General features: G+C 43.4%; 49 protein-coding genes and 1 tRNA gene (2 of these 50 only partly in view). 33 read left to right on the forward strand and 17 right to left on the reverse strand.

All coding sequences use genetic code 11. The annotated features are described in order from the left end of the window. Together V6M43_RS10035 and V6M43_RS10040 are read right to left on the reverse strand one after the other, a co-directional pair. A protein-coding gene (locus V6M43_RS10035) for a YMGG-like glycine zipper-containing protein (RefSeq protein WP_332734849.1) crosses the window boundary here: on the reverse strand, nt 1–149 show its beginning. The gene continues 382 nt to the left of window position 1, outside the view; only the first 149 of its 531 coding nucleotides appear in the window; its start codon is at nt 147–149; its stop codon lies beyond the left edge, outside the window. A 187-nt stretch (nt 150–336) separates the two neighbouring features. Then, nucleotides 337–1,368 (reverse strand): SMP-30/gluconolactonase/LRE family protein, encoded by a 1,032-nt coding sequence (locus V6M43_RS10040; protein WP_332734852.1) that lies wholly within the window; start codon nt 1,366–1,368, stop codon nt 337–339. A gap of 79 nt (nt 1,369–1,447) precedes the next feature. On the opposite strand from V6M43_RS10040, the gene V6M43_RS10045 reads away from it, so the two are divergent. Both V6M43_RS10045 and V6M43_RS10050 read left to right on the forward strand, forming a co-directional pair. Next, nucleotides 1,448–2,737: a Gfo/Idh/MocA family protein gene (locus tag V6M43_RS10045; RefSeq protein WP_332734854.1), complete on the forward strand. Its 1,290-nt coding sequence runs from the start codon at nt 1,448–1,450 to the stop codon at nt 2,735–2,737. A gap of 50 nt (nt 2,738–2,787) precedes the next feature. Then, entirely contained in the window at nt 2,788–4,146 is a 1,359-nt protein-coding gene (locus V6M43_RS10050) for a Gfo/Idh/MocA family protein (protein WP_332734855.1), read from the forward strand. A 6-nt stretch (nt 4,147–4,152) separates the two neighbouring features. Here the strand turns inward: V6M43_RS10050 and V6M43_RS10055 are convergent, their stop codons facing one another. Both V6M43_RS10055 and V6M43_RS10060 read right to left on the reverse strand, forming a co-directional pair. After that, nucleotides 4,153–6,015, reverse strand: a complete 1,863-nt coding sequence (locus V6M43_RS10055) for an alpha-amylase family glycosyl hydrolase (RefSeq protein WP_332734857.1) — start codon at nt 6,013–6,015, stop codon at nt 4,153–4,155. 109 nt (nt 6,016–6,124) lie between these two features. After that, nucleotides 6,125–11,131 carry a CheR family methyltransferase gene (locus V6M43_RS10060; RefSeq protein ID WP_332734859.1) on the reverse strand — a complete coding sequence of 1,669 codons (5,007 nt, stop codon included), beginning with the start codon at nt 11,129–11,131 and terminating at the stop codon, nt 6,125–6,127. A 461-nt stretch (nt 11,132–11,592) separates the two neighbouring features. Here V6M43_RS10060 and V6M43_RS10065 point away from each other — a divergent pair, with 461 nt between their 5' ends. Beyond that, nucleotides 11,593–12,003, forward strand: coding sequence for a response regulator (locus V6M43_RS10065; protein ID WP_332734860.1), 411 nt, complete (start codon nt 11,593–11,595; stop codon nt 12,001–12,003). A gap of 3 nt (nt 12,004–12,006) precedes the next feature. Here the strand turns inward: V6M43_RS10065 and V6M43_RS10070 are convergent, their stop codons facing one another. Next, nucleotides 12,007–12,264, reverse strand: coding sequence for a hypothetical protein (locus V6M43_RS10070; protein ID WP_332734861.1), 258 nt, complete (start codon nt 12,262–12,264; stop codon nt 12,007–12,009). A gap of 201 nt (nt 12,265–12,465) precedes the next feature. Further along, nucleotides 12,466–12,550: transfer RNA gene (locus tag V6M43_RS10075), tRNA-Ser, on the reverse strand. A gap of 153 nt (nt 12,551–12,703) precedes the next feature. Between V6M43_RS10075 and fucP the strand changes: the two genes are divergently transcribed. Genes fucP through V6M43_RS10115 form a run of 8 tightly spaced genes read left to right on the forward strand, consistent with a single transcriptional unit; the run spans nt 12,704 to nt 20,285 of the window. Further along, a complete protein-coding gene (fucP, locus tag V6M43_RS10080; RefSeq protein WP_332734862.1) occupies nt 12,704–13,987 on the forward strand; it encodes an L-fucose:H+ symporter permease in 1,284 nt (427 codons plus the stop codon). Between the two features lie 21 nt (nt 13,988–14,008). Continuing rightward, complete coding sequence (locus V6M43_RS10085) at nt 14,009–14,773, forward strand: SDR family NAD(P)-dependent oxidoreductase (RefSeq protein ID WP_332734863.1); 765 nt, start codon at nt 14,009–14,011, stop codon at nt 14,771–14,773. A 3-nt stretch (nt 14,774–14,776) separates the two neighbouring features. Continuing rightward, nucleotides 14,777–15,634 carry a fumarylacetoacetate hydrolase family protein gene (locus V6M43_RS10090; RefSeq protein ID WP_332734864.1) on the forward strand — a complete coding sequence of 286 codons (858 nt, stop codon included), beginning with the start codon at nt 14,777–14,779 and terminating at the stop codon, nt 15,632–15,634. Then, nucleotides 15,621–16,457 (forward strand): amidohydrolase family protein, encoded by an 837-nt coding sequence (locus tag V6M43_RS10095; protein WP_332734865.1) that lies wholly within the window; start codon nt 15,621–15,623, stop codon nt 16,455–16,457. Before V6M43_RS10090 ends, V6M43_RS10095 begins: the two co-directional genes overlap by 14 nt. A gap of 2 nt (nt 16,458–16,459) precedes the next feature. Continuing rightward, nucleotides 16,460–17,245: an SDR family oxidoreductase gene (locus V6M43_RS10100; RefSeq protein ID WP_332734866.1), complete on the forward strand. Its 786-nt coding sequence runs from the start codon at nt 16,460–16,462 to the stop codon at nt 17,243–17,245. A 9-nt stretch (nt 17,246–17,254) separates the two neighbouring features. Further along, nucleotides 17,255–18,895, forward strand: a complete 1,641-nt coding sequence (locus tag V6M43_RS10105; protein ID WP_332734867.1) for a UxaA family hydrolase — start codon at nt 17,255–17,257, stop codon at nt 18,893–18,895. Nucleotides 18,896–18,926: 31 nt separating this feature from the next. Continuing rightward, nucleotides 18,927–19,712: an alpha/beta hydrolase-fold protein gene (locus tag V6M43_RS10110; RefSeq protein ID WP_332734868.1), complete on the forward strand. Its 786-nt coding sequence runs from the start codon at nt 18,927–18,929 to the stop codon at nt 19,710–19,712. A 9-nt stretch (nt 19,713–19,721) separates the two neighbouring features. Further along, the gene (locus V6M43_RS10115) at nt 19,722–20,285 is read left to right on the forward strand and encodes a c-type heme family protein (protein WP_332734869.1); all 564 of its coding nucleotides are present in this window, start codon (nt 19,722–19,724) and stop codon (nt 20,283–20,285) included. A gap of 57 nt (nt 20,286–20,342) precedes the next feature. Here V6M43_RS10115 and V6M43_RS10120 read toward each other — a convergent pair whose 3' ends face one another. Next, entirely contained in the window at nt 20,343–21,293 is a 951-nt protein-coding gene (locus V6M43_RS10120; protein WP_039132695.1) for a sugar phosphate isomerase/epimerase family protein, read from the reverse strand. Nucleotides 21,294–21,382: 89 nt separating this feature from the next. Here V6M43_RS10120 and V6M43_RS10125 point away from each other — a divergent pair, with 89 nt between their 5' ends. From V6M43_RS10125 to V6M43_RS10150, 6 genes are all read left to right on the forward strand, one after another. Then, complete coding sequence (locus V6M43_RS10125) at nt 21,383–22,513, forward strand: glycoside hydrolase family 53 protein (RefSeq protein WP_332734870.1); 1,131 nt, start codon at nt 21,383–21,385, stop codon at nt 22,511–22,513. Nucleotides 22,514–22,538: 25 nt separating this feature from the next. Next, complete coding sequence (locus V6M43_RS10130; RefSeq protein WP_332734872.1) at nt 22,539–24,371, forward strand: ABC transporter ATP-binding protein; 1,833 nt, start codon at nt 22,539–22,541, stop codon at nt 24,369–24,371. A 123-nt stretch (nt 24,372–24,494) separates the two neighbouring features. Further along, nucleotides 24,495–24,929, forward strand: coding sequence for a DUF3276 family protein (locus V6M43_RS10135; protein ID WP_332734874.1), 435 nt, complete (start codon nt 24,495–24,497; stop codon nt 24,927–24,929). 140 nt (nt 24,930–25,069) lie between these two features. Then, nucleotides 25,070–25,777: a succinate dehydrogenase cytochrome b subunit gene (locus V6M43_RS10140; RefSeq protein ID WP_332734876.1), complete on the forward strand. Its 708-nt coding sequence runs from the start codon at nt 25,070–25,072 to the stop codon at nt 25,775–25,777. Between the two features lie 120 nt (nt 25,778–25,897). After that, nucleotides 25,898–27,871: a fumarate reductase/succinate dehydrogenase flavoprotein subunit gene (locus tag V6M43_RS10145; protein ID WP_332734878.1), complete on the forward strand. Its 1,974-nt coding sequence runs from the start codon at nt 25,898–25,900 to the stop codon at nt 27,869–27,871. 23 nt (nt 27,872–27,894) lie between these two features. Beyond that, entirely contained in the window at nt 27,895–28,659 is a 765-nt protein-coding gene (locus V6M43_RS10150; protein ID WP_039132700.1) for a succinate dehydrogenase/fumarate reductase iron-sulfur subunit, read from the forward strand. 95 nt (nt 28,660–28,754) lie between these two features. Here V6M43_RS10150 and V6M43_RS10155 read toward each other — a convergent pair whose 3' ends face one another. Next, nucleotides 28,755–28,925 (reverse strand): hypothetical protein, encoded by a 171-nt coding sequence (locus V6M43_RS10155; RefSeq protein ID WP_332734881.1) that lies wholly within the window; start codon nt 28,923–28,925, stop codon nt 28,755–28,757. Between the two features lie 90 nt (nt 28,926–29,015). Between V6M43_RS10155 and V6M43_RS10160 the strand changes: the two genes are divergently transcribed. Further along, the gene (locus tag V6M43_RS10160; RefSeq protein ID WP_332734883.1) at nt 29,016–30,659 is read left to right on the forward strand and encodes an ABC-F family ATP-binding cassette domain-containing protein; all 1,644 of its coding nucleotides are present in this window, start codon (nt 29,016–29,018) and stop codon (nt 30,657–30,659) included. A gap of 57 nt (nt 30,660–30,716) precedes the next feature. Then, nucleotides 30,717–34,190, forward strand: coding sequence for a hypothetical protein (locus V6M43_RS10165; RefSeq protein WP_332734884.1), 3,474 nt, complete (start codon nt 30,717–30,719; stop codon nt 34,188–34,190). Nucleotides 34,191–34,258: 68 nt separating this feature from the next. On the opposite strand, the gene V6M43_RS10170 is transcribed toward V6M43_RS10165, so the two are convergent. Then, a complete protein-coding gene (locus V6M43_RS10170) occupies nt 34,259–35,233 on the reverse strand; it encodes a hypothetical protein (protein ID WP_332734885.1) in 975 nt (324 codons plus the stop codon). Between the two features lie 210 nt (nt 35,234–35,443). On the opposite strand from V6M43_RS10170, the gene holA reads away from it, so the two are divergent. Next, complete coding sequence (holA, locus tag V6M43_RS10175; protein ID WP_332734886.1) at nt 35,444–36,439, forward strand: DNA polymerase III subunit delta; 996 nt, start codon at nt 35,444–35,446, stop codon at nt 36,437–36,439. Here the strand turns inward: holA and V6M43_RS10180 are convergent. After that, nucleotides 36,407–37,462, reverse strand: coding sequence for a bifunctional riboflavin kinase/FAD synthetase (locus V6M43_RS10180; RefSeq protein WP_332734888.1), 1,056 nt, complete (start codon nt 37,460–37,462; stop codon nt 36,407–36,409). The two genes, holA and V6M43_RS10180, sit on opposite strands and share 33 nt — an antisense overlap. Between V6M43_RS10180 and V6M43_RS10185 the strand changes: the two genes are divergently transcribed. The 6 genes from V6M43_RS10185 (at nt 37,461) to V6M43_RS10210 (ending at nt 42,948) form a co-directional block, all read left to right on the forward strand. Beyond that, the gene (locus V6M43_RS10185) at nt 37,461–38,639 is read left to right on the forward strand and encodes an AIR synthase related protein (RefSeq protein ID WP_332734890.1); all 1,179 of its coding nucleotides are present in this window, start codon (nt 37,461–37,463) and stop codon (nt 38,637–38,639) included. The two genes, V6M43_RS10180 and V6M43_RS10185, sit on opposite strands and share 2 nt — an antisense overlap. A gap of 224 nt (nt 38,640–38,863) precedes the next feature. Next, nucleotides 38,864–39,721, forward strand: coding sequence for a sigma-70 family RNA polymerase sigma factor (locus V6M43_RS10190; protein ID WP_039132713.1), 858 nt, complete (start codon nt 38,864–38,866; stop codon nt 39,719–39,721). A 127-nt stretch (nt 39,722–39,848) separates the two neighbouring features. Beyond that, nucleotides 39,849–40,742 (forward strand): DUF4249 domain-containing protein, encoded by an 894-nt coding sequence (locus tag V6M43_RS10195; protein ID WP_332734898.1) that lies wholly within the window; start codon nt 39,849–39,851, stop codon nt 40,740–40,742. 108 nt (nt 40,743–40,850) lie between these two features. Next, complete coding sequence (trxB, locus tag V6M43_RS10200; protein WP_039132715.1) at nt 40,851–41,804, forward strand: thioredoxin-disulfide reductase; 954 nt, start codon at nt 40,851–40,853, stop codon at nt 41,802–41,804. 14 nt (nt 41,805–41,818) lie between these two features. Next, nucleotides 41,819–42,178 carry a dihydroneopterin aldolase gene (locus V6M43_RS10205; protein ID WP_332734901.1) on the forward strand — a complete coding sequence of 120 codons (360 nt, stop codon included), beginning with the start codon at nt 41,819–41,821 and terminating at the stop codon, nt 42,176–42,178. Between the two features lie 5 nt (nt 42,179–42,183). Next, nucleotides 42,184–42,948: a hypothetical protein gene (locus tag V6M43_RS10210; protein ID WP_332734903.1), complete on the forward strand. Its 765-nt coding sequence runs from the start codon at nt 42,184–42,186 to the stop codon at nt 42,946–42,948. Here the strand turns inward: V6M43_RS10210 and V6M43_RS10215 are convergent. From V6M43_RS10215 to V6M43_RS10225, 3 genes are read right to left on the reverse strand one after another with little or no spacing between them, the layout of a single operon-like run. Beyond that, on the reverse strand, nt 42,943–43,431 hold the full coding sequence (locus V6M43_RS10215; protein WP_332734905.1) for a GNAT family N-acetyltransferase: 489 nt from the start codon (nt 43,429–43,431) through the stop codon (nt 42,943–42,945). The genes V6M43_RS10210 and V6M43_RS10215 overlap by 6 nt on opposite strands. Further along, entirely contained in the window at nt 43,409–45,934 is a 2,526-nt protein-coding gene (locus V6M43_RS10220) for a cation-translocating P-type ATPase (RefSeq protein ID WP_332734907.1), read from the reverse strand. Before V6M43_RS10220 ends, V6M43_RS10215 begins: the two co-directional genes overlap by 23 nt. Further along, nucleotides 45,913–47,271 (reverse strand): MATE family efflux transporter, encoded by a 1,359-nt coding sequence (locus tag V6M43_RS10225; protein ID WP_332734909.1) that lies wholly within the window; start codon nt 47,269–47,271, stop codon nt 45,913–45,915. Before V6M43_RS10225 ends, V6M43_RS10220 begins: the two co-directional genes overlap by 22 nt. Nucleotides 47,272–47,309: 38 nt before the next feature. On the opposite strand from V6M43_RS10225, the gene V6M43_RS10230 reads away from it, so the two are divergent. The 6 genes from V6M43_RS10230 to rnr are packed head-to-tail and all read left to right on the forward strand — an operon-like array spanning nt 47,310 to nt 53,005. Beyond that, a complete protein-coding gene (locus V6M43_RS10230; protein ID WP_332734911.1) occupies nt 47,310–48,155 on the forward strand; it encodes a DUF3822 family protein in 846 nt (281 codons plus the stop codon). Further along, nucleotides 48,146–48,685, forward strand: coding sequence for an RsmD family RNA methyltransferase (locus tag V6M43_RS10235; protein ID WP_332734913.1), 540 nt, complete (start codon nt 48,146–48,148; stop codon nt 48,683–48,685). The genes V6M43_RS10230 and V6M43_RS10235 overlap by 10 nt, the downstream gene beginning before the upstream one ends. Nucleotides 48,686–48,689: 4 nt before the next feature. Next, nucleotides 48,690–49,322 carry a dethiobiotin synthase gene (bioD, locus tag V6M43_RS10240; protein ID WP_332734915.1) on the forward strand — a complete coding sequence of 211 codons (633 nt, stop codon included), beginning with the start codon at nt 48,690–48,692 and terminating at the stop codon, nt 49,320–49,322. Next, a complete protein-coding gene (locus V6M43_RS10245; RefSeq protein WP_332734917.1) occupies nt 49,319–49,891 on the forward strand; it encodes a 5-formyltetrahydrofolate cyclo-ligase in 573 nt (190 codons plus the stop codon). Before bioD ends, V6M43_RS10245 begins: the two co-directional genes overlap by 4 nt. Further along, nucleotides 49,881–50,957 carry a tetraacyldisaccharide 4'-kinase gene (lpxK, locus tag V6M43_RS10250; RefSeq protein ID WP_332734919.1) on the forward strand — a complete coding sequence of 359 codons (1,077 nt, stop codon included), beginning with the start codon at nt 49,881–49,883 and terminating at the stop codon, nt 50,955–50,957. Before V6M43_RS10245 ends, lpxK begins: the two co-directional genes overlap by 11 nt. A gap of 11 nt (nt 50,958–50,968) precedes the next feature. After that, entirely contained in the window at nt 50,969–53,005 is a 2,037-nt protein-coding gene (gene rnr / locus V6M43_RS10255; protein ID WP_332734921.1) for a ribonuclease R, read from the forward strand. A 10-nt stretch (nt 53,006–53,015) separates the two neighbouring features. Here the strand turns inward: rnr and V6M43_RS10260 are convergent, their stop codons facing one another. Continuing rightward, nucleotides 53,016–53,699 (reverse strand): DUF6544 family protein, encoded by a 684-nt coding sequence (locus tag V6M43_RS10260; protein ID WP_332734923.1) that lies wholly within the window; start codon nt 53,697–53,699, stop codon nt 53,016–53,018. A gap of 93 nt (nt 53,700–53,792) precedes the next feature. On the opposite strand from V6M43_RS10260, the gene rluF reads away from it, so the two are divergent. Further along, nucleotides 53,793–54,863: a 23S rRNA pseudouridine(2604) synthase RluF gene (gene rluF, locus V6M43_RS10265; RefSeq protein WP_332734925.1), complete on the forward strand. Its 1,071-nt coding sequence runs from the start codon at nt 53,793–53,795 to the stop codon at nt 54,861–54,863. A gap of 3 nt (nt 54,864–54,866) precedes the next feature. On the opposite strand, the gene V6M43_RS10270 is transcribed toward rluF, so the two are convergent. The 3 genes in view from V6M43_RS10270 to V6M43_RS10280 are tightly spaced (at most 22 nt apart) and all read right to left on the reverse strand, a layout consistent with a single transcriptional unit that may run on beyond the window. Further along, nucleotides 54,867–57,011, reverse strand: coding sequence for a DUF2207 domain-containing protein (locus V6M43_RS10270; protein WP_332734927.1), 2,145 nt, complete (start codon nt 57,009–57,011; stop codon nt 54,867–54,869). Nucleotides 57,012–57,014: 3 nt separating this feature from the next. Further along, nucleotides 57,015–57,569: a LemA family protein gene (locus V6M43_RS10275; protein WP_332734929.1), complete on the reverse strand. Its 555-nt coding sequence runs from the start codon at nt 57,567–57,569 to the stop codon at nt 57,015–57,017. 22 nt (nt 57,570–57,591) lie between these two features. Beyond that, a protein-coding gene (locus tag V6M43_RS10280; RefSeq protein ID WP_332734931.1) for an amidase crosses the window boundary here: on the reverse strand, nt 57,592–57,671 show its 3' end. It continues 1,558 nt past the right edge of the window; only the last 80 of its 1,638 coding nucleotides appear in the window; its start codon lies beyond the right edge, outside the window; its stop codon occupies nt 57,592–57,594.

The raw sequence follows: 57,671 nt of genomic DNA on the forward strand, positions 1-57,671 counted from the left end.
GCTTTTCGGGCAACGGTTGGTTTCACTGTTTCTTCAACTGGTGCTGCAGTAGTTAGATTTTCTGCTGCCTTTTCTTCACCAGGCTTTTCAATGGTCTGGCAGGCTGCCAGTCCTCCAATAACGATCATTGAGTAGATGATTTTTTTCATGTCTTTAGATTTTAGTGTTTAAAATTTATATGACATGAAGTCCAAATTTGGGACCATTGTGCCAGTTTTACCCTGAAGAACAATCCTATTAACAAAGGATTCTGTTAGCTGTTAAATTGACGATAAGTATGACTTTTTTCCGAAGCCGTGATTAAACCTTTTAATCCATTTTCTGTCTCCCGCCATTTTAGCGCATTTTTACACGCAGAACATACATATCCGCTGTTATATATAAGGTTTTGTCATTATCTGCAAGTGCCACGTTTGAACATGCTTCCGGAACACGTATTTTCCCAAGCACCTTTGCATTCTTATCAAAGATCCAAACACCGCCCGGGCCTGTAGCAAAAACATTCCCACGGGAATCAACTTTTAATCCATCCGGACCACCCTTGTCTGTCTTACCTGCCTCTGTGGCATCATGGAACATACGTGGATTGATCAATGAATCATTTGCTGCAATATCAAATGCATACCATCCCAGTACAGGTGCTTCAGAATTGGCAACAATCAGTGTTTTTTCACCCGGGAGGAAGGCTATACCATTTGGACGTTTGATGGAATCAACGAGAAGGCTTACAGCTCCATCTGCGGCAATTTTATATACACCCTGGTACGGGGCTGCCTTTGAAGTATCATCAATATAACCGGGAAGTCCATAAGGCGGATCAGTGATAAAAAGATCTCCATTACTCCGATATACAGCATCATTCGGGCTGTCAAATTTTTTCCCCTGATAATTGTTTGCAATGGTTATATAATCTGCACGGGGTGAATCAAGCGGCGCATCCATCAGCGCAATTTGTCTGTCACCATGCTGGCATAATACCAGTTGTCCTTTACTATTGAGTAATAATCCATTTGATCCGGGTTCTCTTCCTCCTTCACCAGCTCCGGTAAAGCCACTTGGTTGCAGGTATAGCTCCTTGCCTTTAGCTTCTGTCCATTTGTAAATGGAATTCCGAGGTATATCAGAAAACAGCAGCATTTTGTGGGCATCAACCCATAATGGTCCCTCACTCCATTCAAATCCATCTGCAATTATTTCTACAATTGCATCTTTACTGATGATTTCCTCCAGGGCAGGGTCTGTTCTTTCAATGAATCCGATGGTTTTATATGTTGTCTGGCTGGTGGAATTACAGGCTGAGCTTATTATTGTAACGCTGAAGAGTAACCGTAGAATTGATCTCGGAAATTGAATATTCGTTTGAAACATGGCAGTGGATTATGGGATAATGAATTTACGATATATCTCCAGCTTTAAGTATTTTAGGGTACAATCAACCAATCTACAAATGAATCGTCGCAAATTCCTGAAAATGTCCTCAGCGGGCGTGCTGGTTTCTTCGATGCCTGTATTCCCTTCCTTTACCCAATATGCAAAATACCGAACTGCTTTGGTGGGATCCGGATGGTGGGGGATGAACATCTTGCGGGAAGCAATCGCAGCCGGGGAATCTAAAGTTGTGGCATTATGCGATGTGGATGATCGTTATCTCTATCCGGCGGCCGACGAAGTAAATAAGCTGAATGGAGATCGGCCCAAAACCTATAAGGATTACCGTGAGATGATTCAAAAGGAGCGCCCTGAGATTGTGATTGTTGCAACTCCCGACCATTGGCATCCACTTATTACCATTGCTGCCCTTCAAGCTGGTGCGCATGTATATGTTGAGAAACCCATTGGCCATACCATCAATGAAGGTAAGGCTATGGTGAAAGCAGCAAGAGAAACCAACCAGGTGGTTCAGGTTGGAACACATCGCCGTGTATCTCCTCATAATATTTCGGGGATGGATTTCCTTAAATCTGGTAAAGCCGGTAAAATAGGAATGGTGCGGGCTTTTGTTCATTATGGTGGTGATGCCGGAAAAGTGATTCCCGACACAGAAGCTCCTAAGGGATTGGATTGGAATGCCTGGTGTGGACCTGCTCCTTTGCGTCCTTATAATGCTGCAATCCATCCAAGAGGATTTCGCCAGTTTCTCGATTACTCCAATGGTCAACTAGGCGACTGGGGTATTCACTGGATGGACCAAATCCTTTGGTGGACGGAAGAAAAGGGGCCCAGGAAAATATTTTCTTCTTCCGCACGGCGAATTAAGAAGGATAATACCGATGCACCTGACACCCAGTTGGTGAATTATGAATTTGAATCATTCAATGCAGTATGGGAACACCGCCTCTATGGCGCCAACGAAGCGGAGAAAGCCAATGTGGGTTGTTATTTTTATGGAACGGAAGGAACTTTTCATATGGGCTGGCAGGATGGATGGACTTTTTATCCGGCCGATAAGAAAAAATCATTGATTCATGCTGATCCTGTGCTACACACAGTAGATCATCATAATGTGAAGGAACTTTGGGCCGATTTTCTATTGTCCATTTCACAAAAACGCCGACCGGTTTGTGATATTGAAATAGGTCACCGTTCTACCAATATGAGTTTGCTGGGTATGATTTCGGCTAAAGCGGGGAGGAGTATCAGCTGGGATCCCGAAAAGGAGATGATTCTGGATGATGGAGGTGCTTCAGCTTTCTTGAAAAGAGATTATCGCGCCCCCTGGATATATCCAATTGTATGATTGAATAAGTCAGATAATATCATTTAATTTTCATAATAAAATATTTCGGTATGCCTACCAATCGTCGTGAATTCATTACCAATTCTGCAAAAGCAATCGCAGGGGTTTATGCAGCCTCCGTAGGATTCAGTGCTACCAGTTATGCACGCATAATTGGAGCAAATGATCGGGTAAGAGTTGGAGTAGTTGGTTTTTCAGATCGATTCCGCCATTCGCTCTTGCCTTGTTTTATGAATCATTTCAAACAGCAAAATTTTGATATGGTGGCAGTTTCGGACCTCTGGAAAACCAGGCGGGAAGAAGGTGTTGCACTTTTAAAGGAGAAAATGGGCCATGATATTACAGCATGCAGGAACAACGAAGAATTATATGCTTTGAAGAATATCGATGCTGTAATGATCAGTACTGCCGATTTCCAGCACGCCCGCCATGCGATAGAAGCTATTAAGGCAGGCTGTGATGCTTATGTGGAGAAACCATTTGCAGAAACCATGGAAGATAATAGGGCAGCATTGAAAGCAGTTAGGGCATCAGACCGCATTGTGCAGATTGGTTCACAACGCCGAAGTGGTTCAAATTATATGGCAGCTGATAAGTTTATCAGGGAAGGAAAATTTGGTGCTATAACAATGGTAGAACTTACGTGGAATGTTAACCAGCCTGGTCGCTGGCGTAGACCTGCCCTGGTAGCTTCATTAAAAAAAGAGGACACAGATTGGAATCGTTTTCTGTTGAACCGTCCATTTGAAGCTTGGGATCCAAGAAAATATCTTGAATACCGTTTGTTCTGGCCTTATTCATCCGGCATACCGGGTCAATGGATGAGCCACCAGATCGATACGGTTCACTGGTTCTCCGGACTCAAGCATCCCCGAAGTGTTGTAGCAAATGGTGGCATTTATATGTGGAAAGATGGCCGAAGAAATTGGGATACCCTTACCGCCGTATTTGATTATGGCCCAGCAAATGATGCTTCCACTGGCTTCCAGGTTACTTTTGGTTCAAGAATGCACAATGGCGAAGAAAGACCTGCTGAAATATATTATTCAAACGGAGGAGAATTGAATCTGATCACCAACAAGGTTTCAGCGAAAGGTGGACTCACAGAAAACTTCGCAGCTGCAATGAATATGCCTCCCAACCTTTTACCAGAACTAAATCTGGCCGATACAACCAGCCAGGTAGTAGCTTCTGCTAATACAGGTGGTGATACACTAACATCTTCACATGTTCTGAACTGGATGGAATGTATAAGAAGCAGGAAACAACCGAACGCACCAGTTGAAGCCGGATATTATCACTCAATTGCCAACATCATGACAACCGCTGCATCCAGAACCGGTGAAAAAGCTGTGTTTGATGAAAAGTCCCAGGAAGTTATGGTGGACAATAAAATATTTAAATACTGAAAAAATCTATTGAATAGAAAACACCATTGATTCTAATGGTTCGCTGTCAATGGTAATGTATCCCAGGCCGTTTCTAATTTTCAAGGTGGCGGTTCTTCCTGTCAGCTCATCCTTAATGTTATAGCTTGAATTAACCAGCTTCCATTTTTTGATGATAGAGTCCGGCAACAACAATTCACCCGTGAATCGATTTGTGTTACTGAAATTCGAAAATACAATCAGTTGCTTATCTGCTGACCATCTCACAAATGAAAATTGTTTGTCCGAATAAGTTTTGTTTTGTTGGCGATTAAAACGGTGAATCTCTTCATAATCACCCATCAGTGCATTATTCGATTTAGTAAAATTTAAGAGAGTACTATAAAATTTTTGAAGGTCTTTTTCCTTTTGGGTAAGAAGCCCGCCATCAAACTTCCCCCCATTCATCCATCGCTGGTGTGTTGGTACTCCTATATAATCGAAAATACTGGTACGGGTTGGATTACCATATCCTGCATCCTCGTTACCTTCTTCACCCAATTCCTGGCCAAAATAAACTAGTGTAGGTGAACTGCTGATCAAAGCAGAAACCACCATCGCTGGCTTTGCTTTGGCAGGATCACCCGCGAAACCCGGGCTTGCTATTCTTTGTTCATCATGGTTTTCAAGGAAATGAAGCATATGATGTTCAATATCTGCCATTCCATTTTGTAATGCCACAAGGTTATCTGTGCTTCCATTACCCTGTATGATGTTCCTTAGCGTGTCATACATTTCAACTTTATCATAGAGATAATCCATTTTACCCAGCTTGATATAGTTTCTGTATTGTGATGGGTTGTATATCTCCGCAATAAGTGTTGCATCTTTATTTCTCATCTTAATGGCAGCATTCATATAACTCCAGAATTCAACGGGAACCATTTCTGCCATGTCGAAACGGAAACCATCAACGCCGAGATCTAACCAGAATAAAGCGATATCCCTGAATTTTTTCCAGGTTGCCGGTACCTTTTTATTAGCCCAGAATGCATTATGATCCTCTACCGGAAGCGATGCATAAGAAGCAGGTAGCGTGTCAAAATCCTTAACACCATCGGGCCTTATGCCGTAATTCACTTTTATGGTCTCATACCAGTCATCCACCTTAGGTTGTGAAAGCCTGCTGCCATTTCCCGTCCACTTTGCAGGTATCTCTTCAAATTTTCCATCACTCAAAGGATGTGCAGCCCCGCCTAATGGCTTATAACTGTCTTTACTTGCCGGAACCTTAAATGCTTCTCCTTGTATATAATAAAAACTATTATCCCGATTATATTCCACATTCCGATCATCCTTTGTACCGAAGTCTTCTGCACTATCGGGTTTTTGTTGCGAAATATATTGTCGTGCCACGTGATTGGGCACAATATCTATAATCACCTTCATCCCGTTCTTGTGTGTGCGTTCAATTAATGATTTGAACTCTTCCAGCCTTTTGGCTGGGTCTGTTGCCAGATCTGGATTCACATTATAATAGTCCTTTACTGCATAGGGTGATCCCGCGCGGCCTTTTACAACATCCGGATCATCGTCGCTAATGCCAATAGCTGAATAATCTCTGATCACTGCGTGATGCGGAACGCCTGTATACCAGATATGGGTGATACCCAGTTGGCGAATAGCGGCAAGTGCGGTGTCAGTAAAATCATTAAACTTACCAACGCCATTTTCTTCAATCGTTCCCCATGGTTTCCAGGTAGTATCCTTATTACCGAAAAGACGCGTAAATACCTGGTAAATTACAATCTTGCCTCCCTCAGCTGTTGGCTCTGAATTATTCGTGTTTTCAGTTGCAGTACAGGCTGCTAAAAAAATAAATACCAGTAATATCCCGGAAAATGTTCTCATACCTGCATCTTTTTGCATTAACAATAGTTGTAAAAGTATAAGAATTTAGAGATATACTTTCTATAACAAAAACGCAGCGCTTGAGGCGCTGCGTTGCAATTAAAGTTTCTTAAGAATTTATTTTTACTGTGTCGGGTACTTCAACCTTTTGTTCAAGGGGTAATACGATCACGAAACTCGCACCTTCTCCTTCCTTACTGTAGGCAGTAATGATACCCTTGTGCTTTGCAATTATCTTTCTTGCAATGGCCAAGCCAATTCCAGTGCCCTCATATTCATGCCTCGAATGCAATCGCTGAAAAATCGTAAAAATCTTTTCTGCATATTCATTATCAAAGCCAATCCCGTTATCCTTAATGGTTATTCTACAGAATTTTCCTTTCTTATCATAGGCATTGGTAAATGAAAGTTCGCTCACTTTGGTGCAACTGATACGGATATGTGGTTGTCGGTCATCCCTACTGAATTTTAGTGAGTTGCTTATGATATTCTGGAATACCTGTCGCATGTAACCAGGTACTATATCAGCCATGGGCATGTCATCAACTTCTATAATTGCGTTCTTCTCATTTATTACAAGTTCCAAATCACTTAGAACCTCTGCTATTACTGTGTTGAGTTTTATACTTTCAAAGCTGCTGTCGGCTGTAAGTTTTGTAAATGAAAGAAGATCGTTCACTAAAGCGGCCATCCTGGTAGAAGACTCAATGATTTTATTCACATACTGAAGTGCACCGGTTGGCAAAGCCTGGCTGTGACGGTCTTTTACAAGGTTACTAAACATTGTGATCTTCCTTAACGGTTCCTTTAAATCATGACTCGCTATTGATGCAAACTGCAGTAGCTCACTATTTCTTGCTTCCAATTCAGTGTTGATAGATTGCAATTCCTCAGTTCTTTCAATAACCCTCGCTTCCAGAACATCATTCATGATTTTCTGGTCATGGATATCAGTACATGTTCCAAACCACTTTACAATATTGTTATTGTCATCTCGCATGGGTAGGGCACGTGCAAGGAACCACCTGTACTCTCCATCATATCTTTTAAACCTGTATTCAATTTCATAGGCATCACCTGTTTCAAGTGCAGTATGCCAAACTTTTAACGCACGCGGGTGATCTTCCGGGTGAAGCACTTTACTCCATCCTTTACCCATTGATTCACTTTCAGTGAGGCCTGTATACTCATACCATCCGTTGTTAAAAAAGATATGATTCCCATCGGGAAGCGTTACCCATACCAGCTGCGGCATGAAGTCAGTTACAAATTTGAATTCCTGATTCAGTTTGACCAATTCATCATTGGCATCCTGGATCGCCTTTCTTGCCTTAACCTGTTCTGTAACTTCATATGCGAAGATCAGAATGCCATTAATTTTATTATTCTCATCCCTGGTGGGTTGGTAAATAAAGTTGAGATAGATATCTTCTCTCTTTTGTCCAGGTTCCGAAGCAATATTTAATTTAACCTCTTTCCCTATGTATGGCTCCCCTGTTCTATACACCTGCTCAACGAGCGACAGAAGTTTATGACCATCATCATCCAGCATTGTTTCCTCAAATGTTTTTCCAACAAGATTTGTCTTGCCAAATAAGCGCTGGTAGGAAGGGTTCACGAGGGTATACACATGGTTTGGACCACTTAATGTAGATATCATGGCAGGTGCCTGCATAAACAGGTTATGCAGTATTGCTTTCTGGGCCTCCACATCAGCAGTTCTGATTTGTACCAATTCTTCCAGCTCAGAATTGGATGCCTTGAGAACTTCATTCTGGCGTGCAATATCTTCTGCCGTTCTGTCGGTAATGGCTCCCAGAAGCCTGTAAGGCCTGCCACTTTCATCTTTGAGTACTGTACCCTTATCAGACACGAGAGTATATATGCCATCGAAATTTTTCAGGCGATATGAAATGTGGTAATCTTCTCCTTTTCGTATTGCATCATTGATAGCAGAAGATACTCTTTGCTGGTCCTCCGGGTGTATCGCGTTTAGCCAGAAATTAATAGTATTTGTTTCAGGGCCTTTTTGATAACCAAACCAATTGTAAAAACTATCGCTCCACCATATATTATCAGTTACAAGGTTGCGATCCCAGATGGCATCACTTATGGCATTGGAGATAAGTCGAAATCGCTCTTCACTTTGTGCAAGGTCATGAGTCCTCTCCTTAACTTTCTGCTCCAGGGCCAGGTTTAGGCTCCTGTAGCTTTCTTTGGATTTAATTAGTTCATGATAATTATTCCTTAGTTTCTCCTCGCTCTTCTTCTTCTCATTTATATTCGTTAAACTTATAAGTATGCCATCCATCATAGGCGTCACAATGATATCAAACCAGTTTGTTTCACCTCTTAAATCTAATTGCATCTCCATCTGGAAAGATTGACCACTGGTGATCACGCGGATGCATTTTTCAAAAAATCCTTTCTTTAATACCTGGGGAAAAACAGCCTGGAGCGATTGACCCATATATGTTTCATTCGTCTGTTGCAGAAGTTCATCGCTGGCATAATTGGCCGCTATCCATTCAAAATCCTTTATTTCGCCTTGCTTATTTCTTACTGCCCTGAATGCCATCACAGCACTCTGGGTGGCATTGAATACACTGTGAATGATGGTGTTTAATTCCCTTACATTCGAAATATCTATAAAGGTTATTACAGCTCCATCAACATTACCATCCTGACGTACATAAGGCAGAATTCGCATGAGATTAGTTCTGCCATTAATTAACTGGACCTCTTTCTCCAGTGGTTGTTTCTTCTGAATAACATTGCCGATGTCATCAGGAAAATTATTTCCATCTTTTATGTTTGTTGAAATATGAGCAATGGGTCGTCCGATATCACTTTCAATAAGGTTGATCATCTTAATGGCAGCAGGGTTGAATTTCCGGATTCGAAAATCCCCATCAACAAATACCTGGGCAATTTCAGTACTGCTGAAGTAATTGTTCAGATCATCATTCAGTTCAACCAATTCACGAATACGAAGTTGGTGCTCGGTATTAAGCGTGTGTAATTCTTCATTCAGACTCTGCAATTCCTCATTGGAACTTTGCAATTCCTCATTGGCAGACAATAATTCTTCATTGCTCGACTGTAGCTCTTCATTAGACGTCTCCAGGCTCTCCACCGCCATCTGAAGATTGAAGCGGGTTTCTTTTAATTCCTCTTCAAGTTCTCCAATATAACTGGCAGCACCTGCCTCCGGGATGTCAATGTTCTCATGTGTATGGCGGATATGCGGAAGTTCATGGCTTTCGCTTAACAACACCAGCACATTATTGGTGCTTGATGAGGGACGAACAAAAATATTTATCGGTTTATCGGTGTTTGAACCACCCTTGAAATTGGAAAGAACAACCTCAGCATTTTCCCTTACAGATTTTCTTATGGCTGCATTCAGACTTATAGAAAGATCCTTACCAACCATTTTCATCAGATTCAGGGAAGTGATCCTGTCAGGTAATGACAGGTATTTCCTGAAGTCACCGATAGCTTCTTTGATCTCAAAGTTCTTGTCGATATACAATGCAGCAAAGCCATACTTTTCGGTAAGAACAGCCCTGAAATCATCGGTAAGGTCTTTAAGTAATATTGCTTCCCTTGCAGTTGAAATAAACTGCATTTCCTTACCCGTTTTTAGTGACTGAGCAGATGGAAGTCTTTCCGCATTAAAGCGGGTATCATTAGTAACTTTTTGGTAGAGTTTCCATTTACCATTCAATTCTTTAAAGCCGTCATTGATATTTACAGGCGATTCACTAGGTCCAAGAAATAAGTATCCACCTGTATTCAATGCAAATTCAAAAGTCGTTATTATCTTTTTCTGCAGGATATTGTTCATGTAAATGAGCATATTCCTGCAACTCACGATATCATTTTTAATAAATGGAGGATCTTTGAGTACGTTATGCCGCGCAAAAACTATTTGCTTACGAATCCTGGAATGAACAACATAACGGTCGCTTTCCCTGAAAAAATAACGTTCAATAAGAGAAGGGTCAATCTCCAGCAGGTTAGATGGTTCATAAGTTGCCCGTGATGCATATTCTATGGCCTCCTGGTCAATGTCGGATGCGAAAATTTTAACCTCAAGATATTTATCTTCCTTCTGTAAAAGTTCATCTATAAGAATGGCTATTGAATAAGCTTCTTCACCTGTACTACAGGCAACGATCCAAACCTTCAGAACTTCACCCTCTTGTTTTTTTCTGATGAGAGGGAGCAGAACATCATTTTGTAAAGCATTAAAACCTGCCTTATCGCGGAAAAATTTAGTTACCCCTATTAAGAATTCCTTGCCCAGAAACTTACATTCATCAGCGGAATTATGTAATAGTTTTAAATATTCTTCAAAATTCTGGTATCCAAGCATCCCCATCCTCCGTGTTATTCGTCGGATGATTGTTGGGGTTTTATAGTTGGTGAAATCCTGCTGGCAATTTTTTTCTATCAGCATCATCACTTCAGGTAACATTTCTTCTGTTGGTTTGCCATCAAGGATAAGAGGCTGAGGCTTCTCATTTATGTAATTGAAGATCTCTTCCGGCATTAATTCTGGAGTAAGAATAAGGTCTGCCACGCCTGTCGCAATGGCACTGTTAGGCATGCCATCAAATTTCGCCGTTAAAGGATCCTGTACCATTACAAGCCCTCCTTTTTTGTGGATCTCTACAATACCTTTTGATCCATCAGTACCTGTACCTGATAATATAATCGCAATAGCTTTAGAACCCTGGTCCACAGCAAGCGATCGCAACAAAGTATCCACTGCTGTATTGGGGGCTTTCTCTACACTTTTTTCACCCAGAATTAATTTTCCCTGGTGTATGGTCAGCAATTTATTATTGGGTATTACATAAACCGAGTTTTCTTTTACTTCCATCATATGATCAGCCTCCAGCACCTCCATATGGGTGTGCTTTGCGATCAATTCAACCAAAAGGCTTTTATAATCAGGAGATAAATGCTGGATAATGATAAAGCTGAGGTTGCCGTTTGATGGCATATTGTCGAAGAATTCGTGGATCGCTTCCAATCCACCTGCGGATGCGCCTATGGCAACTATAAAATGATTATTCGGGGTTTCTTTTATGTTGAGTGAATCCATAAAACAGGGTTTACCAATCCTCTTGCCAGAATACATCTCAATGCGGAAATCCGAGTTTTATTGAGATAATATTATGATTTTCCTGTATAGACTCTGCCTATTTTAGAAAAGGATCTAACCGGGTAGAAAAAATTTATTCCATCAATTATTGGGGGGTAATTTCTCTTAATTAGTGAATTCAAATGTTCAAAGTTTATTTATTCTGTAGAACTATTTCCCCAGACATATATGATTACAGATTTAAGACTGGAGAAGGTTGTTAGGATTTAAAATTTACACATTTTGAAAGGCGATTCCATGGGGACCAGATGGGGACCAGATGGGGACCAGATGGCGACCACCCCTTTAGAGTTCCATAGGGTACTCCTTCCATAATCGGAATAATTAGCTGCGGGTTTATTGATTATTTATAAAAATTATTTTTATATTTTTGACGCTTACCAATAATTATCCCCCCTTACATGAGTAGAACAATAAGGATTTTTGTGGTTGACGACGATCTCGATGATACTGAAATATTCCAGGAAGTATTATCTTTTATCGACCCAACAATCCAGTGTTCCACAGCCGAAAATGGGAGGGATGCGTTGGATAAACTGTCGAGGGTAACTTTCATACCCGACCTGATATTCCTGGATCTGAATATGCCCCGGATGGATGGCAAGGAATGCCTGAGGAAACTAAAGGAGAATCTTCTTCTCCGAAACATCCCGGTTATTATATATACAACCTCATCACAATCGAAAGATATTGAGGAAACAATGGAGGCTGGGGCAATAAAATTCATTACCAAGCCATTGAATGTTAATGACCTGGAAAAAATTCTTCGTCCCATTGTATTGGGACTGAAACAGCCTACAATCCAGGATTGAGTATCAGGTTTCCCTGTCATAACTCACGAATGGACCAGTATTGGAAAGTCCACTGGATCCCTGAACATCCCGTCTTGAATGTGCCCGGAAATGATCTACCGCGCTTTCACCCCTTGCCGCAGCGGCCAGGGCTGAATTTCGCTTCTTTTTAGGCGGAGGATTGTCTGTTTGCTGATTAGAGTTACCTGCTTCCTTAATTGCAGGATCCACCGGAGGATTTTCTTCCATACCGGCTGCAAGATTCGGATTATCAGTTGCCATGGTATGCTGATTTTAGTACTATAATTTACGAAAAATTCAGCACAGACCCATTAATAATGACTCCAATCAATTCCTTGAAATGACCAGATTTTATCCCCCCATATGTCCAGGCAACGGATTGCGTCCGCTGAAGGCAGCCGCAATTTCTATCTTCCACACATAAAAAAACCAGCTGAAACTAAAAGCTTCAGCTGGCGCAAGCGGAGAGAGAGGGATTCGAACCCCCGGACCTGTAACAGTCAACGGTTTTCAAGACCGCCGCATTCGACCGCTCTGCCATCTCTCCGGGCGCAAAATTAGGGTTTGGGAATAAATACCAAAATATATTTTTCGGGACTAAGTTAATTTCGACTGATAAATTGATGGATTTGACGTTGTTAGCCATTGCATGGATGGTTAATTTTCCATAGTCTTAGGGCTAAAAGAAAATCTAACCAGCATGCCGCGCCAAAATAAATACCTGCTTCCCTTTATACTGGTCACCAGCCTTTTTTTCCTTTGGGCTTTCCTGCATAATATCAATCCCATCCTGATTCCGCACCTGAAAAAGGCCTGCCAGTTATCAGATACAGAATCCGCCCTCATCGATTCTGCCGTTTACCTCGCATACTTCACCATCGCCTTACCCGCAGGATGGTTCATGAATAAATTCGGATTCAAAAAAGGTATTCTTTTCGGCCTTCTGCTTTATGGAATCGGTGCCCTGCTTTTTTTACCTGCAGCAGGAAGCCGGAGTTTCAATTTTTTCCTGGTGGCACTTTTTGTAATTGCCGCGGGAGCCACTTTTCTGGAAACAATCGCCAATCCTTATATTACTAAGTTGGGAGATCCTTCCACTGCAACCCAAAGACTCAATTTCGCGCAGTCTTTCAATGGAGTTGGGGCATTCCTTGCACCCATCATCGGTGGACAATTCATTTTATCTGGCATTGAGCACAGTCCGGCTGAACTGAGCAATATGCAGGCTAGCGGAACCCTCAACGCTTATCTGCAATCAGAAGCCGATACCATCCGCATGCCTTATCTCGTTATCGCTGTAGTAGTATTGGTTCTCACCACGATCTTCTATCTGGTTAAATTACCTGAAGGAGAAGGTGATGCAACCGAAGATCAATCTGGGAATACAAAATTTTCTCTCGCCATTCTTCGCAACAAACAGGTACTCTGGGCAGTTATAGCCCAGTTCTTTTATGTTGGGGCACAGGTTTGCGTGGGAAGTTTTTTTATCAGGTTCTCTAAATACGTGATCGACCTTCCGGAAAAACAAGCTGCATTCTGGCTTGGTTCGATTGCTATGGTAGGATTTATGGTTGGCCGGTTCACCGGAACCTTTCTGATGAAATTTATCCGTCCGGCTCAATTGCTTTTCCTCTACGCTGTTGCAAGTACTCTTCTACTTGTGGTCGCAACAAATAGCCAGGGTCCATTCGCTGTATATTGTTTGATGGCTGTACCTTTCTTCATGTCGATCATGTTCCCCACCATTTTTGCACTTGGAATAACGGGGCTTGGAAAAGGTGCACGTATGGCTTCTTCACTATTAGTGATGGCAATTGTTGGGGGGGCTATTATGCCGCTGTTGATGGGACAAATTTCTGATCTCACAGGTGGTAATATTCAATTGGCCTACGTAGTACCCATGATTTGTTTCATGATTGTGGGCTGGTTTGCCTGGTCGCGTTCCAGGGATGAGATGCCAGTTACTGTTGGTGGCGGACATTGATAATATTGAAAACAATAAAAGATGTTTGATTATACAAATAAGACAGTTGTCATAACCGGGGGGGCCAGTGGCATAGGCAGGGCTGCTTCCCTTGCGTTTGCAAAAAATGGTGCAACTGTACACATTATTGAATTACATGCACCCGGTTGGGCAGCACTTGAACAGGAAATAATTGAAGCCGGACATTCTGCACATATACATTACTGTGATGTGAGTGACCAGCAGAAACTCCTCGATGTATTTCAAAAGATTGGCAGACCAGATGTGCTGGTAAATAATGCCGGCATTTCACATATAGGCCGTGTGACCAATACCACGGAAGAAGATTTTGACCGCCTCTTTAATGTAAATGTAAAAGGCGTTTATAATTGCATGTTTGCAGCTATCCCATTGATGCAGGAAAATGGCGGCGGAGTTGTGCTTAATATGTGTTCTATTGCTGCCTGGGTTGGACTGGCAGACCGTTTTGCCTATTCTATGACAAAAGGGGCAGTGTATGCCATGACCATTTCTGCTGCCAGGGATTATCTGCAAGACAATATTCGCGTCAACTGCATTTCTCCGGCAAGGGTTCATACTCCCTTTGTAGATGGCTTCCTCGCCAGGAACTATGCAGGGAAAGAAAAAGAGATGTTCGATAAGCTTGCTAAATCACAACCCATCGGAAGGATGGCAAACCCGGAAGAAATTGCTAACCTGATGATCTATCTCTGTTCAGATGAAGCATCCTTTATTACCGGAACAGATTATCCCATCGATGGTGGATTTTTAACACTGAATACTTAAGATATGAAACTGATACGGTTCGGAGAACCCGGAAAGGAAAAACCCGGTGTGTTGATAGCGGATAAATTCTATGATGTTTCCGGCTTTGTACACGATTACAATGAAAGCTTTTTTGAGAATGGTGGTATTGCCCACCTTGCCTGGATGATGGACCAGTACAAGAATATGCTGAGGCCGATGCCAGCCGGTAGTCGGATTGGTGCACCAGTTGCAAGGCCCTCAAAAATCGTTTGCATCGGACTTAATTATGCAGACCATGCGAAAGAAACCAATGCCACGCCACCTGCAGAACCCGTTGTTTTCATGAAATCAACTACTGCGATCTGTGGCCCTTATGACGATGTGATCATACCAAGAGGATCAGAAAAAACCGACTGGGAAGTAGAATTGGCGGTGGTTATAGGCAAAAGGGCATGCTATGTAGAAGAATCAGAAGCAATGGATTTTGTTGCGGGGTACTGCCTCCATAATGATATCAGTGAAAGAGCCTACCAGCTCGAAATGGGTGGAACCTGGGATAAAGGAAAGGGCTGTGATACCTTCGCGCCATTAGGGCCGGTTCTGGTAACAAAGGATGAAGTTGAGAATGTGGACAATCTTCGGTTATGGCTTACCGTAAATGGCAAACTGATGCAGGATGGATCAACTTCTAACCTGATCTTTAATATTCCCTTCCTGGTTGCCTATGTAAGTAGATTTATGACATTGCTTCCGGGAGATATTATATCTACCGGTACACCAGCTGGTGTGGGTCTGGGTATGAACCCACAGGTATACCTCAAGCCAGGTGATATTGTGGAATTGGGTATTGATGGACTAGGCACCTCAAGACAAAATATTGTAGCATATGCTTCGTCTTGATGCACACCAGCATTTTTGGCGTTATGATGAAAATCGTGACAGTTGGATAACACCGGAGATGAGTGTCATAAGGAGAGATTTTATGCCTGAGGATCTGCAGCCCTTATTGATTGAAACCGGGTTTGATGGTTGTATTGCGGTGCAGGCAAGCCAAACAGAAGCCGAAACGAATTTCCTGCTTGAGTTGGCTTCCGGTCATTCATTCATCCGATCAGTTGTTGGCTGGATTGATCTTCAGAGTGCTGCTTTGGAAGAAAGACTTTCCTATTATAAATCCTTTGAAAAACTCAGTGGTTTCCGGCATATACTGCAGGGGGAGCCTGTTCGGGACCTGATGCTGCAACCTCAATTTAAGCAGGGAATTGAATTGTTAGGGAAACACGGATACAGGTATGATATCCTGATCAATAATGACCAGTTAGGTTATACATACCAGTTATGCCGTCAATTGGATGACCAACCCTTTATCATTGATCATCTTGCAAAACCTGATATCAGGGGAAAAGCATTTGAAAACTGGCGGAATGAAATTCAACAGTTCCAGGAACTTGAACATGTATATTGTAAAGTATCTGGTATGGTTACAGAGGCTCACTGGCATCATTGGGAAGAAAGTGATTTTACACCCTACCTCGATACCATATTAGAAGTTTTCGGTGCACGCCGCCTGGTATTTGGTTCCGACTGGCCTGTATGCCTGCTGGCTGCCGGATATAGCGAGGTGGTTAAGCTTGTGGAAGAATATTTTAAAAAACTTTCGGGAGATGAGCGAGCAGGAATCTTTGGTGGGAATGCACAATATTTTTATGGTATAAAAAATTGAATATGGATCTGCAATTAAAAGATAAGGTCATCATCGTAACAGGGGGTGCAAAAGGGATCGGTGAAGGCATCGTAAAGTTGCTTGGTACAGAAGGGGCTATCCCGGTTATTATCGGAAGAGATGAGGCAGATAATATGCGACTGGTAACATCCTTGCAGGCTTCAGGATTGCAGGCTGCGCAGTTTGTGGCGGAGCTTTCTGATCCGGAAGAATGCAAAAAGGCAGTGGAGGAGGTGATGCAACGTTTCGGAAGAATAGAAGGGTTGGTAAATAATGCCGGTAAAAATGATGGGGTATCCTTAGAGAAAGGTACCTATGAAGATTTCATGGCATCAATCCATCGCAACCTGGTACATTATTTCCTGCTGGCACATTATGCATTGCCGGCGCTTAAACTTTCGAAAGGAGCCATTGTTAACATCAGCTCTAAGACGGCTGAAACTGGGCAGGGGGGCACTTCGGCATATGCAGCTTCTAATGGTGGCAGAAATGCACTTACCCGCGAATGGGCAGTTGAGTTGTTGCCCTACCGTATACGTGTGAACGCAATAATTGTAGCGGAATGCTGGACGCCACAATACCAGACATGGATCAGTTCACTACCGGATCCGGAGGCGAAGCTTGCGAAGATAAATGCACGTATCCCTTTTGAGAACAGAATGACTACACCTGAAGAGATCGCGAATATGACGGCCTTCCTTTTATCTGAAAGATCAAGCCATACAACCGGGCAGCTCATTCATGTAGATGGCGGCTATGTTCACCTCGATAAAATTATCAATGATTAAGTTGGTTTTATGCAGCAGAAAGTTTTAAGGATACATCCGAAAGATAATGTACTGGTGGCGCTCACTGGTTTAAAGAAAGGTGACCCCATTATTTTTGAGGGCGAAACGATCATTCTCCAGGATGATGTTCCGGCTAAACATAAATTCACCCTTAATGATCTTCATGCCGGCGACGGCGTTTATATGTATGGTGTACTGGTAGGCAGGGTTCAGGGAACAATACCAGCAGGGGGCTGTCTTACTACTGAAAATCTGAAGCATGCCGCGGAGCCTTATGATTACCATGGATCGGATTATGAATGGGAAGCACCAGATGTATCGCGCTTTAGCAACAGAACATTTAATGGATTCCACCGTAAAGATGGGAGGGTGGGTACTGCTAATTACTGGCTTTTTATTCCAACCGTTTTCTGTGAAAACCGTAACCTGGATGTGATCCGCGAAGCGCTTGTTAATGAACTTGGGTATGGTATAACAGATAAGTATAAGCGATATACGAGGCAATTGGTTGAAGCAGTAAAGAAAGGTGAGGGAATTGATTCAATAAGCTTTGCGCCATCATCTGATAGCAGGCAGGAGCGACTGTTCCCAAATGTGGATGGCATCAAATTTCTAAACCATGAAGGAGGTTGCGGTGGAACACGCCAGGACGCCGGTATACTTGGGAAATTACTTGCCGCATATGCCAACCATCCGAATGTTGGTGGTATTACAGTGTTAAGCCTGGGTTGTCAGCATTTACAGACCTCAGATTTCCTGGAGGAACTAAAGCAGCTTGATCCCTCTTTTGATAAGCCGCTTTTTATATTTGAACAACAGCAGTCGGGAACAGAGCAGGACCTCATCAGTGCAGCTATACGGCAAACTTTTTCAGGGCTGATAGAGATCAACAAACAGGAGCGGAAACCCGCTACCCTCGATCATTTATGCATAGGTGTTAAATGTGGTGGCAGTGATGGCTTCAGTGGAATTTCGGCTAACCCTGCTGTTGGATATTGTTCCGACATGGTAGCGGCACTTGGAGGAAAGATTTTACTTGCTGAGTTCCCGGAATTATGTGGCGCGGAGCAGGACCTTATCGACAGGAGTGTAGATGAACCTACAGCCCGGAAATTCATTAAGTTGATGCAGGCATATGACTCACTTGCCCACCAGGCAGGATCCGGATTTTATATGAATCCCTCTCCCGGAAATATAAGGGATGGACTGATAACTGATGCAATTAAGAGCACGGGTGCTGCAAAAAAAGGCGGTTACTCACCCGTGGTGGATGTGCTTGATTATACAGAGCAGGCTACTAAAGCTGGTCTCAGCCTGGTTTGTACCCCGGGTAACGATGTGGAAGCTACAACGGGTAAGGCTGCTGCCGGTGCTACCCTGATCCTGTTCACTACCGGACTGGGAACACCAACTGGCAATCCTGTTTGTCCCACCATCAAAATCTCCACCAATTCTACCCTCGCTAAACGAATGCCCGATATCATTGATATTGATACAGGTGGCATCATAACCGGCGAAAAATCCATCCAACAAATGGGAGAGGAGATCCTTGAATATTGTATCCGCGCTGCCAGCGGAGAAGTTATACCAAAAGCAGTTTTGCTGAATCAGGATGATTTCATTCCATGGAAGCGTGGGGTAAGCTTATGATTGCATTATCTTTAAAGGAATATACTTTTCTATGCAACGATTAATTATTGCCTTCCTCCTGAGCTTTGTTTTTATTACAGTAGCCGTAGCCCAGGATACCAACCTCTTTGAGAAAAAACTATTCATCTCCAGTAAGGGGGATAGCCTTCCGTACAGGATACTTTACCCTGAGAATTATGATCCCGCTAAAAAATATCCTCTCGTACTCTTCCTGCATGGGGCAGGTGAAAGGGGAAATGATAATGAAAAACAGTTGGTCCATGGATCAAAACTTTTTCTGGCCGATAGCAATAGAAGCAGGTATCCTGCTATTGTTGTTTTTCCCCAATGCCCCGAAAATAGTTTCTGGGCAGCAGTAAAAGTGAATAGAGAAAAGCAGCCCTTTGAAATAAATTTCAATTATGGTGCAGAGATGACCGCTCCGTTGCGATCAGTAACAGAGCTTACCAAACAGCTTATTAAAGAAGCAGGTGTTCAAAAGAAAAAAGTATATATAACAGGATTGTCGATGGGAGGGATGGGGACTTTTGAAATGGTTTACCGGCAGCCAAAATTATTTGCTGCTGCAGCTCCTATATGTGGTGGTGGAGATACGGCCTCGTACAATAAAAAAACTGCCAAAGTACCTTTCTGGGTTTTCCATGGGGCGGATGATTCTGTGGTAGATGCTAAACTGAGTCGCCAAATGGTAGATCGGCTAAAGGCCTTGAATGCTGATGTAAAATATTCCGAATACCCCGGCGTGAACCATAACAGTTGGGACAATGCATTTGCAGAACCTGAATTTTTAGCCTGGATGTTCTCACAGCGTAAATAATTTGTTACCATGATCAGGACAATACTATTCATAAGCATTATACTTTTTGTATCATCCGGCTGCGACCAACAAAAAAAATTGGCCGATACAACGGATTATATCAAGGTGGGGGATAGCATTGCTGCTAAAAGCTTTGATCATCTTCGTACAGCGCTGCAGGCCTCAATGTCCGCCGATGGCCCTGCTGCAGCAATTGCCTTCTGCCGACTGCAGGCAATGCCTTTGACCAGCAAATACAATACAGATTCTATAACGGTTATGCGTGTTGCTGAAAAATTCCGCAATCCATCCAATGCATTAAAAAATCCTGACAGCACTGTATGGAGTCAATACAAAACTGCCATTGCAAATGGAGACAGTATTTTTTCAAAAACCGTGGTAACAGATACCGCTATTCATTATTATAAGCCAATTATTCTTCAACCTCTATGCTCTACCTGTCATGGAGTTGCAGGAAAAGGTATTCCGGCATCCCTTGTTACAGTGATAGATTCATTATACCCCGGCGACAGGGCAAAAGATTTTTTAGTGGGCGAGCTTAGAGGGATGTGGCATATCCGGTTTGATAAATAAAAGGCCTGTTAGGTGATGATAGTCACCATAACAGGCCTTTGGATCAGAATCATATTATTAACCCATCGACTGTGCCACTTTTTCGAGCAACGCTTTGGTTTTACGGATACCTTCATCCTCGCTCAGAACATCCCCTTCATATTCGATACCAACGATTCCCTTGAAACCACTATCCTTAACGATCTTCATCATCTTAAAATAATCTGTTTCTGTTTCGTTGCCTTCGGCATCAAAAACATTGCTTTTGGCGCTTACCCCTTTTGCATATGGCATCAATTCCTGCGTTCCCTTATAACGATCATAGCCCTCTACACAGGTGCGCCAGTTTGCAGGATCTCTTTTGATGCAGAAATTTCCGAAATCCGGAAGTGTTCCTACGTTCTTCCGGTTTACCTGTTTCATAACACCAGCCAGCCAGCTTCCATCAGAAGACCATCCCCCGTGATTCTCAACAATTACATTGATGCCGGTTTTTTCAGCGAATTCACCCAACTGGTATAGTCCATCAGCAGCAGTCTTTGCCAGTTCTTCCCTGCTTCCCTTGCCCGCTGCATTCACCCTGATAGTGGAACAACCCAGATATTTAGCGGCCTCAACCCATTTGTAATGATTCTCTACAGCCTTCTGCCTGTCTTCTTTGGTGGCAGCACCGATCTCACCCTCCCCATCACACATGATGAGGTGATTGCGTACACCATTATCCTTGCAACGTTTCAGTAATTCGTTGAGGTAATTTGTATCCTGTGCCTTATCCTTGAAAAACTGGTTTACATATTCTACTATGCTGATACCAAAATCATTCTTTGCTTTCGCAGGAAAATCAAGGTTGTCGAGCTGCTTTGCAAACAATGCCTTGTGCAGTGACCATTCAGCAAGGGATATTTCAAAAAAGGAACCGTTCACTCCGGCAGCAGTACCTGCTGCTTTTGTATTGAGGCAGGAAACACCGGTAGCGCCAATGGCAAGCCCACCCATTAGTTTCAGGAAATGTCGACGATCGGATTGCATGTGATTTTTTTTAAGTGGAATAAAGGTAAAATATACAACTATTTCGATTAATTGCCTTTCACTTATCACATCTTAATAACTTCGTATGTATGTTTAAAATCACTGGTATAGTCATCTTCTCCGGTTTGCTGTTTTCCTGTGGTCCGGTAAAAAAATCAACGCTCCCAAAAACTTCCATGACTGATTTTATTTCGGGGGTCGACCTCTCCTATGTTAACCAGGTGGAGGACCATGGCGGGAAGTTCAGGGTGAAGGGTGTGGAAGCTGATCCCTTCAGAATATTTCGGGAGCATGGTGCCAATACGGTAAGGGTAAGGCTTTGGCATAATCCGGAGTGGACGAAGGCCCTGAATAACGGAAAAAGTTATAGTGACCTGGCTGATGTAATTAAGACCATCAGGAGAGCACGCGAGGCAGGGATGATGGTTAACCTCGATCTTCATTATTCGGATGATTGGTCCTACCCCGCAAAACAGGCAGTACCCAAAGCCTGGGAAGGATTAACATTGCCTGTGCTAAAAGATTCTGTGTACAATTATACGATTGCCGTTCTCAACCAGCTAAACTTGCTGGGACTTGTACCCGAAATGGTGCAGGTGGGAAATGAGAATAATAATGGGATCATGTTTCCGGTTGGTAAAGTGAGTAACGGAGACTGGTCATCATTTGCATCACTGATAAACAGCGGTATTGATGCCGTGCGTGATTTTTCAAAAACCTCTTCCATAAAACCTCGCATAATCATTCATGTTGCACAACTGCAGAATGCATTTCCCTGGTTGAAGAATCTTACTTCGGCGGGAGTAACCGACTTTGATATCATTGGGTTATCCCATTATTTTAAATGGTCAGAAGTTACCAGCATGCAAGCAATCAGTGATACCATTTCAGCAATCAGTAATAAGTATGGCAAAGAGGTTATGGTTGTGGAAACTGCCTATCCATGGACGTCTTTAAATGCTGACCAGTATTCTAACGTCATCTCCGGCTCTGATGCACTTGCACAGTATCCTGCAACGCCTGAGGGCCAGCAGCGATACCTATGTGACCTGGTTGATGCCATCCGGAGAGGTGGCGGCAAAGGCATCATGTATTGGGAGCCAGCCTGGATCAGCAGCAGTTTGCGCGACCAGTGGGGCCAGGGCTCATCATGGGATAATTGCACCCTTTTTGATTTTGATGGCAATGCGCTACCAGCAATGAACTGTCTTGGGCATTAAACAAGTTCCCTACCTTCGCAAATCCATGAAACATCTGTCTGCACTCAATAAATATTTCTGGAAATACCGCTGGCGCCTGGTGCTTGGTATATTGTTCATCATCCTCTCAAACTATTTCCGGATACTTGCTCCGCAGATCACGGGGTTTGTTGTGGATGCCGTGGAGAAACAATTACCTGGCTACAAGGGCACCCGCACTGTTCAGGGATATGATCCCATTGTACAATGGCTTGTAGGCATTACAGAGAAGTCAAGTTTTTCTAACCTGGTCATACTCTGCGGACTCACATTACTTGCGGTGGCCATACTCAGTGGATTCTTTATGTTCCTTATGCGGCAAACCAATATTGTAATGAGCCGGTATATTGAATTTGACCAGAAGAATGAAATATACAGCCATTACCAGAAACTGGACCTGGGCTTCTATAAGCGCAACAGCACCGGCGACCTCATGAACCGAATCACAGAAGATGTAAGCAGGGTTAGGATGTATACAGGGCCTGCAATCATGTATTTCATCAACCTTGCATTCACTATCAGTTTCAGTGTTTTTTATATGGTGCGCACCAACGCTGAACTTACCGTACTCGTATTATCACCCCTGCCATTGCTTGCCATCACTATCTATTATGTGAACACCATCATTCACAAGAAAAGTGAGAGGAATCAGTCATTATTATCAGACCTCACTACCACGGCACAGGAATCCTATTCAGGGATAAGGGTCATAAAATCTTTTGTACAGGAGCGGGCGCAGCAATTGTTTTTTGAGAATAACAGTGAGGCCTATCGCAGCAATGCCATCGGGCTTGCAAAAGTGGAAGCGATTTATTTTCCATCAATGTCGCTCATGATTGGCCTCAGTACTTTGATCACGATACTTGTAGGAGGTATATATGCGATGCAGCCAGGAAGTGGTGTAACAACCGGAACGCTGGCAGAATTCATCATGTATATCAATATCCTGACATTCCCCGTGAGTGCCATAGGATGGACTGCCAGTATGATACAACGGGCAGCAGCATCCCAGAAAAGGATCAATGAATTCCTTGATACAGAATCACTGATCCGACAGCCAGAGAATGCATTGAGTCCGGTGGTAAGTGGAGGTATTCAATTTAAGAATGTCAGCTTTACCTATCCCCATACAGGAATACAGGCTGTTTCAGATTTTTCACTCGAAATAAAACCCGGGCAACGAATAGCGATTATCGGCAGAACAGGATCAGGTAAAACAACCTTAGCACAATTGCTGCTACGGATGTATGACCCGGGCCAGGGAACTATCAGCCTTGATGGAACTGATATCCGTTCCATGGATCTGCAGCATCTAAGGATGCAGGTAAGTTATGTACCCCAGGATATCTTTCTGTTCAGCGATACCATTGAAAACAATATTGGTTTTGGTTTAGAGCAAACAAGCCATGAGTCGGTGAGGTCGGCGGCTTTTGCTGCAAGCGTGGATAAAGAGATTGATGGATTTGAAAAGCAATATTCAACGCTGGTGGGAGAGCGGGGGGTAACCTTAAGCGGCGGACAAAAACAGCGGATCAGCATTGCACGCGCGCTTATAAAGGAACCGAAGATCATGGTGTTTGACGATTGCCTCAGTGCGGTGGATGCTAAAACAGAAAAAACAATTATTGCTAATCTCGACCATTACCTTAAGGATAAGACTGCCATTTTTATCACCCACCGGATTTTCTCACTCCTGTCGTTTGATAAGATCGTTGTAATGGAAGATGGAAAGATCGTGGAGATGGGGACGCATGATCAGTTGCTGCAAAATGATGGTTATTACACATATTTATATGAACACCAGCAGGACGAACCCGATGAAAGCAGCGATGGAGGCTGAATAGGAGGAAACACTTAGTGTATTAAAAAGTTTGGTAAAATTTTGCTAATTCGTAAACAACCCTATATTTGCTCCTACATAATTCCGCACCTAACGAAATTAATAATTGTAAAAACAACAACTGTGGGTTACGAGAACAACGACAAAAAAATGGAGAGCGTTTATAGTAAACGCATCAGAGCAGGTAAAAGAAGAACATATTTTTTTGATGTAAGAGCTACCAGAAGCAATGATTATTACCTGACCATTACTGAGAGTCGTAAGAAGTTTGATGATAATGGTTATGACAGGCATAAGATCTTTTTGTACAAAGAAGACTTCAACAAATTCCTGAAGGCCCTTACTGAAGCTGTTGATTACGTAAAGACTGACCTGATGCCAGATTTTGACTTTGATGCATATAACCACGACAACCTCGAAGAAGGCGGAGAAATGGTAGAAAGCAGTGTAGAAGCAGATGCTATTGTAGCTGCATCTGTTGTTGTACCGCCCGTTGTAAACAACGAGAATACTGTTGAGCCCACTCCCGGTATAGATGAAGAGGTAGATAAGTGGTAAACTGAACCAACCAATTGCTTATGTTAGTGGCCTCCATATGGAGGCCACTTTTTTGTAGCCAACAAAAACTTTAGGTAATTGTTAAAGGGAAGCCATCAATGTCTATTTTTGTGCAAATTTTTCAACAAAAAAGTTTACGGATGAAATGGTCTGAATTCTTTACTTCTTCAGTAGGCAGGAAATTCGTAATGGGGCTTACCGGTTTATTCCTTATAACCTTCCTCATCATACATGTATCTATCAATGCCTGTATTTTTGCTGATCTGCCGATTTTCAATGAAAATGACAATGGTTCTGTTTTCAACAGGGCAGCCCATTTTATGGGTTCAACGATCCTGATCCGTATCATGGAAGTTGGTTTGTTCGCAGGTATTATTCTCCATATAGTTCAGGGATACATGCTTGAACTGAAAAACCGCAGCGCACGTTCTGTAGGTTACGCTGTTAACCTGGGAGAGAGGGGCAGTAAGTGGTATAGCCGTTCAATGGGATTACTTGGGACTATAATCCTGCTTTTCCTCGTAATACATATATCACATTTCTGGGTGAAGGCTCGTATAACCCATGCATTGGAACCCGTTACATATAATGGTGTAGAGATGCATAACATGTTTGAAGAAATGAAGGTGGTATTCTCGCAGCCATGGGTAGTGATCCTTTATGTGCTGGGATGTATATCTCTTGCATATCATCTCGCCCATGGATTCCAGAGTGCCTTCAGAACAGTAGGTGTTCATAACAGGAAATACAACCAGCTGCTCACCAGCATAGGTTATGGTTTTTCCATTATTGTTTCACTTGTTTTTGCACTGATGCCTGTTGCCATGTACCTGGGATGGGTAAAGTAGATCATTTTTTTATTGATTGTTGATTAATGACAGCTATACCGGGGCCATCAGGGCAACAAAAATGCAATCAGATAACAATCACTGTTAATTTCAATACTTAACGTATCTAATAGTCGATATATGCTCAACTCCAAAATTCCTGCAGGCCCGTTGGATCAGAAATGGACCGATTTTAAAGGGCACTGTAAGCTGGTAAATCCGGCTAATAAAAGAAAGCTTGAGGTGGTGATTATAGGAACCGGTCTGGCCGGTGCTTCTGCGGCAGCCGCACTAGGTGAGTTAGGTTATAAAGTAAAAGCATTCTGCTTCCAGGATTCTCCCCGCCGTGCGCACTCCATTGCAGCACAGGGAGGAATCAATGCGGCAAAGAATTACCAGAATGATGGTGACTCGGTTTTTCGTCTTTTCTATGATACCATCAAGGGGGGTGATTACCGCGCACGTGAAGCCAATGTTCACAGGTTAGCAGAAGTGAGTGCCAATATCATTGACCAATGTGTTGCCCAAGGGGTTCCTTTTGCACGCGAATATGGAGGGTTGCTTTCCAACCGCTCCTTTGGTGGAACCCAGGTTCAGCGTACATTCTATGCCGCCGGACAAACTGGCCAGCAGTTATTGATCGGAGCATACCAGGCCCTCGAAAGGCAGGTTGCCCTGGGAAATGTGGAGATGTTCAACCGGCATGAGATGCTGGATGTTGTAGTTATAGATGGAAAGGCCCGCGGTATCATTGCAAGGAATCTTGTAAATGGAAAACTCGAGCGCCATTTCGGTCATGCCGTGCTGTTATGTTCAGGTGGATATGGTAACGTGTTTTATCTTTCCACCAATGCGATGGGAAGTAATGTAACTGCCGCATGGAAAGCACATAAGAAAGGCGCCTATTTTGGAAACCCCTGCTTTACACAAATACATCCTACCTGTATACCGGTAAGCGGCGATCACCAGAGCAAGCTAACCCTGATGTCAGAATCGCTTCGTAATGATGGTCGTATCTGGGTGCCGAAAAAGCAGAATGATACACGCAAGCCATTTGACATTCCTGAAGAAGAAAGAGATTATTACCTCGAGAGAAGGTATCCGGCCTTCGGTAACCTCGTTCCGCGTGACGTTGCAAGCCGGGCTGCTAAAGAACGTTGTGATGCTGGCTACGGCGTAGGCTCTTCCCGCCAGGCTGTTTACCTCGATTATGCAGATGCCATCGAACGCTATGGCAAAGGGGAAGTTAACAAACGGAATATACAAGGTGCTACCCAACAGATGATTACCGAACTTGGAAAAGAGGTAGTTAAGGAAAAATATGGTAACCTTTTCGATATGTATGAAAAGATCACCGGTGAAAATCCTTATGAAGTGCCGATGCGTATCTATCCTGCTGTTCACTATACAATGGGTGGACTCTGGGTTGATTATGAACTGATGACAACAGTGCCTGGTTTGTATGCATTGGGAGAAGCTAATTTCTCTGACCATGGAGCAAACCGCCTTGGTGCCTCCGCCCTTATGCAGGGCCTTGCCGATGGATATTTCGTGATACCATATACTATAGGTAATTACCTGGCAGATGAGATCCGCACCAATGCCATCCCTACCGACCATCCCGCATTTGTTGATGCCGAAAAAAATGTTGCTGACAGAATCAGCCAGCTGATGAATATCAAGGGCAAACAAACTGTGGAGAGCTTCCATAAGCGTTTGGGTAAGATCATGTGGGATAAATGTGGTATGGCCAGAAATGCAGAGGGACTCACACAGGCGATTGAAGAGATCCGTCAGTTGAAAAGAGAGTTCTGGTCTGATGTGCGTATACCAGGTGATATCAATGAAATGAATCCCGAACTTGATAAGGCAAACAGGGTCGCCGATTTCATTGAACTCGGAGAGCTGATGTGCATTGATGCACTCGACCGAAATGAAAGTTGTGGTGGTCATTTCAGGGAAGAAAGCCAGACAGAGGAAGGGGAAGCAAAACGTGATGATGCAGCCTACGCCTATGTTTCAGCCTGGGAACTAAAAGGAGAGCACCAATGGCAATTACATAAAGAAGAACTCCATTTTGAAGTTGCCAAACCTACCCAACGTTCTTATAAATAATTAAAACATCAACCATAGCCGATATGGAACATTATAATATGAACCTCACACTCAAAGTGTGGAAGCAAAAGAATAGCCAGGAAAAAGGACGGTTTGAAACCTACCAGGTTAAGAATATCTCTTCTGAAATGTCTTTCCTCGAAATGTTCGATGTGTTGAATGAGGAACTGATAAGGGAGGGTAGAGAACCCATAGCTTTTGACCACGATTGCCGGGAGGGAATTTGTGGTATGTGTTCCATGTATATTGACGGCAAGCCCCATGGTCCATGGCATGCCAATACCACCTGCCAGTTGCACATGAGAGCCTACAAAGATGGCGATACCATTGTAGTTGAACCATGGAGAGCCAATGCTTTCCCTGTGATCAAGGACCTGGTGGTTGATCGTACTTCATTTGACAGGATCATGCAGGCTGGTGGATATATATCGGTTAATACGGGTAATGCTGTGGATGCCAATGCATTGCCAATTGAAAAAGACAAAGCTGATATGGCATTTGCTGCTGCATCCTGTATAGGATGTGGCGCTTGCGTGGCGGCCTGTAAGAATAGTTCAGCCATGCTTTTCCTCTCTGCCAAGGTGAGCCACCTTGCATTACTGCCACAAGGTGGTCCGGAGCGCAAGAACAGGGTACTTAATATGGTTGCGCAGATGGACAGGGAAGGATTTGGTGCCTGCACCAATACAGGGGCCTGTGAAGCAGTATGTCCGAAAGAGATATCCATTAGTAATATTGCCCGCCTTAACCAGGAATATCTTGGTGCAGGGCTGGTATCCGAGAAATAATAAGATTGGCCGGGTAATGCCCTGCCAGCTAAATAAAAAGGTCTGAAACGGAACTATCAATTCGGTTTCAGACCTTTGTCGTTGCAGTTTCTACCTCATCCATACAGGCAGGTTCGCTTACATTCTTTTTTCTTTTCTTTCTTAATGGTCTCTTTCTTTTCTACCTTCTTTTCCGGAACTGTTTTCTTGGAATTGCTGCGTAAGCTCGCAAATGCAACGGCAGCGCCCAGTGCTACCAATAGCACAACGATCAATACCTTTTTCATATGCGAAAAATTGCTGCTATAAGATACGAAAATTAAGCAAAATCGCCTCAATTTTGTTGTACCTTTGCGCCTCGAAAAAGGCAGACTAATATGATTTCAGTTAATAATGTAACCCTCTCTTTTGGTAAGCGTGTACTCTTTGATGAAGTGAATCTCAACTTCATGAAGGGCAATTGTTACGGTGTGATCGGTGCCAATGGTGCAGGAAAATCTACTTTTCTTAAGATCCTTTCAGGAGAAATAGAACCAAGTAAAGGCTCGGTAACCATCGGGGCGGGGGAGCGTATGGCTGTACTTAAGCAGAACCACTTTGCTTATGATGAAGTTACCGTTCTCAATACTGTATTGATGGGCCATCAGAAGATGTGGGATGTGATGCAGGAGCGTGATGCAATTTATGCCAAGGAAGATTTTTCTGAGGAAGATGGAATGCGCGCCGGCGAATTGGAAGGCGAGTTTGGTGAAATGGGTGGATATACGGCCGAAAGTGATGCGGGAAGCATGCTCTCAGAATTGGGTGTGCCCGAACAGTTTCACCAGAGCCTGATGAAAGATATTCCAGGTAACCTTAAAGTAAGGGTGCTTCTGGCACAAGCCATTTTTGGAAACCCCGATATCCTGCTGCTCGATGAACCTACCAACGGACTGGATATCGAAACCATCAGCTGGCTGGAGAATTTCCTGGCCGACTATGAGAATATTGTATTGGTGGTATCACACGACCGTCACTTCCTGGATGCAGTTTGTACCCATGTGGCGGATGTTGATCGCCAGAAGATAAAGATCTTTACAGGTAACTATACTTTCTGGTATGAGTCTTCGCAGTTGATGAGCCGACAGGTGAATGATAAGAATAAGAAGACAGAGGAGAAGCGTGCTGCCCTCATGGAATTCATTGCCCGATTCAGTGCCAACGCTTCCAAGTCGAAGCAGGCAACCAGCAGAAAGAAGGCCCTTGAAAAACTCACCATTGAAGAGATAGAGCCATCCAACAGGCGTTATCCTGGAATCATTTTCCAGCCCCAGCGTGAGGTAGGTAACCAGATCCTTAACGTCGAAAAACTTGGCTACTCAGTAGATGGGCGTTTGTTGTTTGACAAAGTCAGCTTCAGTGTAAATAAAGGAGATAAGATCGCTCTACTGAGCCGCGACCCTCTCGCGGTGACCAGTTTCTTCGAGATCATCAACAATCATAAAAAGGCTGATAAAGGACAATTTGAATGGGGTACAACTATTACCAGTGCGTATCTCCCCATTGAAAATAATGAGTTCTTTACCGACAAGCTTACCCTGCTCGACTGGCTTCGCCAGTTTGTTCCACCGAATGTAACAGATGCTGATGAACCTTTCCTTCGTGGATTCCTGGGAAAAATGCTATTCAGCGGAGATGATATCATGAAGAAAACCAACGTGCTGAGTGGTGGTGAAAAAGTACGTTGTATGCTCAGCCGCATGATGCTTCAGAATCCAAACCTGATCATGCTCGACCAGCCAACCAACCACCTCGACCTGGAGAGCATCCAGAGTTTCAATGAAGGCTGCCAGAATTTTCCAGGTATCGTTCTGCTTACTTCGCATGACCATACATTTATGCAAACAGTTGCTAATCGTGTAATCGAATTAACGCCTTCGGGAATCATCGATCGACTGATGACCTTCGATGAATACCTTGAAGATGCACGGGTAAAACAACTCAGGGAGGAGATGTACGGAAATGCCGTAATGGTTTGGTAAGAAGGCGCAGGCAATAAATGCTATCTTTAGCGCGCTTAATAGAAAACCACGGGCTTGTTGAGAAGGCTGTTGATATGCATTTTTATCCTAACCACTGCTTTTAGCGCAGCCGGACAGATACCTGCCACCGGCAGTAAAAGCCTTTCCAACCTGCGACAGAAAAAGATCCCCGTTACCAGCGGTGCCATCAGCGTGGATTCACTCAGTCTTGTGCCGGGATCGCTTAAAATTCCTGGCATTGCAGATTCCCTTTATACCATCGACTGGCTCAATGGCATCATACGCTGGAATCAGCCCCTGCCTTTTGATTCTGTATTGGTACAATACCGGGTGCTGCCTAATAAGCTTAATGCGATGGCAAGGGTCTTTGATTTCGACAGCCTGGTGAACAGCTATGTAACAAGGGCTACTATCAGCGGACCAGGAAGGCAGACCCAGACAGAAGATTTTTTCAACTTCGGTAACATCAATTATAGTGGCAGTTTTGGCAGAGGAATATCCTTTGGAAATGCACAGGATGCGGTGGTGAGCTCCAACCTGAATATGCAGTTGAATGGTTTCCTGGCAGACAGTATAGAAATTATGGCTGCTATCACTGATAATAATATTCCTATACAACCCGATGGAACAACACAGCAGCTTAATGAGTTTGACCGCATATTCCTACAGTTCAAAAAGAAGGGATGGCAACTTAGTATGGGTGATATTGATATCCGTCAGAACAGGAACTACTTCCTGAATTTTTATAAGCGATTACAGGGCGCTGCTTTTGAAAATACTTCACGCATAGCAGAAAATATAACTAATAGTACCATGGTGAGCGGGTCCATTGCCAAGGGTAAGTTCACGCGTAATGTATTCGATGGACTTGAAGGTAACCAGGGTCCATACCGGCTTACCGGTGCCAACAATGAACTCTATTTTGTAGTACTTGCAGGAACCGAAAGGGTTTTCATTGATGGTGAATTGCTGCAAAGAGGAGAGGATCGTGATTATGTTATCAATTACAATACTGCCGAAGTAACGTTTACCCCTAACCGTATGATTAATAAGGATCGTAGGATACAGGTGGAATTTGAGTATGCCGACCGCAATTACCTTAATACAAATCTTTACCTCGCCAACGAAACCAATTTCGGACAACGTATAAAGGTAAGGCTGGGTGCATTCTCCAATAATGATGCAAAAAATTCACCCATCAATCAGAACCTCGATACCAGGCAGAAACAATTTCTTGGATCAGTTGGTGACAGTATCCAGCGGGCATTCTTCCCGGTAGCGGCAATCGATACTTTCTCACCAGGAAAAGTTCTCTATAAGAAAATTGAAGTGCTCGTTAATGGCGTTCCTGATTCTATCTATGTGTATTCAACCAATCCCGATAGTGCAAAATACAATCTCGGTTTTGTTGATGTAGGTGAAGGAAACGGAAATTACCTTCCTGATCTGAATGCTGCCAATGGCAAGGTTTTCAGGTGGGTGGAGCCTTTAAATGGAAGAGCGCAGGGCAGGTATGAAGCAGCAACATTCTTGGTAACCCCAAAGCAACAACAGGTGTTAACGGTAGGTGCAGATTATGTTATTCAGGGAAAAACCACGGTGAGTGCAGATATAGGAATGAGCAACTATAATATCAATACATTTTCGGTTAAGGATAAAGGAAATGATAAAGGGTTCGCTGCACGCCTGCTTGCAAAACAGGTGATGCCTATCAATAAAAATCTGCGTGTGCAAACGGATGGTTCTATAGAATGGGTGGAAAGAAGTTTCAGGCCTATTGAACGTCTCAGGAATGTGGAGTTCACCCGCGATTGGGGACTCCCGATTTTGATTAATCCAGCCGACGAAACCATGTATAGCGGTGGTGTTGAATTGTTAGATCAGAAAGACAACAAGATCAGGTACCAGTTAACCGGTTATAACCGGAGTGATGACTTCAGGGGCTTGCGTAATAGTTTTCTTCACCTGCATCAAACCAATGGCTGGCGCTTCAATAACCAGATAAGTATTACAAATGCTTCCGGAGCTACCGACAAGGGATATTTTTTCAGACCATCAATAGATATTGCAAAAACATTTTCCTCACTCCGCAACTATACCCTCGGCATAAACTATGCACTCGAACACAATGAGGCGCGAAATAAAAATTCTGATAGCATTACGCCATATAGTTTTTCCTTTGACATCATGAAGTTCTACCTGCAGTCTGATGCCACTAAACAGAATAACTGGATACTCAGTTATTATACAAGAAGTGATAAACTTCCCATTGGTAAAGACCTTATAAGAACAGACCGAAGCCAGAATTTCTCGCTGGGTGCATCCCTTTTTTCAAATCCGGCCCACCAGTTGAAAGTGAATACCACCTACCGCACCTTAGAAGTTTTCCAGAAAACAAACAGTAATGCTGTTTCAGACAAGAGCCTGCTGGGTAGAATAGAATATATAGTTAATGAGTGGAAAGGAATGCTTACGGGCAATATGTTATATGAGTTGGGTGCAGGGCAGGAACAAAAAAGAGATTTTGTTTTCCTGGAAGTGCCTGCCGGTCAGGGAGAATATGCATGGTTTGATTATGACAATGATGGTGTACAACAGTTGAATGAATTTGAAGTAGCGCTGTTCCAGGACCAGGCGCGTTATATCAGGATATTCACGCCAACCAATGAATTTGTAAAGGCAGCCTATAATAGTTTTAATTATAGCATGTCATTAAATCCGAGGGCCATGATTGACCCGCAACAGTCATCGGGCCTGGGTAAGTTCGCCTCCAGGATAAATCTTCAATCTTCCCTTCAGTTGTTTCGCAAGGAGCTTGCAGATGGTATTTCTCATTTCAATCCTTTCAGTAATTCACTTAATGACAGCACGCTGATCACCCTAACCAGCGTTTGGGTTAATAGTCTGGCCTTTAACCGCTCGGGAACCAAATGGGGATTTGATATAAGCAATACCAGGAACAGCGGAAAACTTTTACTGACTTATGGTTTAGAAAGCAGGTCGCTCCAGGAATGGACGCTCAGAAGCAGGTGGAATATCACGCGGAAATTCACTGCAGATGTGACGGCAAAAACTGGAAGTACAACACTTACTACAGGCAATGTGAAATTTGATAACAGGAACTACGATATAGAGCAATATTCACTTGAGCCCCGCCTCACTTTTACTTATGGTGCAAACTTCCGGATCGTGGGCGGATATCGTTATGGCAATAAGAATAACCAGATGGGTGGAGCAGAAAAATATTCTTCCCATGCTTTCAATACCGATATAAAATATAATCTCCTGCAGAATGCCTCCGTGCAGGGGAAATTCACTTATAATACTATTGAGTATCCTTACTCAACCAATTCAACCATCAGCTATATCATGCTTGACGGATTACAACCCGGTAAGAATTTATTGTGGAGTCTTGACCTTACCAAACGATTAGGAAAAAACCTTGAATTGAATATTCAGTATGAAGGCCGGAGGCCGGGAGAAAACCGGACTATTCATGTTGGGAGGGCGGCGTTAAGAGCCCTACTATAAAAAAAAGAAGCCCTACCGAAGTAGGGCTCTGTGTGCTATTCAAGAGATTGTTGGATAAAATATCGTGATTAACCGAAAAGGCCACCTTTTTTCAATTCGCGAGTTCCTTCACCGATCTTGAAACCATTGTGATAGATCTCGATCTTGTAATTTCCGCGCTGGAAATCAGAACCCTGCTTCCAGGCAAACTCAACAGGAGTTTTCTTACCAGTCTCGATCTTTACAGGAACCTTTGCAGTGAAAGGCTTGTCACCTTCTTCACGGGTAGTGAATGTACCGGAACCAAGTGCTTCCTGAGATACAGGCTTACCATCAGGACCAGTTACCAGAACATAAACTTCTGCGCTACCAGCTGGTGCAATACGGTTGTCAACATCAAAAGAGATAACCAGTTTGTCAACACGCTTTGCAGTAGATGTTACTTTCTCTTTACCACCACTCTTCTCATTGATTGGAGTAATAGAAATGTTGTAAGCATTTAAAGTAGATGCGATGTCAACAGTTTTTTCCAATTCCTGCTTCTGAGTAGTTGTTGTAGTAAGGTCAGTAGTCAACTGTGAAGTCTTAACCTTTTCAGTTGTCAGGTCTGTATTAAGCTGGGTGTTCTCCGTTGTAAGACGGGCAACTTCCTGCTCAAGTCCAGCTACTTTTTCATTCATTTCAGAAATCAGCTTCTTAGCGCGATTCAGTTCAGCCTGTGTTGCATTACGCTTATTCAGGATACTGCGGATCTCAGTTTTGAGTTTTCCGATCTCGCTGTTTTTGTCAGTCAGTTGACCCTGCAAAGCATTGTTGCTGCCGGTAACTGAATCCAAACGGGCGAGTGAAGCGTCGAAGTTACGCTGCAGTTCAGTCTTTTCATCTGTTACCTGTGCGATGGTTGCTTCTTTCTGCTGAATGTTCTGTTCGTTCTTATTGTTGTTGTACAATAAGTAACCCCATGTTCCCAGCAGACCAGCTGCCAGTAGTGCAATGATCAGACCTTTGTAGTCTTTCTTAGGTTCTTGCGTGGGGGTTGCTGAGGGATAATTTGATGTGCTCATTGCTATTTGTTTTTCTTTAATTTAGAAATGGTTAATGAATGGGTTATTAAGGTTTTTTTTAAACGGTTAATGAAGGCTTTTCGAAAACCGTGCCAATTTTTTTTGAAGAAGAAGAATTTGTCGTTCTCAGGAGGGTAAGATGCAATGCCACGCTAATTTCCAACTTTTTTCCCAGCTTTCAATTATTATTGCAATTCTGAACAAAAGCGAATGTCTGTAGAAAAAATACTGTCCGACTGGAAAAAAAAGCAATTCAAACCCATATACTGGCTCGAAGGTGAAGAGGACTACTATATTGACCAGTTGGTGAAGGAAGCAGAACATAATTTACTTTCAGAAGCGGAAGCCGGCTTTAACCTCACTATTTTTTATGGAAAAGAAGCAAATTGGGCAGATGTGGTGAATGCCTGCATGCGCTATCCCATGTTTGCCGAAAGACAGGTTGTATTATTGAAGGAGGCTCAGCAAATGAGGGATCTGGATAAATTGGAGAACTATATTAATAAGCCCCTCTCATCCACCGTTTTTGTTGTTGCCCACAAAGAAAAGAAGTTTGACAGCAGAACTAAATTCGGCAAACTGCTCAAGGAAAAAACCGAATTGCTGCAAACGAAGAAAATGTATGATAACCAGTTGCCGGGCTGGACGGAAAAGCTTGTTTCTTCAAAAGGTTACCAGATCAACCAGAAAGCAGTTCTGTTGCTTGTAGATCATATCGGTAATGATCTTAGCCGGATCGACAATGAGATCAATAAACTCCTGGTGAACCTGGGAAATTCCAAAACCATAACGGAAGATGATATTGAACAGTTTGTTGGTATCAGCAAGGAGTTCAATGTTTTTGAATTGCAGGATGCAATAGCCCGGAAGGATCTTGCAAAGGCAATCCGGATCATCAATTATTTTGAATCAAATCCCAAGGCCGGGCCAATTCAGATGGTACTTCCTGCACTGTATGGATTTTTCAGTAAAGCATTTATGTTGTTCGGAGTGGAGAGTAAGGATGAAAAAATGATTGCCTCATCAATTGGCACATCCCCCTTTTTTGTAAAAGATTATATCAGTACGGTTAATCGTTACGGTTATGAAGGAATTGAAAGAATATTGCTGCTGCTGCATGAATATAACCTCAGGGCTATTGGAATTAATGACAGTGGAACAGAAGACTCATCTTTAATGAGGGAGATGGTTTTCAAAATGATGTAAGCTGGCCTCCTTGTCTTTTGCAAGCTGCATCTTCAAGGCTTCCAATCCATCAAATTTTTGTTCGGCTCTTAAGCGTTCCTGCAGGTGCACTTCCACTGTTTCTCCATAGATGTCTGATGAGAAATCAAACAGGTTCACTTCAATAACCCTGTTCAATCCATCTACAGTAGGCCGAACGCCAATATTCATCATCCCCCTGAGGATGCCAAATGAACTTCGATTGATCATTGCAGTTACTGCATAGACGCCATTGGCAGGAATTAATTTCTCATTATCGGTGAGCTGCAGGTTTGCAGTTGGATATCCCAGTGTTCTTCCTAACTGGTTACCTTTTACAACAACTCCGTCAAAAAAATAAGGATAACCAAGCAATTCAGCAGCCATTTTTACATCTCCCTTGAGCAGTGACTGCCGGATGCGGGTGGAGCTGATGGTAGCTTCATCAAGGACCTTGCCCGGTATTTCTACCAGTTGGAAGGCATTGTTAGCGGCATATTTTTCAAGCAGATGAAAATCACCACCCCGGTCTTTCCCAAACCGGTGATCATAACCAATGATAACAGTATGGGGATGAAAATACCTTATCAGGAAATCTTCAATGTAGGCGGTAGGAGACTGCGCGGCGAAAGCTGCTGTAAAAGGTACTACCACCAGATGATCTATGCCGGCCGCTTCCAATAACCTGATCTTCTCGGGCAAACTGTTAAGCAGGAGAATGGGTTGTTGTTGCCCGCTCACAATGCGGCGCGGATGGGGATGGAATGTAATGATTACCGTTTCGCCATCCACTTTTTCAGCAATGGCTTTTAATTGGGCTATAATACTGCGGTGACCCAGGTGTACACCATCAAATGTGCCGATGGTTGCCACTGCATTCCGGAATACCGGAAGATCTTCAATATTTCTGTGTACCTGCATGGGGTCGGCAAAACTAAGCCAATGAATGGAATGCACAAGGGGAATACCGCCTTTTGCCCTTTTGCCCTTTTTGTTGCACCTTCGCCCTTTGAAATAAATTACCATGAGTCTTTATTCGCAACGTGGCGTTTCGGCCCAGAAGGAAGAAGTGCACAAGGCAACCGAAAAACTGGACCAGGGCCTTTACCCACATGCATTCTGCAAGATCTATCCTGACTACCTGGGGGGAGACGCCAACTGGGTGAACCTCATGCATGCCGATGGCGCCGGAACCAAAAGCATTCTGGCTTATCTCTATTGGAAGCAAACAGGTGATACTTCAATTTGGAAAGGTATTGCGCAGGATGCAATCGTGATGAATATTGATGACCTTCTTTGTGTAGGTATTAATGATAATCTTCTTTTTTCTTCTACCATCGACCGGAATAAAAGACTTATTCCCGGCGAAGTGCTGGAAGCTATTATATCAGGCACCCAGGAATTTTTTGATGAGATGAAGACCTATGGAGTCAACATCCATTACCTGGGAGGTGAAACTGCCGATGTTGGTGACGTGGTGAGGACCATTGCAGTAAATGGCACAATGACAGCGCGCTGGCCTAAGGAAAAACTGGTTACCAATGACCTGATAACCGAAGGCGATGTTATAGTGGGGTTTGCCAGTGCCGGTAAGGCGAAGTATGAAAATTCATACAATAGCGGAATTGGAAGCAATGGACTTACCAGTGCCCGACATGACGCTCTTAATAAAATATATGCAAAGGATTTTCCCGAGTCTTTCGATACAGGCCTTCCCGAGGAAGTAGTTTATATTGGTAACCACCGGCTCACGGATACCATTCCAATACCTGGTTTCGAAACTACTGATATCGGTCACCTGGTGCTGAGCGCTACCCGTACTTATGCACCCCTCATGAAAGTTCTGTTGGGAGAATATTTTAATGATATCCATGGATTGGTTCATTGCAGCGGAGGGGGACAAACAAAATGTCTCAAATACTTACCTAAGCCCGTCCGGATCATTAAGGACAACCTTTTTGAGCCACCTATAGTGTTTAATTTGTTACAACAGGCTTCCGGGTCAGATTGGCGTGAAATGTATCAGGTGTTTAATATGGGGCACCGGCTTGAAGTATTCACCAATGATCATAATGCCGGTAAAATGATAGAAGCGGGAAAGGCATTGGGCATAGAAGGCCGCATTGTGGGAAGGGTAGAAGCCTCCCAGGGGCAGAAAGAGCTAGTTGTCCACAGTCCGGATGGAACTTTGGTAAAATATTAACCGAAATCGATTGCGTTAGTCCCCTTAAGGGTTTGATGGCACACCAATTGAATATTTATCTATAAAAAGCAGATAATTATCCACAGGCGCTATGAAATCTGTGCGCCAGTGATTATTTTTGCAGACAGTTCGTGGACCGAATTCGCCTTCCTACACCTTCCTATTGCAACCTCCGGCGAACCGTAAGCGTCATTAGAGCGTTATAAATTAAATTAAAGACAGGCATGAGGCAGCTTAAAATTGCTACACAGATTACCAATCGTGATTCCCAAGCGGTAGAAAAGTATCTCCAGGAAATTTCCAAGATCTCCATGATCACCCCGGAAGAGGAGACTACTCTCGCCCAGCGGATCAAGATGGGCGATCAGCGCGCGCTGGACAAATTAGTTCAGGCCAACCTTCGTTTCGTTGTATCTGTGGCTAAGCAGTACCAGCACCAGGGCCTTTCCCTGAGTGACCTGATCAATGAGGGTAACCTCGGTCTGATCAAAGCTGCACAGCGTTTTGATGAAACCAAAGGATTTAAATTCATTTCTTATGCTGTTTGGTGGATTCGTCAGTCAATCCTTCAGGCTCTTGCTGAACAGGGTCGCCTGGTACGTCTGCCCCAGAATAAGATCGGAACTTACAATAAGGCTAATAAAGCATACATGGCATTTGAACAGGAGCATGAGCGTGAGCCATCTACTGAAGAACTTGCCGAGATCCTTGAAATGAGCGAAACCGAGATCAACAATATCTTCCAGAGCAATACCCGTCACACCTCTCTCGATGCACCCGTGCACGAGGCTGAAGATGTAGCCATGGGTGATTTGCTGGAAGGCAGCGATGATACTGATGAAGATGTTATGCAGGATTCTCTCCGTAATGAGATCCGCCGTGTACTTAAATCTCTCAGTCCCCGCGAAGCAGAGATCGTAAACGCCTATTTTGGCCTTGATGGTGAAAATGGCGTTACCATTGAGCAGATCGGTCAGAAATATGATCTTACCAAAGAGCGTATCCGCCAGATCAAGGAAAGGGCAATCAAACGCCTGCAGAAAGCACGTTACAGCAACGCGCTGAAAGCATACCTCGGTTAAAATAATGAGTGGCAGGCTCGCTTGTCATTGCATATACTAAAGGTGCCTGTCATGATAAATGCCAGGCACCTTTTTAGCACCTAACCTTTTCTCGCCATCCTTGTTATTAAAACAATAAAATTCTTCCATGGTCTTTCGGTTTACAAAACTCATAAGCTTTTTACTGGTTCTGGTTCTGGCCCTGGCCTGTGAAAAGACTGTTGAGTTTGACCTCGACAATGAAGAACCGAAGCTGGTGGTGGATGCAGTTATTGAGACCGATCGCCCTCCGGTAGTTATTCTCACCAACAGCTTTGATTATTTCAGCGAAATAAATGAAGAGATCCTTGCTTCCTCTTTTGTAAGAAATGCCGATATTAAAATTTCAAATGGAAACCAGGTTCACTCACTTAAGGAGTATTCACTGGTTGCCGGAAACAGCACCATTTACTATTACAGCATTGATTCATCAAATCTGGCAACAGCCTTTGTTGGAGAACAGGGTAAAAGCTATCAGATGACTATAACAATTGGTGGTGAGGTGTATTCAGCAGAAACTACCATCCCCGTACTATCAAAAACGGTTGATTCTCTCTGGTGGAAGCCTTCTCCCAATAACCCCGATACTACAAAAGTAGTTTTGATGGCAAGGGTAACCGACCCGCCGGGGTTCGGAAATTATATCCGTTTCTTTACCTCTGTAAATGGGGGGAATTTCAATCCGGGTCTTAATTCTGTATTTGATGACCAGATCGTTGATGGAACAACCTATGATACGGAAGTGGAAAAAGGCGTGGATCGTAATGCCGATATCGATTTTGAGAATTACTCTTTTTTTGCCCGCGGCGATACGGTAGTTATAAAATTCACCAATATCAACAAGGCCAGCTTTGACTTCTGGCGAACCATGGAATTCAATTATAGCAGTATTGGTAATCCCTTTTCTTCTCCCACCCGGGTGCTTGGCAATATCTCGGGAGGTGCACTCGGCTATTTTGGGGGTTATGCGGTACAGTATAAAAGCCTTATTATACCCAAATAATCCCGATTGTTGAAGATCAGGATGTATAGGTGCTTTTGGTCACATCATCTTAACACAATTCCAGCTATTTTTGCAAATTCTGAAACAGCGTAAAAGCAATCTATAAGTATGGAGAATAAAGAAACAGAACATGTGCACTGCCTGATCATCGGATCAGGACCTGCAGGTTATACAGCAGCCATTTATGCAGCACGTGCAGCACTCAAACCAGTATTATACCAGGGCATACAACCAGGGGGACAGTTAACTATAACCACCGAGGTAGAAAATTACCCGGGATATGCTGACGGAGTGCAGGGACCGGAGATGATGGTGCATTTTGAAAAGCAGGCAGTAAGAATGGGGGCTGATATTCGCTTTGGCCTGGCTACAAAGGTTGATTTCAGCAATCGTCCTTTTAAGGTAACAATTGATGAGGAGAAAGAAATAACAGCAGATGCTGTGATCATAGCAACCGGCGCATCAGCAAAATGGCTGGGATTGGAAAGCGAACAAAGACTGAATGGATTTGGGGTTAGCGCCTGTGCAGTATGTGATGGATTTTTCTTTCGCGGTAAAGAGGTGGCTATTGTTGGTGCAGGAGATACTGCAGCGGAAGAAGCACTATACCTTTCGAAGTTGACAAGTACTGTTCATATGATCGTACGGAAAGGGGAGGACGGAATGAAGGCTTCCAAGGTGATGCAGGATCGTGTAAAAGCTACACCTAATATTAAAGTATATTGGAACTCCGAAACAGATGAGATACTGGGCGATAATAAAGTTCAGGCAGTAAGGATACACAATAATCTCACAGGCGAAAAAACAGAAGTTCCGGTAAGTGGGTTTTTTGTAGCCATCGGCCACCAGCCTAATTCTGATATCTTTAAAGGTTGGCTCACTATGGATGAAGCCGGCTATATTCAAACTGTTCCAGGTACCTCTAAAACGAATATTGAAGGTGTATTTGCTGCCGGAGATGTACAGGATAAGATTTACCGCCAGGCTGTAACAGCAGCAGGAAGCGGATGTATGGCCGCCCTGGATGCAGAGCGCTTTCTGTCTGCAGCGGCACATGTATAACCCTTTCCGTTATTATGACGACCATTCATTTACATAACCTTATCTTTCATGGATACCATGGTCTCTATGAAGGAGAAGATAAGACTGGTAACAGGTTCGAAGTGAATCTTGATGTTAGTTATGAAGTAAAGAAAGGAGGCTATGACGATATCGGGAATCTGATCAATTATGTTGACCTCTATAACCTGGTTCGCAAACGAATGAATACTGCAACCCCTTTATTGGAACAACTGGCGGATGGTATAATGCGGAAAATTGCCCGTGAATATAAACAGGTGCGGGAGATACGTATCAGTATTTTCAAACTGAATGTTCCCATAGAAAATTTCGAAGGAAAACTGGGAATCAGCATGAGCATGAATTTTGATAAGTGATTATGATGATGAAGATCCTGACCCTTTTTCTTTTATTGCCTTGCATAGTGTTTTCGCAGGATTGGCAGGTTCTTATGCAGGAAGCTGTGAAGGCGGAAGCATTTATGAATGATGATCTTGCTTTTGAGAAATATCAGCAGGTAGTCAAACTGCATCCTGCAAGCATTGTTGCTCTTTGCCGATCAAGTGAACTCGCTTCTAAAATTGGTCATCGCCATAAAAGCAAAGAAATCCAGACAAGACATTATCAGATTGCACGTGCCTATGCCGCCAGGGCTCTTAAACTGGATAGGAATTCAGCTGAAGCTAATTTTGTTATGTCGGTTGCCATGGGCAGGCTTGCACTTGTTTCTTCCGGTAAGGATATGATCAGTTATGTAAAGGATATTAAAACATTTGCTGACCGTGCCGTACAACTTGCACCCAACGACTTCCGCGGATATCATGTGTTGGGAAAATGGTATTATGAAATATCCCATCTGGGCAGTTTTAAAAGAACCGCTGTGAAAGTTTTCTATGGTGCTTTTCCTGAGGCAAGTTATTCCCATTCCATCAATGCATATGAAAAGAGCCGTCAGTTAAATCCTGCTTTCAACCTTAACTATCTTGAACTCGCCAAAGTATATAACCAGATTGGCCAAAAGGAAAAGGCGATTTCCCTTTTACAGACACTCAACAGTTTGCCTGTTAGGATCCAGGATGATATCAGGGTTAAACGGGAAGCACTGAGATTACAGGAAACCATCAGCCAGAGTTTAAGAAACTCATAACCTGGTTTCAAGGCTCATCTTCAATATCTTTCTTGGCACCCCTTCATATATCATATCAGGTATTTCTTCATCGCTAAATCTGAATCCGAGTTTAAGGTAGCAATTTATGGCAGAATCATTCCCTTCCATTACAAACAGACAGATACTATCAGCCGGGTGCAGCCGCTTACATTCATCAATTAGTTCACTAATAAATTTTGTTCCCAGGCCTTTGCCTCTTAAGGCTCTTTCTCCAACCAGCAATCTTCCTAGCCTGGGAGAATGTGGTTCATTGGTGATGATCTCGCCAATAGCATATGCATCTCCGTTATCATCGCATCCTATATACAATTGCTTGAAGGGATATAATAATTGGTGTTGCCGGATTTGTTCTTCCGTTAAGGGAAATTTCCAGCCCGGACCGGCAAACTGAAAAAGTAAAAAAGGATCAGTTACCCAACTCTTTAAGAATTTGAAATCTTCATCCCTGTACTTGCGTATCATACTTTTGTTTTTCTCTTAGTATCAGAAATATTTTGATTCCTTCAAACCACAATACAGAAATACAACCTATTGCAACAGCTACACCCAATTCAGAAATGCCGGGTGTTCGAAAATCAAAGAACGCGGTCAGCGGCTGAATCAGCAGGAGCGCTGCAGTTAATGCGATCGTGATAAATATAATCAAGGGAACGAGGTTATTCTTATACCGGATGGTGGTTGAGATGAGGTGATAAAAAGATCTGTTAACTAATGTCAGGAATATATTTGCTGTTACCAGGGTAATAAAGACCATTGTACGGGTGAGCGCTTCATCCATTTCATTGCTTACAGCATACTGGTAAATGAACAGTGTTCCGGCAGTAATTACTAGTCCCTGGATAATACTTGTAGTGAGCTCACGCCAATTGAAGAATGTTTCCTGGAAGGGCCTGGGAGGCTCCTGCATAATACCCGGTTCGGCAGGCTCATTCTCATAAATGATTGAGCATGTTGGTCCCATTATGAGCTCCAGGAAGATAACATGCACCGGAGTAAAAATATTCGGGTATATCCATCCGAGGGCTAATGGAATAAAGACAGTCAGTATGATAGGAATATGAATGGAAATAATATATCGGATCGCTTTTTTCAGGTTAGTGTAAATGCGTCGGCCCATTGCAATCGCTTCAACCATCTTTCCAAGGTCATCATCAATCAGCACCAATGATGCGGCCCTTTTAGCGATCTCTGATCCCTTTTCTCCCATGGCAATACCGATATGCGCTGCCTTAAGAGCCGGACCATCATTTACGCCGTCACCAGTCATCGCAACAATTTCACCAGATGATTTGAGTGTATTGATAATAGCGAGTTTTGCCTCCGGGAATACCCTGGTGAAAACCGTGGAATCTTTTGTTTTTTCTTCAAATGTTTCGGGAGGCAAATCCATCAATGCGCCCCCATCTATTGCCATTTCGGGATGCCTCAGACCAACCTGCCTTGCAATGGTATCGGTGGTGGCAGCATTATCGCCGGTGAGTATCTTCACATCAATTCCAGCCGAATAAAAATCTTCAAGTACTTGTTTAATATTTTCTTTTGGCGGATCATAAAATCCAACTAATCCCCTGAATTCAAACTGAAAGGATTGCTGTTCTGCCGGAAAATCATTTCCTTCAAAAATTGCATCTGCCACTCCCAGTACCCGATAACCTTCTCGTGTCATTTTCTCCAGAACCTGTTGGATACGAATCATCATTTCCTCCGAAAGCGTCGCTGCGGAAAGTATCGCCTCAGGGGCTCCTTTGGCTGCAATGATCTGCACCCCTTCTTCATTTTGGAAGACATGTGTCATCATGGGTGGCCTTCCCCCCAATGGATACTCATGAACCATCCGGAAAGATGGTCTTTCATTAACAGCAGCAGTTTCTGCATAGGCTTTATGTAATGCCTTTTCCATAGGGTCAAATGGAATAGGCTCGCTGGCCCACATGGCAGTCCTTATCAAAGATTTGGTGTGATCTGATGCAGCACCATCTATATCCACAATTTTGTCATCGGCCAACGTGTAGAGTCTGGCAAGGCTCATCTGCCCATTTGTAAGGGTACCTGTTTTATCTGTACAGATCACTGAAGCGCTTCCTAAAGCTTCAACTGTTGTTGTTTGCTTTACAATGATGCCCATTTTCATTAATCGCCATGCACCTAAGGCCATAAAAGTTGTAAAGGCTACCGGGATCTCCTCGGGCAATATGCTCATGGCCAGGGTCAGGGATTTTAAAAGGCTGTCGAGGATATCAGCGGATTTATAGTAATTGATGGCCCATACTATAGCAAAAACCACTATACCGAACAATGCCATTTTTTTGACAAAGCTGCTGATCTGGACCTGCAGGGGAGTCCTTTCTTCTTCAATACTCTCCAAACTCTTTCCTATCTGCCCCAACCTGGTATTGATGCCAATACCTGTCACCTCACAAATGGCTAGTCCGGTTGCTACTGTTGTTCCCTGGTATACCTGTATATCTGAACTATGATTGTTCTTGGCAACCGGCATTGATTCACCGGTTAGAATAGCTTCATTTACTGTGAAATCATTTGCTTGAAGAATAATTCCATCGGCAGGAACAGAACTCCCTTCATCAATTATCATGATATCTCCCAATACAATTTCACCTAATGGCAGGGTTATTTTTTTTCCATTGCGAATGAGCTTTGCATTTGGCTGTGTTAGTTGGTGCAGGGCCTCTAAAGCATTCCGGCTGCGGGCATCCTGGTAGAGCGAAATAGCCGCTACCAGCAGGATGGAAACCCCCATGAATATTCCATCTCCCACCTGTCCACTGATGAAATAAATAGTTGCAGCTGCAAGCAGCAGCAATACCATGGGCTCCTTTGCCAGATCCCGGAGTCCGCGGATAATTGCATATTCTTTTTTGCGCACTACCAGGTTGCTGCCATGTAACTGCCTTGATTGCAGTACCTGCTCATCCGTTAAGCCTGTTATATTTGTTTGCCTTTCCATTTCCCACTACGTATATACATAAACGATAGCATGAATAATATACTCCAGTAAATCCATTCCGCCATCCAGCCAATGGTTATTGGCAGGCGATAAACCTCCAGAACAAGATAAACATATATGCTGTATGCTATGATGGCAAACACTTCGATCTTGAGGTTAATACCCGGATTACCAGTACCTGTAACTGCATTGAGCCAGATGTTGGCAAATGACATCAGGAACAACGCTACCGATACAACCCTGAGAACCGGAACACCTTCCCGGATAAAATCAGGCTCACTGCTGAAAAGCGAAAGGAAAGTTTCAGGAATAATGTTCAATAGCAGGCAAAGCGTGAAAGCCAGCAGCATACTTAGTTTTACTATCCTTCCAATAAGTGCCGGAACCTGATCTGAATGGTCCTGTCCGATGATATTGCTTACCATCGTATTAGTAGTAGCTGCGAAGGCCCAGGTGAATACGCCAAAGATGCCGAAGATATTTCGCATCGTATTTGATATGGCAAGGTCGCGGGAGCCATGATGCTCCACCAAAACATAAAAGAATTCCCAGCTGATAACGCTTATTGCATACTGAAATATCAACGGTGATGACTGCACGAAGAGAAGCCTGATTTCCTTTGGATTGAATCTCAGGTTACGATAAAGTGAAAGTTGCTTGCTGATTCCCTTCCATTCAATTACTGCAAATACTACGAACATACCCAGGAATTCAGCAATGATGGAGGCAATGGCGGCGCCGTTAAAACCTAATTCTGGCAACCCGAGATGGCCGAAAATTAGTCCATAGTCGAGCACAATATTGGCAAGCGTTTCAGCCAGCGTTCCCCAAACCAACAATTTACTCTGGTTGGTTCCCACCAGCAAGGCGTTTCTCATCTGGTAGATATAGAGAAAGGGCAAGCCCCAGATCCTGATATGCAGAAATTCAATGCATTGATTGGTCATTTCAGGAGAGCGGAGTGTGCTTCCCAATAATGCCGGTGCAAAAAGGTAGGTGATAATTATACCGATTAAAGCAATGCCCAGGGAAAGGTAAACCCCCTGGATAAAAAGTTTGCCGATCTCTTCCACGCGGCCTTGCCCGGCCCTGCGACTAATAATAGCCTGAAGGCCATTGTTTAATCCAAAACCAATCACCGCAAATATTAAATAATATACTCCTGTGATGCCGGCTGCAGCAAGGGATGTTTCACCAAGCTGTCCTAAAAATATATTATTGGTTATAAAGTTGATCTGCGGTACAAAAATGGAAAAGCTTATCGGCAATGCGATAGAGAGTATCTGCCGGTTGCTGGTGGTTAAACGAAGGTCTGATGCGGGGGCTGCAGAAGACATAATTAGCCCGAAAATAGCGTATTATTGCAGCCATCAATATGTCTCATTCAACAAGATTTGATATAACATTAGGGGTCCATTCTGATCCTTCGCAATGTTTACTGATGTTGCAGGTACTGGAAGATGGACTAAGGCTGCTGGTAGTGGACCAGGAGAAACATCCATTATTGTATCGCCTTATCCAATTTGACAGGTCGGCCGTGGAGTTGGACTCTGCCCTGGTAGACTGGCTGAGGGAAAACCAACAGTGGTTGCAATCATGGTCAGAGATAGTGGTAGTGCACCAGGGCATTCAGGCTGCCGTTATACCAGCTGCCGTGTTCCATGAAGAGAGTAGTAAAGAATTGCTGGATCTACAGTATGGTGATCTTTTCCGCGGCACCACCCTTACCGACCTGGTTGCAGGAAGGGAAGATTATGTGATCTATCGTGTTCCAACCAGCTGGTATCATGCACTTTCAGATGCTAATAATAAAGTGAGGCACCGGCACTTTTTCTCCCTCTGGATCAAATGGCTCGACGGGCTACCTAAAGACCCAACTATCGGACAGGCATACCTGATGTTTGAAACCAACAGGGTGGCAATGGCCATCCGCCGCGATGAATGGCTTCTTCTTCAGCAATATGAATACCATGTTCCTGAAGACATCAGCTATTTTCTCTTATCAGCTCTCGAGCAATTTAATATGTCGCCCGAAACGGTACAGGTAACACTTGATGGATGGATAGATGTTCAGTCGGCACTCTATCTCGAATTGTATAAATATATCCGGAACCTGGATACGGTAAAGCTCCCGGACTCGGTTCAGCTCGACAGAGCATTGTTGCAGGACCAGCCAGAACATTATTTCACCCCGCTCATACAAATGGCCACATGCGTATAATCAGCGGCAGGCTCGGTGGCAGAAAGGTCAATCCACCGGCAAAAATGCCACATACAAGACCAACCACTGATATTGCGAAAGAAGGACTCTTCAATATACTCCAGAATAACATTGACTTCGAAGGGCTCAAAACACTTGACCTTTTCGGGGGAACTGGTAGCATCAGTTTTGAGCTGGCTTCGCGTGGAGCTGCAGACCAGACAATTGTTGAAAAGGATCCGGTTATGCATGAATTCATAAAGAAAACAGCAAATGAGTTTGGGCTTACCGGTGTAAAAGTGATCAAAATGGATGTCTTCAAATTCATAGAAACCTGTGATGATCAGTATGATTTTATTTTTGCCGGGCCACCCTATGCACTGGCTACAATTGATGATCTCCCCCGCAAGATCGTAGAGCATGGTCTGCTAAAACCAGGAGCAATGTTTGTGCTCGAACACACCCCGCGTAATAATTATGCCGACTTCGAAAAATTTGTTCAGGAGCGGAATTACGGAACAACCTTATTTTCATTCTTCATAAATCGCTGATACCATGCAGCAACCCATATTTATAACGGGTATCGGTACGGGCATTGGTAAAACAGTTGTTGCTGCTATCATCACCGAAGCTATTGGAGGGGATTACTGGAAGCCCGTTCAGGCAGGTATTGAAGGCGGAACAGACCGGGAATGGGTTTCGTCCAGAATAACCCAAGGCGATAATATCATACATCCAGAGGCATACCTTTTGCAAATGGCTGCATCACCGCATATTGCTGCCCGTGAGGAAAATATCAGGATTACCTGTGCAGGAATTTTAAAGCTGATGCCCCATACTCAGAGGCCACTTGTAATTGAGGGCGCAGGTGGTTTACTCGTGCCATTGAATGAAAATGAGTTCATGGCAGATCTCATTCAGCATATGAATGCAAGAGTAATACTGGTGAGCAGAAATTACCTGGGTAGCATTAATCATTCACTACTGGCCGCGGCATATTGCAAAAGCCACAACATTAATGTGATGGGATGGGTATTTAATGACCAGTACATGCAGTATGAACAGGAGATCGTTGACTGGAGTGGATTTCCCATCATTGGATCCATTCCATTTAATGAAGACTGCAACGCTGGTTTTATACGGGAGCAGGCAGCAATACTCCGTCCTGCATTAATGCAAAGAATATGACCAAGGAAGCATTAAGAAAATATTATTCGGAAAAGCGCTTATCCCTGAGCGCTAGTGAAAGGAATAAATTTGATGACCTGATCCTGATTTTGTTTCAGCAGCTCGAAATAGCTCCTCATGTTCAATCTGTTTTATCCTATTGGCCCCTGCCTGAACGGGGAGAAATAAATAGTTTCCTCTTTACGGATTTCCTCGAATTCAGAATTCCATCCCTTCAGCTCGCATATCCCGTTTGTGATTTTACTGATCATTCCATGGAGGCAATACTGGTAGAAGAGGGAAGCACATTCCGCAGGAACCGTTATGGTATCGCAGAACCTGTGGATGGCCGATATATTTCCCCAACCGAAATAGACCTGGTGCTGGTGCCTTTACTTGCCTTTGACACTAAGGGTTACAGGCTTGGCTATGGCAAAGGTTTTTATGACCGATTCCTTGAAAGATGCAGGAAAGATGTTATCCGTATCGGCTTTTCATATTTTGATGCTGAGCCGGCAATACCGGGTGTGGACCAATTTGATGTACCTTTAAATTACTGCCTAACACCTGATGCCATCTATGAATTTTAATTTTCCCTTGCTCAAACCGGTTAGGATCATTTTATTCCCTTTCTCACTGCTTTACCTGGCGGCTATAATTATCCGTAACTGGTTCTACGATAAAAATATCCTCCCTTCATCTTCTTTTGCACTGCCGATCATTTGCGTGGGTAATGTGGCAGCGGGAGGTACTGGAAAATCGCCGATGGTGGAATACCTGCTCCAAAAGCTTGGCACCCAATATAAACTTGCAACACTTAGCAGGGGTTATAAACGAAAGACCAAAGGATATGCACTGGCCAACCCTTCTTCAACTGCCCTTGAAATTGGGGATGAACCAATGCAGTTCTACCAGAAATTTCCCCAGGTGGCAGTTGCAGTAGGCGAGGAAAGGGTACTTGCTGTTCCTCAATTGCTGCATGACCGACCCGAAACCCAGGCAATTATTCTGGATGATGCTTTCCAGCACCGCGCTATTAAAGCCGGACTTAATATTGTGCTGACTGATTACAACAATTTATACACCCGCGACTGGTACCTGCCAACGGGTGACCTGAGGGATGAAAGACGTAGTGTGCAACGTGCAGATATTGTGGTGGTTACTAAATGTGCTGCTGATCTTGATGATTCAAAAGCGTTCGAGATCAAAAATGAACTTGCACTTCTGCCGCATCAGCAGTTGTTTTTTTCAACCATCCGTTATGGTCAACTTTATCATATTATTAATGGTAGTAATTACCAGATCACCAATGATGTTGAAGTGCTGTTGGTAACGGGTATTGCAAATCCCAAACCACTTAAACGCTTGCTTACTGATGTGGCGGGCACTTATGAACAACTGGTATTCACAGATCATCATATATTCACTATCGATGACCTGAACGAGATCAGGCGCAGGTTTGAAGAAATGGATACAGAGCATAAGATCATCCTGACTACAGAAAAAGATGCTGTAAGATTGAAAAAATTTGAACAGGAATTACAGGCATTGCCATTTTTTGTTATACCGATCGAGATGCGTTTTTTGTTTGATGATGATGCTCGCTTTACAGGTTTAATCGGTACATTTATTAAGCAATTTTCTGCAAGTGCCTAATAAAAAAAACGATGAGTAAAAAGAAGGATTCCAGAAAGAAATCACGTGGCGGTTCAGAAACTAAATCCACAGCAGCAAATGAATTTCGTGGACGGCTTGATATTACCAGGAGCGGTATGGGCTTTGTAATTGTGGACCAGCTCGAACAGGATATACTGATCAGGCCCAACGATTTCAATACAGCCATGCATGGTGATACAGTTCGCGTCAGGATTACGAAGTCAGCAGGAAGAAGCGCGCGTATGCAGGGAGTGGTTACCGAAGTGATCGACCGCAAACAGAATGTATTCATGGGGCGTATAGAAATAAGCAAATCTTTTGCTTTCTTCATTTCAGATAGCGATAAACCTATGCCGGATATCTATATACCGCTTGCTAACCTGAATGGGGCTGAAAATGGAAATAGGGTAATAGCTAAGATCGTTCAGTGGGAACTTAATAAGAAACCAACCGGTGAAGTAGTGGAAGTATTGGCGGAACAGGCAGAAAATGATCTGGCCATGAAAGAGATCATTATGGAGAATGGTTTCCCAATGGCATTCTCTGAAGATGTTCTTGAAGAAACTGCCCGCATTCCGGAATTGCTATCTGCCACGGAGATCAAGAAAAGGCGTGATTGCAGGGAAGTTCTCACATTCACCATTGACCCTGTGGATGCAAAGGATTTTGATGACGCCCTCTCTATCCGAAAACTTAAAAACGGCTATGAGATTGGTGTACATATTGCCGATGTGAGTTATTATGTTGAACCGGATACCGCGTTGGATAAGGAAGCCTATCAACGCGCAACTTCTGTATATCTTCCTGATCGTGTCAATCCCATGTTGCCAGAAAAAATTTCAAATGAACTATGTTCACTTAGGCCACATGAAGATAAATTCACCTTTTCGGCAATTTTCCAGTTATCGGGTAAGGGTGATGTAAAAGATTACTGGCTTGGTCGTACAATCATCCATTCCGATCATCGTTTCACCTATGAAGAAGTGCAGGAGATAATAGAAAGCGGTGATGGACTTTATAAAGAAGAAGTTTTATTGTTGAATAATTTTGCGCAACGATTCCGCAAGCAACGATTCAAGAAAGGTGCGATCAATTTCTCCTCTCAGGAAGTGCGGTTCAAACTGGATGAAAACCGCAAGCCTATTGGCATCATGGTGAAAGAAAGTAAAGAGGCACACCAGCTTATTGAGGAATTCATGTTACTGGCAAACAGGACGGTTGCGGAACATGTTACAAAGGCTGAGCAAAACAAGAAAGCTATCCCATTTGCCTACCGGGTACATGACCAACCGGATGAAGAAAAGCTTGTTCCTTTTGCTGCGTTCGCCCGCAAATTCGGACATAGTTTTGATACGAAATCACCTGAAAGAATTGCAGAATCTTTTAACCAGTTATTGAAAGAAGTACAGGGTCTGCCTCAGCAACATGTACTGGAACAATTGGGGATCCGCACCATGGCGAAAGCTATCTATACCACTAAGAATATCGGACACTATGGGCTGGGGTTTGAACACTATTGTCATTTTACTTCACCTATACGGAGGTATCCCGATGTTCTGGTTCACAGAGTATTGCAGGAGTTGCTGGATGGTAAGGTGCAGCCCGATAAAAAGATGGAAGAGAAATGCAAACATAGCAGTGAGCGCGAACGTGCTGCCATGGAAGCAGAACGCGCAGGTAACAAATATAAACAGGTAGAATACCTGCAGAATTTCCTGGGAGATGAATTTGATGCAGTCATCAGTGGCGTTTCTTCTTTTGGTTTCTGGGCTGAAACAGTAGAACATAAATGCGAAGGGCTTGTAAGCATTGCAAGTTTGTCTGAATACGATGATTTCCGACATGTGGAAACAGATTATATGCTTGCGGGCCGGCGAAGTGGTCGCACTTTCCGTATGGGCGACAAAATTCGCATAAGGGTAGTGGCGGCTAATCTTGATAAACGCCAGCTCGATTATGAATGGGTCATCACAACAGCATTAAAAGAAGATACAGGTTCTGGAGAACACCTCCAAAGGGTCGCAAAAAAGAGCAGGAAAAAGAAGTAGGATCTTTAAGTCAGGAAGGCAGAATTTGGTATGCTGTAACCTCTAATTCTAACCAGGTAAATGTTCCGCCCGCTAATTCCCAGGTGACTGTGGACTTAATGGGTATTCGGATTCCTCCCATTATTGAGTGTTCTGTATTTTTAATGATCCAGGGGTATTTCACTTGTTGTTTGCCTTCTTTTCTGAAGCGCATGGTGGTAAAACCAATGACATCACCAACATCGTTGACCTCAAATATTCCTTCACCTGATGTGCCGTTGTAATCCATCCGGGCAAGTTCATGGGTATCATCAATAGCATCCCATTTTATATATGGACTGTATGCAGCCCAGGGAAGCCATACGATCTCTGCCAGATAGCGCTGCATGGATCCTTCATCGATCTCTTTTCCGCTGGCATCTACAATGGGTATGATACCCGCTATTTTGATATTCATTCTTCCTTTCCCCCGGCTGAAACTATCCTCACCCCTTATTTTCAGGAATGGCAGCATGCTTATCACGGCATGCCAGGAAAATGCAGGTGGATCAATACTAAATTCCTGTTTGGCCTTAAACGACATCCAACGGCTTTGTGCAGGTGAGGTTTTCATTCTTCCTGCCTGGGTTAATTCTATTGTACCTGGTTTTACTATTACTTCAGCGCCGCAGTTTTGCAGCCAGCGCTGAATAGGAGGGGGAACTGATTCTGGCATCTGATAAAGATTAATCAATTCCGCGACAATTAGATTGAGCAGTATCAGCTGAAACATTGAATGGAATCACCCTGTTGAAGGTATCTTTGTGAAATGGACCAATCTATCAGTCTCAATAAGTTTATCAGTGATACAGGTTATTGTTCGCGCAGGGAAGCCGATGAACTGATCACAGCAGGAAGAGTATTAATCAATAATAAACCAGCCCGCCTGGGTAATCGCTATAAGCACGGCGACCAGGTTGAAGTAGATGGTAGCCTTATAACCATGGATAACAGGGAGAAACTGGTTTATATCGCTTTCAATAAACCACTCGGAATAACAACAACCACAGAGGAACATGTAAAAGGAAATATTATCAGTTATATCAATTTTCCCAAGAGGATCTTCCCGATCGGCAGGCTTGACAAAGATTCTGAGGGACTCATCTTTCTAACAAATGATGGAGATATAGTCAATAAACTCCTGCGGGCAGGCAATGCACATGAAAAAGAATATATTGTTCGGGTCAATAAGCCTATCACCCCCGGTTTTGCGGAAAAGATGGCAGCAGGTATTCCAATGCTTGGTACGGTTACACTTCCCTGTAAGGTTGTAGTTACCGGCAGGCAAAGTTTTCGGATCGTACTAACGCAGGGATTGAACCGTCAGATCAGGAGGATGTGTGAGTTCCTTGGCTATAATGTTGAGGGATTACAGCGGGTCCGGATCATGAATGTTCGCATCGATAAACTAGCCCCTGGCAAATGGCGTTATCTCAGTGATGCCGAAATCACACTACTAAAGGAGTCTGTTAAAGATTCCTCCGGCCAGGCAGTTAAGCATCCGAAGTTCAGGGAGCCCGCTACAAAATCAACAAGTTCTAAAAAGAAAGCCAGTTTTACCCGATCCGGCGAAAAGGAAGGAAGACCAGATAAAACGAAACGAACGAGCTCAGGAAAAAATGCAGGCACCAGCAGAAAATCATCTCCTGAAAGAAATTCCCTTGCTGAAAAGAAAGCAGATTTTCAAAAGAAAGCTAAAGCAGCCAAAAAGCTTTCTTCACCTGCGAAAACCGGCTCCAGCGCAAAACCATCTGCAACAAAAAAAACCAGCAGCAAAACTCCGATTACGGAGAAAAAACCAATGGGGAAATACAAGGCATTCCTTCAGAAAGGTAAATAGAGGCTACCATCCACCGCCTCCGCCTCCGCCACCGCCTCCGCCACTGGATCCTCCACCTCCCGAACCACCACTGCTACTACTCGGGGGAGTTGACGCAGATGAAATAGTACCCGTTAATCCCGATGATATGCTCTTGCTGAGATCGCCCATGGTGAAACTTCTGCCGAAACTACTTCCCGTATGAAAATAGGCAGGTTTGTATCCACTCGCTATGGCGTCCTGAAGCATCTTATCAAACTTGGATGCCCATTCATTCTCAACTTTTAATGCAATGGCATAAGGAAGGTATTTTTCAAAAAGATCCAGCGTTTTTTCGGGAGGTGTCAATTGATTATAAATATTTTGCTCAGCTTCTTTCAGGTAGATCCTGAATCCTTCTATATGATCTGTAATATTTCTACCTTCTTCGGTATATGCACTCATTATCCTGGAGAAAACAAGCTGCACAATTATCATCAATATGATCATTACTATACTGAAGTAAACAAGCGGCAAAGAAAAATAGGCAGTATTGAAAATAAAGGCAAGGATAATTGCCAGCACCAGGATAGCTGCACCCAACCATAAATAACCTTTGTTAAGAACAAACATGCCTTTGAAACTATTCTTTCTCCCCGAGCGGATCAGGAATCGATTTTTTAATGATTCTTCAAGTTTCGTGTTAAGTGTTTTGAGTTTGCTGTTATAAGTTCCTTTTGAAGCTGTTTCCCCATAAATGTCTTCAATATTAAATCCATATCGGTCAGCAGGCATATTTTGAGTTTCTTTTTCTCCCTTCAATTCAGGTTTATTGAACCGGTATTCTGTTACAGGAAATATCTTTCCTTTTTTATTAACATCAATTTCAAGTTCCCGGTGGACTGCAGCATCTACAAGGGTCGCAGCAAACAGGTGCGATCCGAATTGCTGTTCCAGTAAATATCCCGTATCTGCCGGAGTAAATGCAGGAGGAGGTTCAAACTGTGGGTAGATTGTGCCTTTAAGTGGATCGCGGCCCCTGCGCTTCCATGTTCTGTAATAAAACAAAAACAAACCACTGAGCAGTAATAATAACACCGGGATTATATAATTACTGATGATCAGGTCAATAAAATTATCTGCCTTGCCGGGGGGCAACAATACACCCTTTTTAATACTCGCAGCAACGGTGAGGCCTTCTCTTGATTCAAAGCGACGCTTACCCCAAAAATGAATAGACCTTTCATTCTCAAGCATACCAATGCATTCCTTTTCGGTGGCTCCCTGCACACCAGTATAACAGTTCCATTCAAAAATCCCGGACTGATCCGGAAAAAGAATACTGCATGATATGCTGTCTGCAGAAAAAACCCATCCATTGCCGTTTACGTTCCAATAAAATTCATCCTTGTCCGGATGGAAAATGAGCTGACGCTTTGTTTCATAATCAATACGGTAATCATATTTCCCTTCTGGCAGCAACAGGTCTTTGCGACCAATCATTATACGGCTGCCATTATACAATGCTTCGCTGATATATGGTTCCGGCGCACCATTTTTTTGTACAGCTTTCAGGTCAAAACCCGTTCGCGTCCAAAGGCCATTAAGTTTACGATAGCGTGTTGGAAAATCGCGCACAATGCCTCTTTTTATATCATCATTGACAGATTCACCGCTGCCATTTCCATTATATACACTTATGAATTCGCTGACTTTTACTGTTCCATCTTTTTCGATCCTGATTTCAGAATGAAATGAAAGGATACGGTCGCTGTTGTCCTTTTTAAAAAGAGGATAAAAGTTATCGGGGTATTCAAGCGCTCTTTCAACAGCTTCTGCTGCAGTCTTAAGATAGGTCTGTCTTGCTTTTTGGAAACCGCTGCTGCCTACGGAAGTATTTGTGTATTTATTATCAAGATTGGTGTAAGGGTTTTGTAATAGAGCCTGCAATAACTCAGAAAAGCGACTCCTTGATTTTGGATAATTAATCTTTATCTCTTCAGCAGTTAAGGCTCTTTGTGAGCCTATGATAATTGCCTTTTCCAGAATGATACTATCATAATCAGCCGGCTTGATAAACCTGCCTGATATTTCTGAAATGGCAAACTGTGAACGCGCGCAAACCGTTGTTGTCAAAAGCAATCCTACTAAAAGACTGCGTAGAAGATTATAATGAAATTGAGTTCTCATATATCACCTGAAACTGACCTTAGGTACTGCGGTGGCTGTGGGTTCTTCCTCAAAGAAAACCTCTTCTCTGAAACCGAATATTCCGGCAACTATATTTCCGGGGAATGTTGCAACAGACTGGTTGTAATTGCGAACGGTACCATTATAATATCTGCGGCTCTGGTTCAGTTTTGTTTCCATTTCTGTCAGATCATTCTGCAGGTTGATAAAATTCTGGCTGGCCTTGAGGTCAGGATACTGTTCCGCTAATGCAAAAAAATCTACCAGGGCCCTGTTCATGCCATTGGTTGCCTCGATCTGTTCTGCCGGCGTTCCTGCCTGCATACTTCTATTCCTCCATTTTACTACTTCTGTCAACGTGCTGCTTTCATGTAAAGAATAACCTTTAACGGTCTCCACAAGGTTGGGAATAAGATCATTTCTCTGTTGCAGGAATGTGCCTATGCCGCTCCATCCTTCCCTTACAAGTATCCGCAACCTGGTTAGCTTGTTATATAAGAAAACCAATAGCAGCATCATCAATACAATAACTATTATAATGATTGTTAGCGTAGACATATGATTATATTTCAGGTGTTGATTAAGAAAGAGGCTCTAATTGTGTTTTATATGTTGGCAGTTGCCTGTTTTTTGTTGCCTGTTCATAAGAATAGGCTATAG

Origin of the sequence: Flavihumibacter sp., from assembly GCF_036676075.1 — a bacterium.
Classification (GTDB): domain Bacteria; phylum Bacteroidota; class Bacteroidia; order Chitinophagales; family Chitinophagaceae; genus Flavihumibacter.

Bases quoted from the DNA above. Each gene is read 5' to 3' on its own strand.
- trxB (WP_039132715.1), top strand. From the start codon at position 40,851: ATGGAGAATAAAGAAACAGAACATGTGCACTGCCTGATCATCGGATCA.
- V6M43_RS10110 (WP_332734868.1), top strand. From the start codon at position 18,927: ATGCAACGATTAATTATTGCCTTCCTCCTGAGCTTTGTTTTTATTACA.
- rluF (WP_332734925.1), top strand. From the start codon at position 53,793: ATGGACCAATCTATCAGTCTCAATAAGTTTATCAGTGATACAGGTTAT.
- V6M43_RS10185 (WP_332734890.1), top strand. From the start codon at position 37,461: ATGAGTCTTTATTCGCAACGTGGCGTTTCGGCCCAGAAGGAAGAAGTG.
- V6M43_RS10180 (WP_332734888.1), bottom strand. From the start codon at position 37,462: ATGGTAATTTATTTCAAAGGGCGAAGGTGCAACAAAAAGGGCAAAAGG.
- V6M43_RS10150 (WP_039132700.1), top strand. From the start codon at position 27,895: ATGGAACATTATAATATGAACCTCACACTCAAAGTGTGGAAGCAAAAG.
- holA (WP_332734886.1), top strand. From the start codon at position 35,444: ATGTCTGTAGAAAAAATACTGTCCGACTGGAAAAAAAAGCAATTCAAA.
- fucP (WP_332734862.1), top strand. From the start codon at position 12,704: ATGCCGCGCCAAAATAAATACCTGCTTCCCTTTATACTGGTCACCAGC.
- V6M43_RS10225 (WP_332734909.1), bottom strand. From the start codon at position 47,271: ATGTCTTCTGCAGCCCCCGCATCAGACCTTCGTTTAACCACCAGCAAC.
- V6M43_RS10230 (WP_332734911.1), top strand. From the start codon at position 47,310: ATGTCTCATTCAACAAGATTTGATATAACATTAGGGGTCCATTCTGAT.
- V6M43_RS10100 (WP_332734866.1), top strand. From the start codon at position 16,460: ATGGATCTGCAATTAAAAGATAAGGTCATCATCGTAACAGGGGGTGCA.
- V6M43_RS10205 (WP_332734901.1), top strand. From the start codon at position 41,819: ATGACGACCATTCATTTACATAACCTTATCTTTCATGGATACCATGGT.
- V6M43_RS10085 (WP_332734863.1), top strand. From the start codon at position 14,009: ATGTTTGATTATACAAATAAGACAGTTGTCATAACCGGGGGGGCCAGT.
- V6M43_RS10130 (WP_332734872.1), top strand. From the start codon at position 22,539: ATGAAACATCTGTCTGCACTCAATAAATATTTCTGGAAATACCGCTGG.
- V6M43_RS10065 (WP_332734860.1), top strand. From the start codon at position 11,593: ATGAGTAGAACAATAAGGATTTTTGTGGTTGACGACGATCTCGATGAT.
- V6M43_RS10040 (WP_332734852.1), bottom strand. From the start codon at position 1,368: ATGTTTCAAACGAATATTCAATTTCCGAGATCAATTCTACGGTTACTC.
- V6M43_RS10195 (WP_332734898.1), top strand. From the start codon at position 39,849: ATGGTCTTTCGGTTTACAAAACTCATAAGCTTTTTACTGGTTCTGGTT.
- V6M43_RS10160 (WP_332734883.1), top strand. From the start codon at position 29,016: ATGATTTCAGTTAATAATGTAACCCTCTCTTTTGGTAAGCGTGTACTC.
- V6M43_RS10045 (WP_332734854.1), top strand. From the start codon at position 1,448: ATGAATCGTCGCAAATTCCTGAAAATGTCCTCAGCGGGCGTGCTGGTT.
- V6M43_RS10050 (WP_332734855.1), top strand. From the start codon at position 2,788: ATGCCTACCAATCGTCGTGAATTCATTACCAATTCTGCAAAAGCAATC.
- V6M43_RS10120 (WP_039132695.1), bottom strand. From the start codon at position 21,293: ATGCAATCCGATCGTCGACATTTCCTGAAACTAATGGGTGGGCTTGCC.
- V6M43_RS10210 (WP_332734903.1), top strand. From the start codon at position 42,184: ATGATGAAGATCCTGACCCTTTTTCTTTTATTGCCTTGCATAGTGTTT.
- V6M43_RS10170 (WP_332734885.1), bottom strand. From the start codon at position 35,233: ATGAGCACATCAAATTATCCCTCAGCAACCCCCACGCAAGAACCTAAG.
- V6M43_RS10235 (WP_332734913.1), top strand. From the start codon at position 48,146: ATGCGTATAATCAGCGGCAGGCTCGGTGGCAGAAAGGTCAATCCACCG.
- bioD (WP_332734915.1), top strand. From the start codon at position 48,690: ATGCAGCAACCCATATTTATAACGGGTATCGGTACGGGCATTGGTAAA.
- V6M43_RS10270 (WP_332734927.1), bottom strand. From the start codon at position 57,011: ATGAGAACTCAATTTCATTATAATCTTCTACGCAGTCTTTTAGTAGGA.
- V6M43_RS10220 (WP_332734907.1), bottom strand. From the start codon at position 45,934: ATGGAAAGGCAAACAAATATAACAGGCTTAACGGATGAGCAGGTACTG.
- V6M43_RS10245 (WP_332734917.1), top strand. From the start codon at position 49,319: ATGACCAAGGAAGCATTAAGAAAATATTATTCGGAAAAGCGCTTATCC.
- V6M43_RS10105 (WP_332734867.1), top strand. From the start codon at position 17,255: ATGCAGCAGAAAGTTTTAAGGATACATCCGAAAGATAATGTACTGGTG.
- V6M43_RS10115 (WP_332734869.1), top strand. From the start codon at position 19,722: ATGATCAGGACAATACTATTCATAAGCATTATACTTTTTGTATCATCC.
- V6M43_RS10125 (WP_332734870.1), top strand. From the start codon at position 21,383: ATGTTTAAAATCACTGGTATAGTCATCTTCTCCGGTTTGCTGTTTTCC.
- V6M43_RS10155 (WP_332734881.1), bottom strand. From the start codon at position 28,925: ATGAAAAAGGTATTGATCGTTGTGCTATTGGTAGCACTGGGCGCTGCC.
- V6M43_RS10190 (WP_039132713.1), top strand. From the start codon at position 38,864: ATGAGGCAGCTTAAAATTGCTACACAGATTACCAATCGTGATTCCCAA.
- V6M43_RS10070 (WP_332734861.1), bottom strand. From the start codon at position 12,264: ATGGCAACTGATAATCCGAATCTTGCAGCCGGTATGGAAGAAAATCCT.
- V6M43_RS10090 (WP_332734864.1), top strand. From the start codon at position 14,777: ATGAAACTGATACGGTTCGGAGAACCCGGAAAGGAAAAACCCGGTGTG.
- V6M43_RS10140 (WP_332734876.1), top strand. From the start codon at position 25,070: ATGAAATGGTCTGAATTCTTTACTTCTTCAGTAGGCAGGAAATTCGTA.
- V6M43_RS10055 (WP_332734857.1), bottom strand. From the start codon at position 6,015: ATGAGAACATTTTCCGGGATATTACTGGTATTTATTTTTTTAGCAGCC.
- V6M43_RS10260 (WP_332734923.1), bottom strand. From the start codon at position 53,699: ATGCCAGAATCAGTTCCCCCTCCTATTCAGCGCTGGCTGCAAAACTGC.
- rnr (WP_332734921.1), top strand. From the start codon at position 50,969: ATGAGTAAAAAGAAGGATTCCAGAAAGAAATCACGTGGCGGTTCAGAA.
- lpxK (WP_332734919.1), top strand. From the start codon at position 49,881: ATGAATTTTAATTTTCCCTTGCTCAAACCGGTTAGGATCATTTTATTC.
- V6M43_RS10095 (WP_332734865.1), top strand. From the start codon at position 15,621: ATGCTTCGTCTTGATGCACACCAGCATTTTTGGCGTTATGATGAAAAT.
- V6M43_RS10215 (WP_332734905.1), bottom strand. From the start codon at position 43,431: ATGATACGCAAGTACAGGGATGAAGATTTCAAATTCTTAAAGAGTTGG.
- V6M43_RS10060 (WP_332734859.1), bottom strand. From the start codon at position 11,131: ATGGATTCACTCAACATAAAAGAAACCCCGAATAATCATTTTATAGTT.
- V6M43_RS10145 (WP_332734878.1), top strand. From the start codon at position 25,898: ATGCTCAACTCCAAAATTCCTGCAGGCCCGTTGGATCAGAAATGGACC.
- V6M43_RS10275 (WP_332734929.1), bottom strand. From the start codon at position 57,569: ATGTCTACGCTAACAATCATTATAATAGTTATTGTATTGATGATGCTG.